The organism is Microbacterium halotolerans, from assembly GCF_003569805.1.
In the GTDB taxonomy this organism is placed as follows: Bacteria; Actinomycetota; Actinomycetes; order Actinomycetales; family Microbacteriaceae; genus Microbacterium; species Microbacterium halotolerans.
Genome location: NZ_KZ984051.1, coordinates 1 through 57,671 on the forward strand (window position 1 = coordinate 1; position 57,671 = coordinate 57,671).

Consider the following 57,671-nt stretch of genomic DNA (forward strand, 5'->3'; position numbering starts at 1 on the left):
CCACTAATCCACCCCAGCAAGCTGGAGCTTCATCGTTCGACTTGCATGTGTTAAGCACGCCGCCAGCGTTCATCCTGAGCCAGGATCAAACTCTCCGTAAAAAACAGTTGCCGACCCCACCACCGCAAAAAACAGTGACAAAGCAGCGAGTTCAATCATGACCAAAAAGACGAACCATCAAAAAGCTGACGATTCATATATAATTGATCCAAAGGAATTCTCAACCCATGTGAAAAAATCACACAAGCCGAGGATAATTTGGCATTTGACAAGTGCACGCTGTTGAGTTCTCAAGGAACGGACGCTCCCAGCCCTGCGACTCCCGCCGCAGCCCTCCGGGGCAACTTCCTCAGCCTATTCGATCAGTATTCATGTTGCAAAAGCAACACGCCGCATCTCGAATGGCTTTGCATCTGGCTTCAGTATTCTCAGTGATTCGTATTTTGAATCGACTTTCAAACCGAAAGGCTTTTGATTCAGTTTATTCAACCGAAGCTGAATGCTCTCTGAACCGTGTGGCCGTCTTCCTCGAGCCGAAGCTCTTCGAAAGGCAACCCCAGTAGCCTAACTCATCTCACCAGGACTCGCAAACCGAGACCCTCCAGAGAGGAGCAGCCTCCCACGTCTGTTCCGTCGGCGATTGCTTCAGGTTCTTCGATGGGGTTGTGTCGTCGTCTTGGGATGGGAACCTTCCGGCTCAACCTCACCTCTTGGCGGCGACAGGAGAAACACTACGCGGATCGCCTCAGCCTCACAAACCGGTCCGACGCCCGGGCGTGTCGACGGCGTGACGCCCGATTCCGCCCTGGCTCCGTCAGCCTTCTCCCCTCGTGATATGAGCAATCGTCAGATGCACGATCACGTCGTTCTCGCCGTGATCGAGCAGGCGCGCCCTCACCACCTGCTCGATCGCCCTCGCGGTGCTCGGCGCCCGTTCCGACTCAGCGGTGCCCACGGCGATCCGCACCGTCAGCTCGCCGTCGCGGCGTGAGACGGCCACCAGGGGCGCACCTTCCCGTACGATCCCTAGTCCGCGCGCGCCGGCGTCGATCACTCGATCGAGCGTGCCACCGCTTCGATAGAGCGCGATCACGTCATCGTGGGAGCGCACGACCGCTTCCACGCTCGTCGCGAGGTCCGCATCCGCAGTCATCATCGCTCCTCAGTCTCTTCATCGTGCACGTCTCGCACGGTGATGTCGACGGCCACGATGTTCAGCTCCGTGTGCGAACGCAACCGCACCATGATGTTCTCCCGCAGCCGATCGGCGAGGTCGTGGATCGCTCTGCCGTACGGCACGCTGGCTTCGACCGTGACATGCACCGGCTCGTGAACGCGCGTGACATCTCCGTCCAGCCGGCATCGCCCGATGAGCACACCGTCGATCGACTGCTCGGCCGACCTGATCAGCCCTCGCACCGCTCCCTCAGTGATGCCCAGATCCGCTCGGGGCTCCGACGAAGCGATCGGTATCCGTCTGCCTGACCGGGCCTCGAAGCTGATGCGGGACATGATGCGCTGCACCCACCCCTCATCCGTGCGCTCCTCCGCCGCGACGTCGGTCGCCAGCAGGTCCGGGCTCAGCCCGTGCAGCCGCTCCAGCGCCTCGAGGGCGATCCGACATCCGGCGTTCTCCTCGATCGACGGGTCACGCGGCGTGCGCCCCGCGTCGAGGTAGTCCGAGAGCTCCTCGATGGTGTGCCCTGCGAGGTCTTCCGGCTCCAGCTGCAGTCCGCGCCGCCTCGCTCTCTCCTCGTGACTCATCGCCACTCCTCCATTCGAACGAGCATGTGCTTGCGGGCTCGCGCGAGCATGCCCCGCACGGTCGACGCCGAGAGCTCGAACTGCTCGGCGATCTCGTCGTAGCTGTATCCGCCGATCTCTCGGAGCATCCAGCATTCGCGCTGCGCGTGCGGCAGCTCTCCCAACACGACGGAGAGCGCTTCGACCCCCGCGCGCGCTTCGACGACCCGCGACGGTGACTCGTGCGGTGCTGCGGCGGCTTCGACGTCATCGATATCGATGTGCCGGCGCGACGATCGCAGCCGATCCGTCGCCTTCCTGCCTGTGATCCGCATCAGCCAGCTTCTGACCTTGCTGAGGTCGTTCAGCTCCGGCAGCCGTTCCCACGCCGTGATGAACGCCTCCTGCACGACGTCATCGACGTCGGCGGTGCCAGGGAGCATTCGCCGGACGTAGGCACGCATCAAGGGCGCATGGCGCCTCACCAGCACGGCGAAGGCATCGGGGTCGCCGTCAGCGGCTCGCCCCGCGATGATGCGATCCGCGGCGCTGTCGAGTGCACCGTGACCAGGCGGTTGTGTCATGTCAGCGGTCCTCGCCGTCAGAGCCTCGCGCGTCGGCAGCTCTGCCGACCCGCGAGGCCATGATGACATCGGAGGTCCCTCTCGCTCTTTCCTTCACGGCGATTCAGCAGTCACCGCTTCGAACGTCGACCCGCGATGGCCCCGTAGATCACGAGCACCAGCTGGGAACCCCCGATCGCGAGCAGCCAGGTCGAGAGGGAGAAGAACGACCCCAGCCCGACGTCGAAGATGAGGCTCCCGAGCCAGCCGCCGAGCAGCGCTCCGACGACGCCCAGCAGCAGAGTCACGAACCACCCTCCTGCCTGTTTGCCTGGGATGATCAGCTTCGCGATCGCTCCGGCGATGAGGCCGAGGAGCAGGAATCCGAGAAAGCCCATGATGTGCGTCCTTTCGTCTGTGCCGCGGGCGGTGCCGCCCGACATGCGGGATTGCGGTCGCGCTGGGGGCGGCGCGCAAGCGTGTCGCCCCCAGCGCGCACGGTCACTTGTCGAAGGTGTCCTTGACGTTCTCCGCCGCGTCGCGGAGGTGGCCCTTGGCCTGGTCCTTCTTTCCCTCCGCCTCGAGGCGCTCGTCGTCGGTCATCCGGCCGACCGTTTCCTTGGCCTTGCCCTTGGCCTTGTCCGCGGCCGCCGCCATCTTGTCTTCAGCGCTCATCGCTTCTTCCTCTCTCTCACTGCCCCGCGGGGTTGCGGGGCAGACGTTCTCTGCGGTCACTCCACTCGAGTCATGCTCCGCAGCGCCTGCCAACGGCCGCGACCCTGAAGGTGCAGCACGATGGGAAGTCGTGATCCTGACAGCGCGTCCCAATCGGCGATGCACCGCTCGGCCGCTGCGATCAGCCGGCCGAGGTCTGCACCCCTGCGGGGCCGAACGGCGAACCGGATGGCTTCCGAACCGCGAACGCGGTATGCGTCGGCACGGCAGGAGAGCACGTCGTTCCGAAGCCGCATCGTCTCGGTTATCACTGCATCCGCGACGCCGGCGTCGACGTCGATGCGCCCGTCAGGCCCGGTGCGACGGAACACGGTCGCTGTGCGCCCTCCGCCTCGGGAGATGATGAACCACACGAGCATGACGACGGCGAGCCCGGCGCATGCCGCCACTGCGGCCGTTGCGATTCCGGCGCCCCACGCCGCCGGATCGGCGAGCGCAGCGACGCGCTCGCGCGCCCACGTGTCAGCGGCGGCGGCGAAGCGTTCGACGAAGGCAGGTCGCGTCACCCAGACCACGCAGAGGGCTCCGGATGCGGCGAGCGCCAGCCCGATGACGAGCAGGAGGGCGCGTCCGAGCGGACGGTTCGAGGCGTTCATTCGACCCTCCCTCGGTCTGCGACGGCGACGGCGACGTTCAGCTCCGCCCCGAGTCGCGCCGCCGTCGCACGCGCCGCTTCGGCGGCGACGCCGGGGTCGACGTCGACCCCGCTCGTCGGCGTGAGCCAAACGTGGAGCTTCCGACGAGCCGCCGTGACGGAGACACGCGGGCGCGGGAGCCGCGCGGCCGCGGCGACGGCGTCCGCGACGGCATCGGCCAGCACGGAGTCATCCACCAGGAGCGCGATCCGTTCGCCTCGTGTGCCGCGGCGCGCGCGGCGCCCCGGCAGCACGGCCAGCGCGATCAGCACCGCACCAGCGATCGCCGCCGTCGCGCCCGCTGCGAGCACGACGGGAGTCGTCTCCTGAGACGGCGATGCCGCACCGATGGTGATCGCAGCCTCCGCAAGTTGCGCACGGAACGCCGCGTCGACCATGGCCAGCAGCACGACGGCGAGTGCCGCGGCCGCCAGCATCGCCGCGGCGAGCGCCGAGATCACGGCGGGCACGGAGCGCGACGCGTGCGTTTCGCGTCTGATCACTCTGCGGTACACCGCGTCCTCTGCGATCATGTTCGCGCCCTCTTCGCCGCTGAGACGAATCTCACGTCGACTCGCGACACCTTCCGGTCCGCCTTGGAGCCCATCTCCGAGATGAGTCGCTGCTGCAGTTCTGCCCCGAGCTCAGTCAACGAGGCGGCATCGCCGCGCGGGTACCGCACTGGCACGGTCACCTCGACGCGCAGCCTGCCCCGATCGTCGCGCAGCGCGACGACTCCGACCTCACCCGCCGTGTCGCGCACCACTGCGGCGGCGATCCGCTCGATCGCACGCCCGCGCAGCACTGTCGTGCCTGGCCGGGCAGGAGACCCGGTGACGGCGGCGACGGCGGTCATGACGAGGTGCGCCGCCCGCGCAGCGCCGCAGCTACGGCGCGCACATCGAGCTGCCCTGTGACGACCCTGGCGACGAGCGCCCCGACAGCCATCGTGACCGAGACGAGCACGCACGCCCAGAAGCCGAGCGCGATCCATGTCAGAGCGATGACCGCTCCGACAGTCGCACCGACGCCGGTGGCGCTCATCGGACTCGCGTCTCCTGCGACACCTCGTCCTCGTCGTCCGACGGGATGTGCACGTCGTTCACCTGCACGTTGACCTCTGCGACCTCGAGCCCGACCAGCTCCTGCATGGCGTGATGCACTGCGGCCCTCACGTCGTCGGCCACGCGCTGCAGTTCGACGGGGTAGTCGGCCACGATCGTGACGTCGACAGCGACCTGCTTCTCGCCTACCTCGACGCTGATGCCCTGGGCCAGATCGGTCGATCCCACCGCCTCACGAAGCGCTCCGACCATCCGCGATGCTCCGCCGCCGAGCGCGTACACGCCAGGCACGTCGCGCGCCGCGAGCCCTGCGATCTTCGCCACGACGCCGTCGTCGATCGTGGTCCTGCCGCCGAGCCGCTCGTCGTGCGACCCGGCAGGAGTGCCGCCCGCGGTCGCCGATCGATCCTTGCCGTGCTGCGCTGTCTCGTTCGTCACGACGAACCACCCTTCGTTCCCGTTTCTCGCGCCGGAGGCACGATCCGCCGACAACCGGCGACACAGATGAGACGCGATGAGTCGCGCATTCGTCACAAACTCGCGCAGGGGATCCGGACCGCCCTTCGGACCGCGGTGCGCATACAGCCCGAGGCAATAGATTGGATCGATCGTGCCGCCGCGCGCACGCGACCGATGAGGAGTGCACATGGCCGTCCAAGACACTGCACCGCGCACGCGTCGCGAGCTGCATCCGCGCAGGCGCCGCTCCGGCCCGCTGCGCGTGCTGCTGCCCGCCATGCTGATCCTGGCGTGGTTGACGGCAGCCGGAATCGGCGGACCCTACTTCGGCAAAGTCGACGAGGTCTCCTCCAATGACCAGACCGCCTACCTGCCGGAGTCCGCCGACGCCACCCGCGTGCAGCAGCTCCTGCCGGAGTTCACCGAGTCGGATGCCGTTCCGGCGATCGCCGTGTTCGTCGGCGAGGCCGCGCTCACCGACGAGCAGCTGGCGACGATCGGTGACGAGGTCGCCGCAATCGCCGATCTGCCCGACGTGACATCCGATGTCTCTCCCGTGATCGCCTCGGACGACGGCCTCGCCGCCCAGGCCTTCGTGCCCGTCTCAGCAGATGCCGACATCGCGGACGCCGTCGCGGCGATCAGCGACGCCGTGAACGAGCGCCTGCCGGACGGCGTCACGGCGTACGTGACGGGCCCCGCCGGGTTCTCCGCCGACCTCGTCGCCGGGTTCTCCGGCATCGACGGCCTGCTGCTCGGCGTCGCGCTGCTCGCCGTGCTGGTCATCCTCGTGCTCGTATACCGATCGCTGCTGCTGCCGGTCGCCGTGCTCGCCACGAGCCTGTTCTCGCTGTGCGCCGCGCTGCTGACTGTGTGGTGGCTGGCGAAGTGGGAGGTGCTGCTGCTCAGCGGCCAGACCCAGGGCATCCTGTTCATCCTCGTCATCGGCGCGGCCACCGACTACTCCCTGCTCTACGTCGCGCGCTTCCGCGAACAGCTGCGCGTCAACCGTGACAGAGCGGTGGCGACCACCCGCGCGCTGCGGGCATCCGTCGAGCCCGTTCTCGCCTCGGGCGGCACCGTGATCGCCGGGCTGCTGTGCCTGCTGCTCAGCGACCTGAAGTCGAACAGCACGCTCGGGCCCGTCGCCGCGATCGGCATCGCCTTCGCGATGCTCGCCGCGCTGACCCTGCTGCCCGCCATGCTGTTCGCGTTCGGTCGTGCGGCGTTCTGGCCGCGTCGGCCACGATACGAACCGGAGGTCGTGGCCGCAGAACCCGCCGTGCCGACGAAGGGCGTGTGGTCGCGGGCGGCGGCGCTCGTGCGCCGACGACCGCGCGCGGTCTGGATCGGCACAGCGCTGGTGCTCGCTGCCGGGGCCGTCGGCGCCACGCAGCTGGAGGCTTCGGGAGTGCCGCAGTCGGACCTCGTGCTCGGCTCCTCCCCCGCACGCGACGGCCAGGTCGCGCTCGGCGAGCACTTTCCAGGCGGCTCGGGAACTCCGGTGCGGGTCATCGTGCCCGACGGCGATCTGCAGGAGGCGGCCGACGTGCTGCTGGCGAACGACGGCGTCGATGCCGTTTCGGTCGTCGCGTCCGATTCCCCGAGCGGCACGGCGCCGGTCGCATCCGACGGCATCGCCTCGCTCGTACCGGATGCCCCGGCTCCCGAGCCGACGATCGTCGAGGGCGATGCGCTGCTCGAGGGCACGCTCGTCGATGCGTCGGACTCGGCGGCGGCAGAGGACGTCGTGAGGGAGATCCGGAGCGAACTGTCTGAGCAGGTTCCCGGTGCGATCGTCGGGGGTGTGACGGCGACCGCGATCGACACGAACGACGCGTCGATCCACGATCGCAACCTGATCATCCCGGTCGTGCTCGCCGTGATCGCACTGATCCTGATGCTCCTGCTGCGTTCGATCCTCGCGCCGCTGCTGCTGATCGCCACGACGGTGCTCTCCTTCGTCACGGCGCTCGGCGTCTCAGCGCTCGTGTTCGAGCACGTCTTCGCGTTCCCGGGCGCCGACCCGGCCGTGCCGCTGTACGGGTTCGTCTTCCTCGTGGCGCTCGGAATCGACTACAACATCTTCCTGATGACGCGCGTGCGCGAGGAGTCGCTCACATCCGGAACGCGCGACGGCGTACTGCGCGGACTGACCATCACGGGCGGCGTGATCACATCGGCCGGGCTCGTGCTGGCGGCGACCTTCGCAGCGCTCGGGATCATTCCGATCCTCTTCCTCGCGCAGATCGCCTTCATCGTCGCGTTCGGCGTGCTGCTCGACACCTTCGTGGTGAGGTCGCTCCTGGTGCCTGCGCTCTCGTACGACATCGGCCGCGCGATCTGGTGGCCGTCGAAGCTGTCGCGGCGGTGACTGCGGCCGCTACATCTCCTCGTGGACGTTCGGATCGGCGTCGGAGATGCGGCCGCGCTCGAGCGAGGCGATCTGCTGGATGTCATCGGGGTCGAGATCGAAACCGAACACGTCGGCGTTCTCGCGCTGCCGATCCGGCGACGACGATTTCGGGATCGGCGTCGCATCCAGCTGCGTGTGCCAGCGCAGCACCAGCTGCGACGGTGTGACGCCGTATTTCTCGGCGAGCGCGAGCAGCGACTCCTCCTGCAGCAGCTCCGTGCGGCGCGCCAGCGGACTCCAGCTCTCAGTGCGGATGCCGTGCTCGGCATGGAAGGCGCGCAGCTCGGCCTGCGGGAAGTAGGGGTGCAGTTCGATCTGGTTCACGGACGGTGTGACACCGGTCTCGGCGATCAGCCGTCCCAGCATCGCGATGGTGAAGTTCGACACTCCGACCGAGCGCACAACGCCCTGCTCCCGCAGCTCGATCATGCCGCGGAAGGTGTCGACATACTTGTCCACACTCGGGTTCGGCCAGTGGATCAGCAGCAGGTCGATGTGCCCGAGGCCGAGAGCCTCGTTCGACTCACGGCCGCTGGCGATGGCCTCCTCGTGTCCGTGGTGGCGACCGGGGACCTTCGTGGTCACCATCACTTCGTCGCGCGGGATTCCGCTGCGGCGCACGGCCTCACCGACCTCGCGCTCGTTGCCGTAGTTCACTGCGGTGTCGAGCAGGCGGTACCCCGCTCCGATCCCCTCGACGATGGAGGCGATGCCCTCATCGCCGGTGAGCTTGTAGGTGCCGAGCCCCAGCTCAGCGAACGGGCTGCCATCGTTCAGCGTCACACCGGGGATCCGGATCGGTTCTGCCATTGCGAGCGTCCTTCCGTGCGGGCTTTCGAGCCTACCGGCCGAGGGTGCGGATGTCCGGGCGCTGCGTGCGCCGAAGCGCGCGGGCACGACGGATCGTCCCTTCGGATGATCTGCGCGCAGCGCTCACGTGCTGAGATGGAGGCGTGCCGAACGATCGATCCCCGCGACTCCCCTTCGACGAGTGGGTGCTGCCTGGCGTGCGCTATCGCTCGCTCGCCGGAGATATCACGGTTGCGATGCTGCTGGTCGCCGCGGGAGCGGCTGCCTGGTTCTTCCCCGACGTGCGCGCCTGGGTGCTGCCCTTCGACGCGATCGGCATCGCGTGGCTGTGGCCGATCGTGGCCGTCTCTGTGGTGGTCGCGATGACCAAGCGGCGCCTCCCCGTGGCGGCGGTCGCGCTTGCCGCTGCGCAGATGATCGCCGTGGCGCTCGCCTCGGAACAGCTGCTGGTGCTCCCGGCCTTTGCGATGGTCGACGCGCTGTACGCAGCGATGCTGTATGCCTCTCCGTCCGGTCGTGTCGTCGTGTACGCGTGCGCGTTCGCAACCGGCGTCGTGCAGGCTCGTCCTGTGCTCAGCGCTGAGAGCGCGAGCGAGGCCACCGCCATCATCATCGCCATCGCGCTCCTCAACGGCGGCCCCCTGCTGTCGGGGACCGCCGTGCGCCAGCGCGACGAGCTGCTGAAGGCGGAGAAGGACCGTGCCGACGCGATCGCGCGCGCCGCCGAAGCGGAGCGGGCCGCCGCCGTGCGGGCGGAGCGCACGGAGGTCGCCGGGGAGCTGCACGACGAGATCGCCGCGAGGCTGACGGCCATCTCACTGCAGGCATCCGCGATGTCGTCGCGCGTCGACGACCCCGGCCTCACGCGCGCCGTGACGGCGATGCGCGCCTCCAGCCACGAGGCGCTCAGCGAGCTGCACCAGCTGATCGGCGTGCTCGCCCAGGATCGCGCCGACGACGGCTCAGCGGTTGAGGTCCCGGATGAGCCGGACGGGCGCGCAGAAGCAGGAAGCGGCGCCCTCCCTGCCTCATCCGGCGATGCTGGTCCGGACCGGATATCCGGAGCCGTCGACGCCTCAGCATGCCACGACCCGCGAGCGGCCATGCGCACCCAGGCGGAGGCGTTCGGTGCCGAGCTGACGCTCGTCGGCGACCCCGGCACGCTGTCGGCGCCCGTCTCGAACGCGCTGGAGCGCATAGGTCGCGAAGCGATCGCGAACGCGGCGAAGCATGCACCGGGCGCGCCGATCGACGTGCGATTCGACCGAGGAGACCGGACGATCGGCATCACGATCGACAATCCCCTCCCATCCCGCCCGGAGCATGCCCGGGGGGCCGGGCTCGGCACCGAGCTGATGGCCACGCGCTGGCTCACGCTCGGGGGCTCCGGGCGCATCGGCGCGGAGGACGGCCGCTGGCGCGTGCGGGTCGAGATTCCGCTGGACACCGACCGTGCCGATTGACCGCCGCCACGGCGCATCGATTCAGAAGGAGCAGCTGTGATCCGTGTTCTCATCGCAGACGACCACGCCGCCGTACGGGCGGGTGTGAGGGCGGTTCTCGAAACCTCGGACGATATCGAGGTGGTGGGTGAGGCCGCCGATGGACACATCGCGGTCTCGCAGGCCCGCGCGCTCGCACCGGATGTCGTGCTGATAGATGTGCGAATGCCGCACGTCGACGGGATCGCGGCGACCGAGGAGCTCACCCAGCTGCAGATCCCCGTGCTGGTGCTGACCACGTTCGCGATCGACGACTACGTCGACGGCGCACTGGCTGCGGGAGCTGCCGGCTACCTGCTGAAGACAGCAGAGGCCGACGACATCATCGACGGCGTACGGAGGGTCGCGGCGGGCGAAGGCGTGCTCTCCCCCGAGGTCACGCGGCGCGTGTTGGAGCACGCGCGAAGCGCATCGAGCAGACAGGACCCCGCGTCCGATGCGACCACGCAGATCGAGCGCCTCACTCCGCGCGAACGGGAGGTGCTCGGCGCCCTCGGCCAGGGACTCTCGAACGCGCAGATCGCGGCGACGCTGTTCGTCTCGGAGCCGACCGCGAAGAGCCACGTGTCGAACGTGCTCAGCAAGCTCGGCGCCCCGAGCCGGATGCGCGCGGCGGTGATCGCCCGCGACGCCGGGCTGGCCTGAGGCAGCGACGCACGGCGCTCAGCGGCGAGAACCTGAACGTCTTCGATGAACGAGAGATGAATGTCACAGAAAAATAACGAAAGTGCGTGACAAGCGTTACTCCTCCGTTATACAGTGGGAACCACGGAAGCCGTTTTGCTGTGGCGGCGACCGACATGTGATTGCAGGACACTCTTGGTGCAAGGGACGAGGGGCCGGGCGGAGAATCTCTCCACCCGGCCCCTTCTGCTGTGCGCCGCAGCGAGAGCCGCGCGGCGTCTCATCTGCGCCTTGCGCGGCTTATGAGCTCGTTATAGCCGCGTTCGACGCAGACGAGCGCGAGACCGCCCTGCTGCGATGCCGGAACGGATGGCGCGAGGAGCGCGGGAGCAGAATGAAAATCAGGTCAAGCGCATAGTGATCATCACGCACACAATAGACCCTCATCGACTTGACATGTTGATCCTGGATTTGTGTGGTGTGCGCTGACGGCTGGATACTCATCCCGCGCGCACCGACCGCGCAGCACCCCATGAGCACCCACTCCCCCGCACTCGCAGACCCCCGCGTCGTCGTCATCGGCAACGGCCGACTGGGCGGCGCGATCGCCCGCGCTCTCCGTGCCGCCGGCGTCGACGTGTTCGGACCCGCCGGGCGCGGCGAGCAGGTTCCGCACGCCGACATCGGCCTGCTCTGCGTCACGGACGCGGAGATCTCGCACGCGGCCGCGGCGGTCGCCGGGCGTGCGCGCATCGTCGGCCACACCTCGGGAACGACGCCGATCGACGACGTCGACTTCGGGCTGCATCCGGTGCAGACTTTCACCGGCGACGAGCATCCGGATGTCTTCACCGGCCTTGCGTGCGCTGTCGCGGCCCACACTCCTGCAGGCAGGGAGGCGGCCGTCATGCTCGTCGAGGCGCTCGGCGGCAGGCCGTTCGACATCGCCGATGAGCACAGGGCCGCCTATCACGCAGCGTGCTGCATCGCCTCGAACTTCCTCGTCACGCTCGAGCAGGCGGCCGCACGCGCGGCCGGGGCGGCCGGAATCGACGAGCAGAACGCACGCGGCATGCTCGCACCGCTCATCCGGCGCACGGTCGACAACTGGACGGAACACGGGGCCGCGGCGCTGACCGGCCCGATCGCGCGCGGCGACCACGGCACCGTGGCGCGGCAGCGCGCGGCGATCGCCGACGTGCCAGGCGTGGTCGAGCTGTTCGATGCGATGCGCATCAGCACCGAGCGCCTGGCGGAGGAGACCGCATGAGGATCATGAGAGCCGTCGCCGACGCCTCCGATGCACCCGGACTGTTCGACGCGATGTGCACCAGCGCCCACCGGATGACCGAGGAGGCCGCGTGAAGATCATCAGAACGATCGCAGAAGTCCGCGCGACCGTTGCCGAGGTGCGGGCCTCCGGCAGCACGGTGAGTCTCGTGCCGACGATGGGCGCCTTCCACGAGGGGCACCTCTCACTGATGCGCACCGCTCGCGCGCAGAACGAGTTCGTCGTCGTCTCGCTGTTCGTGAACCCGACCCAGTTCGGCGCGAACGAGGATCTCGGTTCCTATCCGCGCGACGAGGAGCGCGATGCACGGCTGGCCCGCGAAGCCGGCGCAGATGTCCTGTTCGTCCCGCCCGCGAGCGAGGTCTATCCCGACGGCTTCGCCACCACGATCCATGTCTCGGGCATCACCGATGTGCTGTGCGGTGCGGTGCGCGGCCCCGGTCACTTCGACGGCGTCGCCACGGTGGTAGCGAAGCTGTTCGGCATCGTCGCACCGGATGTCGCGTACTTCGGTCAGAAGGACGCGCAGCAGGTCGTCGTCGTGCGGCGGCTCGTGCGCGATCTGAACTTTCCGGTGCGCATCGAGGCGTGCCCGATCGTGCGGGAGCCAGACGGTCTCGCGATGAGCTCGCGCAACGCCTACCTCGACGCGGCGTCGCGCGAGCGGGCCACCGCGCTGAATCGCGCCCTCGACGCCGCCGAGGCACTCGTCCGATCCGGTGAGCGCCGCGCGGCGCCCGTGCTGGCGGCGGCTCGCGGCGTGCTCGTCGGCTGGGGCATCGACCCCGAGTACGTCGAGCTGCGGGACCCGGACGACCTGGTCGCGCTCGACGAGATCGGCGACCGTTCCATGCTCGCCGTCGCCGCACGCGTCGGCACGGCGCGCCTCATCGACAACCGCATCCTGGAAGGAGACCGCTGATGCACCGCACCATGCTGAAGTCCAAGATCCATCGCGCCACCATCACCGGCAGCGACCTGAACTACGTCGGTTCGATCACGATCGACCCCGATCTGCTCGAGGCCGCCGACATCCTGCCGCACGAGCAGGTGCACGTGCTCGACGTCGACAACGGCGCCCGCTTCGAGACCTACGCGCTTCTCGGCGAGCGGGGTTCAGGCGCGATGCAGGTCAACGGCGCGGCGGCTCGACTGGTGCACTCCGGCGACACCATCATCGTCGTCTCATACGCCGAGTACGACGAGCGCGACATGGAGAGCTACGAGCCGCGCGTCGTGCACGTCGGCGGCCGCAACGAGATCATCACCGTCGACGACGCCGTCGACCGGCTGCTCGGAGCGTCGGCGTGAGCATGCATGCGCCGCACGGCGAGCGCATCGGCATCGCCGACCTCGCCGGGATGAAGGCGAACGGCGAGCGCATCGTCATGGTGACCGCCTACGACTACCCCAGCGCGGGCGTCGCCGATGCGGCAGGCGTCGACGTGGTGCTGGTGGGCGACTCCGGCGCGATGACGGTGCTCGGATACGACAGCACGGTGCCCGTCACGGTCGACGAGATGCTCGTGCTGTGCCGGGCCGCGCGCCGCGGCGCGCACCGCCCTCTGCTGGTCGGCGACCTGCCGTTCGGCTCGTACGAAGGCTCGGATGCCGACGCCGTGGCGACCGCGCAGCGCTTCGTGAAGGAGGCAGGATGCGATGCCGTCAAGCTCGAGGGCGGAGGGTCATCGGTCGAGCGGGCACGGGCGATCGTGCGCGCCGGCATCCCCGTGATGGGCCACGTCGGCCTGACGCCGCAGACCGCCGCGTCCGACGGCGGTCTGCGCGCGCGGGGGCGCACCGCGGAGGAGGCGCTGGCCGTGCTCGATGCGGCCCGTGCGCTGGAAGACGCCGGATGCTTCTCGATCGTGTTCGAGGCGATGCCCGCCGCCGCGGCCGCAGCGATCGCACTTCAGTTGAGCGTCCCTGTGATCGGCATCGGAGCCGGAGCGGATGTCGACGGCCAGGTGCTCGTCTTCCACGACCTGCTCGGCATCCACGACGGCGCACCGGCTCGGTTCGTGAAGCGCTACGACGCACTTCGCGACCGGATGATCGCGGGAGTGGCGTCGTTCACCGACGACGTCCGATCATCCGGCTACCCCGCCCCCGAGCACACCTACGGCATGCCCGCCGAGGAGCAGACCCGCCTCGAGGAGCTCCTCGCCGCCCGCTGACGCCCCGGCTGCCGAACTGCGCACTTTTCGCCGAGATGCGCCGGTTTTCTCGCCTCTTCGTCGAAAAAGTGCGCAACTCGCGAGCCGGATGATCCGGATGCCCGCGACTGGCGGACACGGCCTCGCACTCGGCGCGACCTGACGGGCATCAGGCGAAGAGCAGCGGCGACCACTCACCAGGCGCATCGAACTCTGCGTACCGCACGTCGACGGCGCCCGACCCGATGCGTGCGACGCACGCGAGCGTCGACAGGGTCGGGTAGCCGAGCGGTCGGTTGTCGCGCACGATGGCACGGTCGTCGGTGGGCCCGACCTCGGTGGTGCGCTCGAGCAGCCGGATCCACGGTTGGTACCAGTCCTCGCCGACGCCGAGCTCGACTTCGGCGAAGCCTTCGCGCCAGGCCGCGATGCGTTCGCTGCGCGGGTCGTCGAGGTCGTGATGCGCCAGCATGTGAGTGCCGGGGCCGATCTCTTCCTGGGTCATCCGGTCGCCGTCCCACGACGTCACTCGTGCCGCGCCCTCGGCGACGGACACGAGGTTGAACCCGCGCATGGCGTGCGGGGCGGGCTGCGGGCGGCCCGCCGCGGCGTCGAGAGCGAGCGAACCGCGCGACACGATGCGCTCCGGCGAGAGGTCGGGTTCGCCGTGGCGGTTGAGCGTGACCGCAAGCCTCCCCCGTCCGGCCGCCAACCATGCCCCACCGGCAAGGCGATCCTGCACGCCTGCGACATCCGGATCATCCGGCCACCACCGGCCAAGCGGGTTCCAGGGGCGAGCAGGATCTTCGTCGCGCACGGCGAGCAGGCTGATGGGGGTGCCGACGGTCTCGGGCACACGGATGACGACGGTGCACATGGGTATCGGATCCAGCGTACGAGGTTCCGCCGGAAAGCAGGCGCTCTCGCGTCCCCGCACCGGATGGCGCCCGCACTGTCACAATGGAGCCATGTTCGTCGTCGTGGGAGTCACAGGCGGCATCGCCGCGTACAAGACCGTGCAGCTGGTGCGCCTGCTGGTGAAGGACGGGCACGACGTGCACGTGGTGCCGACCGAGGATGCGCTGCGCTTCGTCGGCCTGCCGACGTGGGAGGCGATCAGCCGCAACCCGGTGACCACGAGCGTGCACGACGACGTCGCCAGCGTGCGGCACGTGTCGCTCGGGCACCGCGCCGATCTGGTGGTCGTCGCGCCGGCGACCGCGAACACGATGGCGAAGATGGCCGCGGGTCTGGCCGACGATCTGCTCGGCACGACCCTGCTGGCCACGTCCGCACCGGTGCTGATCGCGCCCGCCATGCACACGGAGATGTGGCAGCACCCGGCGACGCAGGCCAACGTCGACACGCTCACCTCGCGCGGCGTGAACATGGTCGGCCCCGTGTCGGGCGAGCTCACCGGCGGTGACACGGGGCCCGGCCGGATGGCGGAGCCGGAGCAGATCCATGAGGCCGTCGGCCGCGAGCTGCGCCGGAGTACGGACGGCGCCGCATCCGGAGCATGGCTCGTGACCGCGGGCGGCACCCGCGAACCGCTCGATCCGGTGCGCTTCATCGGCAATCGCTCGAGCGGGAAGCAGGGCACGGAGGTCGCCCTTGCTGCTGCGAGGCGGGGCGCCGAGGTGACGCTGATCGCGGCGAACGTCGACTGGTCGGTGCTCGCCGAGGCGTCGGCGCACGCAGAGATCCGCGTCGTGCCCGTGAGCACCACGGACGAGCTCGAGCGCGCCGTCTCCGAGGCCGCACCGCCGGCCGACGTGGTGGTGATGGCTGCCGCCGTCGCCGACTACCGGCTGCCGGAGGTGGCGCAGCAGAAGCTGCGCAAGGAGGAGGCATCGGGGCCGCTGCGGATCGAGCTGGTCGAGTCTCCGGATGTGCTGGCGGGAGTCGTGGCATCCAGGCGGCCCGGACAGATGATCGTCGGATTCGCCGCCGAGACCCCGGATGACGGCATCAGCCTGGCCGAGCGGGCGATCGCCAAGCGCCGCCGCAAGGGCGCCGACCTGCTCGCGGCGAACGAGGTCGGGTGGGAAGCCGGCTTCGAGAGCGACGACAACCGTCTGCTCATCGTCGGCGCCGACGACCGGATCATCGCCGACGCTTCAGGCACCAAGCGCGCCACCGCCGAGGCCCTGGTGCAGGCGATCGTCTCGCGCTGAGCCGAAGACGGACGGAGCCGCCGGACACCGCCACCGCTGGATCCGCCGGACGAGCTCGAGGTCGACACCGTCGACGGCAGCGTACCGACGCCCGACGAGATCGACGCCGCGTGGAACGCGCCGCTGGCCGCCCACCACGACGGCGAGCTATCGGCGTACAGCAGGGCGAGATGCACCAACCACTGCTTCTCGAGCCCGAACACGACCGCGAACGGCAACACCTCCTCGTACAGGTGCAGCAGCTGACGCGGGTCGTTCGAGTTGACGCAGCGGCGCTGAGCTCCGCTCGGGGACTGCGGCGTGCGGATCCTGTCTTCTTCCGCGACCTTGATGAACAGCTTGAGGCCCTTGAGGTCGCGGGCATTAGCGACTACGCCGGGCCGGATCGATCAACCGGATCCAACCGTCGCTGTCGGAATGAGCGCGGGGCGAACACCGCTGCGATGCCAGTGCCGATCAGGACGATCACAAGGATGAGCCAGGGGAGCACTTCACCACCGGTCTGACCGAGTTCTGGCGTCTGTTCTTCGCCGAGATCGACCGTGTCCGGCGCGACCGGCTCTTCGGGGTCGGGCTCCGGCGCGACCGGCTCTTCGAGGTCGGGCTCCGGCTCCTCGGGGTCGGGCCCCGGCTCCTCGGCGTCCCCCCGCTCGACGTTGGCGACGAAGGGCTGTGAGGTCACGGGCGAGAAGTTGTCGCTGCCGGTAAAGACCACCACGAGGTGGTAGGTGCCCGTCGCGTCGAAGACCGGTGCGAACTGTGCGGCGCCTTCGGCGTCGAGCGTCGCACGCGCGAGCAGCTCCCCGCTGGCGTCGTCCCCCCGCAGCTCGACTGTGCCCTGGAGCGAAGCAGCTGACCCCGTCTCGGAGGCCACGGAGACAGCCACGGAAAGCACACTGCCTACGTTGGTCTTCGTCTCTGCGTCGACGTCGATCACGGTGCTCGCTCGCGATACCTCGTAGGTCGCGGTGCCCGATGCATCGAGGTGGTGATCATCACCGACGAACCCGATGGTGTCGGTGTGCTCACCAGCGTCGACGCCGGAGACCACGAAAAGAGCGAGGCCCTCGTCGATCTCGACGCTCTTGCCTGCACGCGTCGCGGTGCCGGTCTCGATCTCCGGGCACAGCGCGCTGCCCGGATCGCTTTCGCAAGCGGCCGGGTCGATCTCGGCGTAGAACCGCGCCGAGATCTCCACCGGACCTGGGTACACCCATTCGCCGTCGGGCGGTTCGGCCAGGGCAACCACGCGCGCCGGTGCCTTCTGCACGGTCCTGTGGAGATCATCGGAAGTCGACGTGGCATACCGCGCTTCATCGCTCTCGAACGTCGCCGTCAGCGTGTAGTCACCGGCTGGCAGCGAGGTGTCGAGCGTGGCGACGCCCGCGATGTCCACCGCCGCGCTGCCGAGGTCGCGGGCGACGCCGTCCCCATCCACCACAGTGAACGTCACGGTGCCGGAGAGGGGCTCGGTTCCTACCCGCTCCTCGCCCGCGGTGTGCGAGAGCAGTCGCACCGGCTCGCCGTCGACGGGCCCGGAGTCGCGGATCGGACTGGACGCATCGAGCGACGTTGTCGTGCCGATGACGTGTTCGTAGATCCGCACGATGCCGTCGTCGCCGGCATGGTTCGCCAACTGCGTCGAGTCGTTGAGGACTTCCCCGCCGCCGTCCGGCTCGGTCATCCAGAGCACACCAGGTTCGGGTACGGGAATCTCGCGGTAGCCCGAACCGAAGTCAGGCGCATACACCCGGGTGGTCAGCGCCTCGTCCGCCTCGGCGTCTATGGTGCCCGGGCGCCGCACGAACTGCACGTCATAGTTGTGATTGGTGATGATGCTCGGGGGATCCACATTCGTCAGCCCGACCACGCCGTTGTTGACGATGGTGCCGGTGCCGGCGATCCGCCCGGCGCCGATCGGGTCCTCCACGGACCCCAGGATCTGCCCGGTCGGGCCGACGGTGAACTCGCCGTCGTCCCAGATCAGGTCGCCGTCGAAGATCGGGGTGCGGGTGTAGAGGGTGCCGTTGATGACGGCGATTCCGTCCCCTGAGCCCCATGTGCCGCCGATCGATGTGGCGCCACCCGCGGCGATCAGCGTGGCGTCCGGGCCGAGCGCGAGGTGGCCGCCGATCCCCCCGTTGGATCCGCCCACTGCTGCGGATTCCACCATGGTGCTGCTGGTGGCCAGGACGTAGGCGCGATCGGTGATGGTGACCGTGCCGCCGTTCCCGCTCACCTGGACGTCGCCGATGTCTCTGTGGAAGCCGCCGCCGATCGCGGCACCGTCGCCGGCTCGGGCGCGGACCGTCGCATTGCCGGAGACCTCGATCTCGCCGGCATGGGTGTTCGCATGGCGGGTGCTGCCCCCGAGAGCTGCGTCGCGCCCCAACCCGCGGGCATACACACCGATGTCTCCGGTGATCGTCAGCTTCGCACCCAACGGCACGGCGATACCGCTGATCGCCTCGAGCCAGCTGCACTCGGCGTCGGGATGGGCTGCGGGATCGGTGATGACGTCCATGTCGCAGCCGGGCCCGACGGTGTTGGTGATGGTCAGGTGTTTGCCGGGCTCGACGATCATGCGCAGTGAGGGCAACCAGCCGAAGCCGCGCAGATCGAGAGTGAGGTCGCACTGGACCCTGGCATCGGCGATGGAGTTGTCGTACTCGCCGCCGTCGCCGGGTACGACGATGCTCCCATCGACGCAGTCTGGCCCGAGAAGTTCGTGCGCCTCCTCCCAGATGTCGAACACCCGAACCTCCGCGGCGAGCGGTTCGGCCATAGCCTCTTTCGATGTGGAAGCCGGGCTCAGGGCGCTCGCGTCGGCGGCTTGCGGAACGGCCACACCTGTGATGACGGCCGATGCCGCAACCATGACGGTGAGCACTCGGGCGATTCGTCGCACTGAAATCCGCACGGCCGTCTTCTCTCATCTGGGTCGTCGAGCTGGAATCCCTGTATTCCCCTTCTGGAGCGTATACGCTGCTCAACGGCTGGGCAACGGGATCAACGAGCCGATCATCGGCCTGCGCACACCGAAGCGTCTGGCGAGTGCCCGTCGCGGATCTCCGCCACGGGAGCAGACGCCGAGCTACTGAAACCGCTCATCGCCGAGCCAGCGAACTTTGTGATTGTGAGCGCTACTGGATCGTTGAAGAAGCGCAAGAAGCTCTCTCAGCGAGCGGCGCGAGTGGTTCGAGCACTGATCAGACGCCGCCGCCTCCGCCGCCTCCTCCTCCGCCGCCTCCGGAGCCGCCTCCCGTCGAGCCGCCGGACGAGCTGGAGGTCGACACCGTCGACGACAGCGAGCCGACGCCTGCCGAGAACGACGCAGCGTGGAACGCTCCGGCGCCTGCCCACCACGACGGTGAGCTGTCGGTGTACATGAGCGCGAGATGATCGGACCACTGCTTCTCGAGGCCGAACACGACGGCGAACGGAAGCAGCTCCTCGTACAGGTGCAGCAGCTGGCGCGGGTCGTTCGGATCGATGCGGCGTCGCTGCGCCCCCGACGGTGACTGCAGCGTGCGGATCCGGTCCTCCTCCGCCAACTCGATGAACAGCTTGAGGCCCTTGAGGTGATCTCGCACCTCGGCGCCCGCCTCGTTGAACGGATGCTTGGCGACCACCAGGAGCGCGGCGAAGGAGACGACGAGTCCGACGACGAGCGCCGTCACAGGGAGCGCAGGCGACACGTAGCCCGACAGCGCGAGCACTCCGCCGACGACCGCGACGACGGCTGAGGCGATCGCGGCGCAGACGACCGCGAAGATCGGCCCGCGCGGAAGCGGCCTGCGGTACAGACGCCGGCTCTCCTTCGCGGTCTCGTTGTGCAGCTTCGTCACGGCCTTCGACAGGCGTGAGTCCTGTTTGCCGAAGGAGTAGACCCCACCGACGGGGAGGTTCGGCCCGAACAGCGCGCGCAGCAGCCTGGTGCCGTTCTCGTCGGCGCGGCTCGGATCGACCAGCTCCGCGGCCAGCTTCGGCTTATGGCGCTTGACCGCGGGATGCTCGATGATCCGCACCGATCCGCGGATCGCCTGTTCGAGGAGCTCGGCGGAGATCGCCTTGTCGAGACCCGTGCTGAAGAACCGTCTGGCGGAGAAAGCATCGATGCCTGGCGGAGGATCGTACTCCGCGATGATCGTGGGGCGCCCCGGCGAGTCCTTCAGCACCGTGCGGCGCGCGACGACGGCCCAGCCGAGCGTCACCACCGAGCCGAGGGCGCCGACCAGCGCGGCCCAGCCCCACATCGATGCGAACGGCGAGCTGTCGAAGGGGGTGAAAGTGCCCGAAGCGAACCCGATCGCCACGGTCGCGCTCTCGTACGGAGCCGCGGCGACGGCGTCCGTCTCGAAGGTCACCGCCCCATCCGGCTCCTCCGTGCTCGAGATGCCGCACTCGTCGCCATCCGGGCCGATGTAGCAGCGCGCGTCACCGGTGAGCTCGGCCGCGAGATCCGCGTCGATCGTCACGGTCGCGCTCACCCCGTGGAACGGCTGCAGCCATTCCTCTCCGTTGATGTCCCAGTAGAACTCGTCGAGACCGTTCTCCATCGACTGCCCGACGTTGTCGATCGTGTAGGTGAAGACGTAGGTCTGCGCACCCTCGGCGAACTCGCCCTCCGGAACGGCGGAGGTGACCGAGAGATAGCCGTCCTCCGAGTCGCTCTCATAGTCGCGCGCCGCGCCGCGCCCGTCGGTGACGGAGACGATCGTCGGGTGCGTGGGAGCGCCGAAGGAGCTCTGCGGTATGGCGCGGACCATGCCGCGATTCTGCGCGGCGGGGAACTGCGCGACGAAGGTCTCGGTCACCGTGGCGACGCCGACGCCCTCGTCGTCGCGCGACAGCTCGAACTCGGCGTGCAGGCTCTCGAACTCGAAGTCGTCGACGGAAGCCGGCCGGATGCCGGTGGGCAGCGCGGAGCCGGCGCCGGATGTGCCCGCCGCGGACGCGGGCGGGCTCGTTGCCGACGCGGGCGGGCTCGTTGCCGACGCGGGCTGGCTCGCTGCCGTTGCACCCGCCATTGGCAGCAGCACGCCGAGCAGAGCGCCGACCGTCACGGCGAGAACTGCTGCAGCCCGTCGGGCGAATGCCCGGGGGTCTCCTGTCTTCACCGCGCCGCCTCCTCTCCTTCATCCTGTGCCGCCACGATACCGATCCAACCGCCCGGCCACCGCACCCCGGCACCGGGGCGTCAAGGCACAGCCGCGGGAACGGGTCAGGCGTCGCGGCGGGCACCCTCGGAGGGGCGGACTGTGAAGGTGCGCGGGGCGCCGTAGCCGGCCTCGGCGAACGCCGCGGCGACGCGAGATGAGACCTCGTCGACTCGGTCGTGGTCGATGAGTGCGATCGCCGCGCCGCCGAAGCCGCCTCCGGTCATCCGGGCCCCGATCGCGCCGGCGGACATCGCGGTGTCGACGGCGAGGTCGAGCTCGGGAACGGAGATCTCGAAGTCGTCGCGCATCGAGGCGTGCGAGGCGAGCAGCAGGTCGCCGATCGCACGCGGCCCCGACTCGCGCAGTGCCCGCACCGTGTCGAGCACGCGCGCGTTCTCCGTGACGATATGCCTCGCGCGGCGGAAGGTGACCTCGTCCATCAGCTCGGCGGCCCGGTCGAGGTCGCTCACCGCGACGTCGCGCAGCGCGGCGACGCCCATCGCGGCGGCGGCCCGTTCGCAGGCGTCGCGCCGGTCGCGGTAGCCGCCCGTGGAGTGCGAGTGCGCGACGCGGGTGTCCATCACGAGCACCTCGAGGCCTTCGCGCGCGAAGCCGAGGTCGACCGTTTCGACATCGAGCGTGCGGCAGTCGAGGAACGTCGCCGCGTCGGCGCGGCCCATGATCGACGACACCTGATCCATGATTCCGGTCGGAGCCCCGACGGCCTCGTTCTCGGCGGTGCGCCCTGCCTTGGCCCGTTCGAGCGGGGCGAGGCCCAGGCTCCACAGTTCGTCGAACGCCGCAGCAGCCGCGCCCTCGATCGCCGCAGACGACGACAGCCCTGCGCCCACCGGCACGTCCGAGGCGATCGCGATGTCGAGCCCGCGCGGTGCAGGCTCCCCGCGCAGCGCGGCCCATGCCACACCGAGCGGGTACGCGGCCCACTCCGGCACGTCGCCGCGCTCGACGGCGGCGCCCGGCTCCCCCGCGAACAGCTCGGCCAGCGCCGCGGAATCGACCTCGACGGGATCCGGATCGAATGTGGACGCGACCCGGATGATCCGGTCGCCCCGCGCTGCCACAGCGGCGTATGTGCGCCGATCGATGGCGAAGGGCAGCACGAACCCCTCGTTGTAGTCGGTGTGCTCGCCGATCAGGTTCGCCCGTCCGGCCGATGACCACACCCCGATCGGTGCCGCAGCGCCGAGCCAGGCGAGCAGCTCGCGGGCGCCGTCGATCGCGCTCATGCCGGGTCCTCCACGCGCGCCACGGCCTCGCGCAGGCGGTCGGCCGACTGCTCCGGCGGCACGTCGCCGATCCACGCACCCATCGCGGCCTCGCTGCCTGCGAGGAACTTCAGCTTGTCGGCGGCGCGGCGCGGCGATGTCAGCTCGAGGTGAAGCCGCGCCGAATCACGCGCGACACCGACCGGCGCCTGATGCCATGCGGCGATGTACGGCGTCGGGGTGTCGTAGACGCGGTCGACGCCGCGCAGCAGGCGCAGGTAGACCCCGGCGAGCTCGTCGCGCTCGTCAGAGGTGAGCTCGGTGAAGTCGGCGGCGTGGCGACGCGGCGTGAGGTGCACCTCGACGGGCCAGCGCGCCGCGAACGGCACATAGGCGAGCCAGTGCTCCGCCTCGAGCACGACGCGGGGACCCGCCTGCTCGAATTCGAGGATCCGGTCGAACAGGTCGGCGCCCTCGCGATCGATCGAGCGCAGCAGCGCTTGGGTGCGGGGCGTGATGTACGGGTACGAGTAGATCTGGCCGTGCGGGTGGTGCAGTGTGACGCCGATCGCCTCGCCGCGGTTCTCGAACGGGAAGACCTGCTTCACACCGGGCAGCTCCGACAGTGCGGCGGTTCGATCGGCCCACGCCTCGATCACCGTTCGGGCGCGCGAGCGCGACTGGGTGCCGAAGGATCCGGCACGCTCCGGGCTGAAGCAGACGACCTCGCAACGGCCGACCGACGTGAAGGTGCGGCCGATGCCCGGTGCGTCGAGGTCGCCGGGGGCCTTCTCGCCCGCCGGAGCGTCACCGGTGGCCACGGCGAGCGCGGGGCCGAACGACGGCGACTTGTTCTCGAATACGGCGACGTCGTACTGGTCGGGGATCTCCGACGGGTTCGCGGCCGTCTGCGGCGCGAGCGGGTCGAGGTCGGCAGGAGGAAGATGGGCGCGGTTCTGGCGCGCAGCGGCGATCGACACCCAGTCGCCGGTGAGCACGTCGCGGCGCATCGACGCGGTCGCCGGCCGCGGGTCGAGGGCGCGCTCGTCGGCGCGGCGCTCGGGCGGCAGCCGCGTATCGACGTCGTCGAAGTAGATGAGCTCGCGCCCGTCGGGCATCCGGGTCGGTCGCTTCACGACCCCCGCCCCGAGCTCGACTCCGGATGGGGCTGAGGGGTTCCCGATCACAGCGCTGCTTCCTCATCGAATTGGGCTACGGCCGCACACGATCATACTCACCTCCCCGGCGACGCCGGGCATCGAGCGGGTGAAACGACCGCACTTCGCATACTCTTGAATACGTGACGGATCGCAGAACTGCCGTTGAGGCATGGGAGAGCCTCTTCCGTGCCCAGCACGAGATCTTCGAGTCGATCGAGGGCGACTTCCGCGGCTCCGAGCTCTCCCAGGCGGAGTACGACGTGCTCCTCACCGTGACACGGGCACCGGAGATGACCGCTAGGCTGCGCGACGTCACGGTCCGGATGCTCATCAGCCAGCCCAGCGTCTCCCGCCTCGTCGACCGGATGGTCGCGAAGGACCTGCTCTCGAAGTGCTCCGACCCGGAGGACGGGCGCGGATCGTTGGTGACCGCGACGGCCGCAGGCGCCCGCGCGTTCCGCGCCGTCGCAACGCAGCACGGTCGCCATATCGCCGAGAAGATGAGCGTGCTCAGCGATGACGAGCTCGCGACCCTGCTCGCACTGACCAGCAAGCTTCGCGGAGAGTGAACTCGCCCGCGCCGGGGCCGACATCTGGAAGGGACTCGACAAGCTCCGGATCAGGCTGGAACCGGCGCTGCGCTTCGCGCGCCGGCTGACGGGCTGACGGCGAGTGCGCGGATCACGCTGGCGGACGCGGAGGCCGTCTCAGATCCTGCGCGCCCGGATGCATGACATTAGAAAGTCATCCTCAACCCTGAGATCGACGCCTCCCAGGCGATGACCGGCATCGAGACCGATGGCTCGGCTGGGCGGGTGCCTCGACTACCGGCCAGCGGTGCTCGTTGTGCGATCCGTCGAGAAGCAACGCAGGAACGCAGGAGCAGGTCGCGCTCGCGCCGGGAGCGCACGTGCGGACCGTGCGCTCTGTTCTGCGAACCGCCGCTTCACTCCGCAGCCCGTTCATCACCCGACCGGAGCTGGCAGCTCGTCGTCCTCATCCTCTTCCTCGGCGTCCAGAGCCGGATCGTCGTCGGTGGCCTTGGGCATCCGCGCGATCCAGAGCAGTCCGATCGCGAACGCGACGGCACTGGTGCCTGCCATGACATAGAAGATGATCGACGCACCGGCGCCGATCAGCGCGGGTGTGACGAGGGCGACGAGAGCTGCCAAGACGCGTGCGAACGCGATGGTGATGCCCTGCGCGGTGGCGCGGTGCGCAGTCGGGAAGAGCTCCTGTGACCACACCTTGTACATCGGCTCGCCTGCGACCGCACCGGCGACTGCGTACAGCACGCCGAAGATCACCAGCGTCACGAGAGAGACGCCGACGAGAGCAGGGATGAGGAACGCGACGAGGCTCACGCCCGCCATGATCGCGAACCACATGATGCGATTGCGTCCGTCGACGATGCGCATCATGAAGAACACTGCGATCAGGCTGACGAAGACGGTGACGAGGCTCACAGCGGACGACGTCGAGACGTCCGCGCCCGCGACGTTCACGTAGAGGTAGGTACCGAACTGGCCGTTGATGTTGGCCGCGATGTTGACCAGCGAGTAGAACAGAGCGGTTGCCGCGAGTGCGGCGATGTAGCGGGGAGTGAGGAGAGCGCGGAAGGCGCTGATGCTGCGGGATCCCGGCTCCATGACGGCGAGCGTTCGACTGTTCTCCCACGCGCGCGACTCCGGCAGGCGCAGGCGCAGCACCAGCACCACCGCGGCGACGACGAGAAGGTGGGCGTAGAGGATGCGCGCGGCGATGGTGCCGAGGTTTCCGAACGCGGTACCGAGCCCGAGGACGGCGATGATGCCGACCATCCAGAGGAAGTGTGAGAACGAGATCAGCTTGCCGCGGTTCGCGTCGCGCGCCACCTCGGCGATCATCGAGAGCGACACGGGAAGATCCGCACCCGCTGCGAAGCCCAGCAGGACGATGCCGGGGTAGAGCCAGGCCGTGCCCTGGGCACCGACGAGCAGGGCGGCTCCCAGGATGAAGACGGAGAGGGTGAGGATGAAGATCCGCTTCCGCCCGAACCGGTCACCGAGATTGCCGCCCACGACCGCGCCCACCGCGATGGAGAACGTGAGCAGGGCAGACAGCTGACCGTACTGGTCGGAGCTGAAGCCGAACGCCTGCTGGTAGATGACGAGGGCCGTGCCGGTCGAGACGATGGCACCGGCGTCGAGATACGACACCATGCCTGCGAGGAACGCGACCCACCATGCGTGGCGGGTCGAGGCGGTCGTGCGGGACATCGGGGTTCTCCTTCGAACAGGGTGGGGTTCTCGGCGCATCAGACGCCGAAGCGGTGGGTGCCCGATCCGACCTCGACGGGGCGCGCCCCCGGCAGGTCGATCACGGCTCGGGCGTTGGGCGGGACGACGACCGTCGCGCGCAGCGGGCTGCGCTCGCCTGCGGAGGGCTCTGCCGCCTCCCAATCGACGCGGAAGGTGCCGTGCACGGAGTCGTAGCGAGCTGAGGCACGAGCGGTGAGGCCCGCACGCGGGCGCACGAGCACACGGCGGAAACCGGGCTCGAGCGGTGCGATGCCTCCCACGTCGCGGTGCAGCCAGTCGGCGACCGCACCGAGCGCGTAGTGGTTGAACGAGGTCATCTCGCCTTGGTTGATCGTGCCGTCGGGAAGCATCGAGTCCCAGCGCTCCCACACCGTGGTCGCCCCCATCGCGACAGGGTAGAGCCAGCTGGGCATCTCGTCGGTCTGCAGCATGCGCTGGGCCACCTCGCGGTGCCCTGAGATCGTCAGCGCATCGCACACGATCGGCGTGCCGACGAAACCGGTGCCGATCCTGTGCCGGTTGTCCTCCACGATTCTGGCGAGGCGGGCGCCAGCGGCGCTGACCAGCTCTTGCGGCAGCAGCCCGAAGACGATCCCCAGCGCGTACGCCGTCTGACTGTCGGATGAGATGCGTCCGTCCTCCGCGACGTACTCGCCGATGAACGCCTCGCGCACGCGACCGGCGAGCGCGGTGTACTCGTTCGCCTCATCCTCACGCCCCAGGAGACGTGCCGCATCGGACAGGAGCGACGCCGAGCGGAACAGATAGGCGGTCGCCACGAGGTGCGGGGCCGTCTGCGCTTCGAACGGGCGATCCGGTGGAGCGGACGGGTCGAGCCAGTCCCCCAGCTGCATCCCCTCCCTCCACAGTCCGTCAGGCGCCTGTGCGCGCACCACGTCGACCCACGCGCGCATGCTCTCGTACTGCCGCTCGATCACCCGGAGGTCGGCGAACTGCTCCCACAGCACGGACGGCACCACCGTCGCCGCGTCGCCCCAGGCCGCGATCGCCGCTGGTGGGAAGAGGTCCTGGTCGATCACCGGCACGTAGAGCGGGCCGATGCCGCCCAGACGCCTCTGGTCAGCCGCGAAGTCCTCGAGCCATGACGAGAGGAACGCGTGCGTGTCGAAGAGGTACCCCGCAGTCGGCGCGAAGACCTGGATGTCGCCGGTCCACCCGAGGCGCTCGTCGCGCTGGGGGCAGTCTGTGGGCAGCGTCACGAAGTTGCCGCGCGTGCCCCACACGATGTTCTCGTGCAGCCGGTCGAGCGCGGGAACTCCGGTCTCCAGCCACCCGGTGCGCTCGATGTCGGTGTGGAGCACCTCGGCGACGGCTTCGACCGAGTCAGGATCGATGCCTGTCACCTGGGCGTAGCGGAAGCCGTGGAATGTGAAGCGCGGTACCCACTCCTCACCGTCGGGATCGCCGCGCAGCGTCCAGCGGTCGGTCGCGGCGGCGAACCGCAGCGGACGGGTCCCGAGCTCGCCGCGCTCGAGCACCTCCGCGTGTCTGAGCACCACCTCGATGCTCTTTCCGGCGCGCACGCGCAGGCGCACGCGCCCGACAACGTTCTGGCCGAAGTCCAGGATCGGTCCGGACGGCGCTGCGATCACGGACGCGACAGGCAGCGTCTGCGTCACGCGCACCGGAGGCAACGCTGCCGGGCGCAGTCGAGAGCGATCCGCATCGACCTCGCGCGCAGGACGGGCGCCCGGCAGCGCACCGCCGACCGCCAGCCCGTCGTCCTCGCGGCGGGCGTCGTGCCGCTCTCCCTGATAGATGCTCGCGAACTCGATCGGCCCCTCGACGGTCGCGGTCCACCGCCCATCGGTGACGACGGTCTCGACGTCGCCGTCGGTGTACTCGATCCGCAGCTGCGCGCTGAGCGCACGCGGCCCGTGCCACGTCCGGCGGAAGTCGCCGTCGAAACCGAACCGCTCGGCGTACCAACCGGGCGCCACCCAGGCCCCGAGCGTGTGATCCCCCGGACGGAGGTGCGCGCTGACGTCAACGCTGCGGAAGAGGAGGCGGTCGGAGTACGAGGTCCATCCGGGCGCGAGGAGGTCATCGCCGACGACGACATCGTCGATCCGCATCTCCGCGATTCCATGCGCCGTGTAGGACAGGACCGCTCGCCGCACCGCGCGCGCGACCGTCAGCTCACGACGGAAGCGCGACACGCGACGGGCGGGGCCGTCGGCCACGAGCTGCTCGCGCACCTCGTCGGCCGTGGCGCCGTGCGCGACGGATAGACCCGGGTCGACGTCCTCCGACCCGTCGGCCGCGATGAAGGCGGCGCACCAGTCCTGCGGCGACAGCGGCCCGGCCTCGACGCTCAGCCACTCGCTCCGCCCCGTCGACCAGCCGTCCGTGCTGCGCGCGGTCACACGGAGTTCGACCGCCTCGTAACCTCTCAGCGGGGCGAAGGGCCAGTCGACCGACGCGCTCTGACCGTCCGGGATCTCGGCGGTCTCCACATGACCGTCGCCACGTCGCAGTTCGAGCAGCGCGGACGCCTGAATCCAGCTCTCAGCGGAAGTGGCGACGATCCAGCTCACGGTGGGACGGGCATCCGCCACATGGCGCGGACCTCCGCGTCCGCCGACCCACAGTCTGGCGATCCGGGTCTCTCTCAGTGTCTGCGTGTGCGACATCCTCGTCCTTCAGCGGTTCGTTCCGCGGCGTCTGCGACGCTGCCTCGCCAAAAGTACCACGAAACCCGAGTGCTTACACTGTTTTTGTGGAACGTTTCATCCGATGTCCGCTGACAGCGCGATACGGTCGATGCATGTCACCTGTCCCCACCGTGCGCGGGCCGTACGCCAAGAGCGCAGAACGACGCAGTCGGATCCTGGAGGCAGGGATCCGCGTGTTCGCCGCCCACGGCTACCACGCCGGCTCGATCCAGCGGATCGCCGACGAAGTGGGCATCAGCATGAGCGGTCTGCTGCACCACTTCGATTCCAAGGCAGCACTGCTCGCCGCGATCCTGGAGCGCCGCGACGAGCTCTCACTCGAGTTCATGGACGTCGACTCGCACCACGGGATCGACCTCTTGCGCGCGCTCATCGCGCTGACCGCCTACAACCAATCCTCACCCGGTCTCGTCGAGCTGCACTGCATGCTGTCCGCCGAGGCGACGAGCGCGGACCACCCCGCCCACGACTACTTCGTCGCGCGGTACGAGACGACTGTCGGCGCGATCGAGACGGCCTTCGCCGAGGCAGCAGATGCCGGCCAGCTGACCGCAGGCATCTCGCCCCCCGAAGCGGCCCGTGACGTCACCGCGCTGATGGACGGCCTACAGGTCCAATGGCTGCTCACAGGCGGCGCATTCGACATGGCTGTCCTTCTGCGCGCGCATCTCGAGCGCCTGCTCGCTGTTCCGCTCTAGCGGCTGGCCAACTGGCAGTCGTCGTGGGCCGCGATGAAGGCCACGGGGTGGAGGTGATGGTCTGGATCAGCGGCTGGAGGTCTTCGAAGTGCCTGCGGAACCGATCTGGTCTGCGCCATCTCTCTATGGCCGCTGCGGACCGGAAACGGGTGAGGACGATCAGGCTGGTGCCGTCGTGCGAGCGGTAGACCTCTAAGCCGGTCTGCGACGCGATCCGCATTTTCCGTCCGGCAACCCGCGATGTCCTCACGACCGACGCCATCGACCCCACCAGGAACTACTGGCGCAACAACGAGAAGGAGCCCGGCCGATGGCCGGGCTCCTTCTCGTGATCTGTCTCTTAAGTTGCGACATAGATGTCATCTATGTCCCGACTCATCACAACGTGCGCCTGGAGGGACTCGAACCCCCAACCTTCTGATCCGTAGTCAGATGCTCTATCCATTGAGCTACAGGCGCTTGGCGCTGCTGCCGAAGCAACCCAACGATCATAACCCACGACTCCGTGACGCGTGAAATCGCGCCGCGCTCGAACCGCACCCGGGCGTGGCGCGAAACCCTGCGGCTTGCTCAGCCGTGTCCTTCGCCTGCACCGTCCGCGGAGTGCTCGTCCGGCTCGTCCGCGCCCGCGGCCTCGCCCCGTCCTTCAGCCGCGCCCGTCGCCCCCGCCATCGTCCGGACTCGTGTCGTCCGAACTCGCGCCATCCGGACTCGCGTCATCCGGCTCGCCCCCGTCGTCGCCTTCGACCTTCTTCCTCGCACGCATCTGCGATGCCAGCGACTGCAGGTCGACGAGGCGAAGCGCCTGCATGCGCGCTTCGCGCATCCGGTCGTAGTCCGGATCCTCATCCGGGCGCATCGCCTCGATGTTCAGGCGGCGGTCGATGTTCGACCTGACGTCCTGCCACGCAGCGTCACGCGCCTGTTCGATGATCCCGCGCATGCGATCCGTGTCGTCGAGCAGCTCGCGCAGCCGCTTGGCGACGCCGATCGACTGCTTCGCCCGCCGTCGCAGATTGCGCACGTCCTTGTCACGGTAGTCATGCGTGCCGTGGGACTGCGAGTGCCGCCCCCACGCTCGCTTGCGCAGCCGCCGCAGCGCCTCCGCCGCCTGCTCCGATTCGACGGCCAACCGGTCGACGACCTCGCGCGCCTGCGGCATGAACCGGTCGGTGTCGAAGTTCGCGTCAGCGGCGATCGTGGTGACGAGGATGCGGTTCTTCAACTCGAGACGCGCCGCAGACACAGCGATGGCCTCGCCCTCGGCGATCGCGTCTGCGTTCCGTCCCACCGGTCCTCCTCATCCGCATAGAGATTAACTGAGCGAGGCCGGTTCCGGCGAAGCATCGTCACACGGTCTGGGCGATGGGCACCTCCTCGTGGGCGACCGCGTCGCGCTCCGGCAGCTGGATCGGATGGGCGCCGGCCATCTTCTCGACCACGCGCACCACCTGGTTCGAGTAGCCGAACTCGTTGTCGTACCAGACGTAGAGCACCACGTGCTCGTCGCCGTCGGAGAGCGTGGCGAGCCCGTCGACGATGCCGGCGCGGTTGTTGCCCACGAAGTCGGTGGAGACGACCTCAGGCGACTCGATGTAGTCGATCTGCTGCCGCAGCTTCGACGTGAGGCTCGCCCTGCGCAGGAACGCGTTGATCTCGGCCTTCGACGTCGCCTTCTCGAGCGTGAGGTTCAGGATCGCGAGCGAGACATCCGGTGTGGGCACCCGGATCGCCGACCCCGTCAGGCGCCCTGCGAGCTGCGGCAGGGCCTTGGCGACCGCCTTCGCCGCACCGGTCTCGGTGATCACCATGTTCAGCGTCGCTGCCCTGCCCCGTCTGTCGCCCGAGTGGAAGTTGTCGATCAGGTTCTGGTCGTTCGTGAAGGAGTGCACCGTCTCGACATGACCGCGCTCGACGCCGTACTCCTCGTCGAGTGCCGCCAGCACTGGCGTGATCGCGTTCGTGGTGCACGATGCCGCCGACAGGATCCGGTCGCCCTGTTCGATTCCGTCGCTGTTGATGCCGTGCACGATGTTCCTGACGCTGCCGCGCCCCGGCGCTGTCAGCAGCACGCGCGCGACGCCCCGCGCACGCAGGTGCCGCCCGAGCCCCTCCTCGTCGCGCCACTTGCCCGTGTTGTCGACCACGATCGCGTCGTCGATGCCGTACTCGGTGTAGTCGATCGAAGCCGGGTCGTCGGAGTAGATGACCCGGATGAGCGTGCCGTTGGCCAGGATGGTCTGGTTCTGCTCGTCCACCTCGATCGAGCCGTCGAACGAGCCGTGCACCGAGTCTCGGCGCAGCAGGCTCGCGCGCTTGCGCAGATCCATGTCGCCGCCCGAGCGCACGACGATCGCCCGCAGCCGCAGGCCGGAGCCGCGCCCCGCGTGGGCGATCAGGATGCGGGCGACGAGGCGTCCGATCCTGCCGAAGCCGTAGAGCACGACGTCGGTGGGGCGCGGCGGCTCGGCCCCGACGACCTCAGCCAGCTCCGCACGCAGGAAATCTGCGAGCGCCCGCGGCTCGTACGATCCGCCACCGGCGTCGAAGCGCTGGACGAGCCTGGCGACATCGATCGACGCCGCACCGAGGCCGAGTGCGTCGAGCGACTCGAGAACGGCGAGGGTCTTCGCCGGATCGAGCACGTCGTCGCCGGCGAGCCTGGCGAATCGGTGCGCCTTGAGGATGTCGATCGGCGAGCACCCGATCAGACGGCGCCCGTGGATGGACACGACGGTGCCGTTCGCCCGATACAGCCTGCCGATGACCGGAATCATCCGCTCCGCGAGTTCCTCGCGCGCGGCCCAGGCGTGCTGTTCGTCCTCGTACGCGTTCATGGCGCTCCTTCGTCTCGCGCGGCTCGGGTGTTTCGAGATCCGCTTGTTGAGAGGTTACGAACTCCGAAGGCGTTCTTACTGCCGATCTGAGTCGCAAAACCTTCAGTTCTTTCGTTTGAGCAATGACAGCGGGGCACGGAACGGCTTCAGACCTTCGCGCGTGCGATCCAAGGTTCCCGTCCTGCACGAACTAGGCTGTGATGAGGCATCCGCCCGCTCGCTGCAGGATCCGTTTCAGGGGGTTTCTCCATGCAATACGTGCCCACGTGGCCCGCCATCTCCGCGCGCATCGATGACTCGGGCTCCGGCGTCGTCACGCTCAACGACACCGAGCACCAGATCAAGGCGGAGAGCGCGGAGGACGCGCGGCGCGAGGTCGTGCGTTTCTGCGCGGAGAGCGCACAGAAGCTCCAGCGCCCCGTGCGAGTGACCGTTGAGGAACCGGACGCGACATGGCCCCTGATCGTGCACCCCGACGGCAAGGTCGACACGGCGGACGAGACGGTGTCGACCGATGAGACCTCGGGCCTCGAAGCGGTCGTCGGCTCGGCTCCCGGCAGCGTCATCGATGCGGTTCCAGGGGTGCTCCCACACGCGGAGCCCGGCGACTCATCGACCGGACCGCGACGCACCAGCCACGTGCCGGTCATCGACGAATACGCCGCTGCAGCCGCACCGGCACCATCCGATGGCGCGAAGGGCGGGACCGACGCCGAAGCCGGTCGCCCGGCCGACACCACCGATGGCACCGCAGGTGCTGCCGTGCCTGCGGTGCCCGCAGAGCCGACGCCGTTGCCGCTCGGCCAGCCTGCTCCGCCCGAGCCCGGTCTGCCGGGCGCACGCCCGATCTCGCCGCACGGACGCACCTCATTCATCCAGAGCGAGACCGCGGAGGATCCGGCCACGCGCGGGTGGCGCGGCTTCCTCGTCCGAGCCGGTGTGAAGGTCGGGCCTGGCGCGGTGGAGCGCAATGAGCGTGAGGACCGTGTGACGGTTGCCCAGCAGTGGACGGGCCCGCGCACCATCGCCGTTGTGAACGGCAAGGGCGGAGCGAACAAGACGCCGACGACGATCCTGACCGCTGCGATGTTCGCCCGGCACGGCGGCGCCGGCGTGCTCGCGTGGGACAACAACCAGACCAGAGGCACACTCGGCTGGCGCACGGAGCAGGGGCCGCACGACGCGACCCTGCACGATCTGCTGCCCGAGACCGAGCGCCTGCTGTCGTCGGACGCGCAGTCGGCCGAACTGGCCCGCTTCGTGCACCACCAGTCGCGCGATCACTACGACGTGCTCCGCTCGCAGCCGATGGCGCTGGCGAGCCAGCAGCGCGTGTCGAGCGGTGACGTCGACCGGGTGCACTCCGTGGCGGCGAAGTACTATCGGCTCATCGTGATGGACTCGGGCAACGACGAATCCGACCCGATGTGGCTGCGGATGATCGACCACACCGACCAGCTCGTGGTGGCGACGTCGTCGCGCGCCGAGCACGCCGAAGCCGGCGCGCTGCTGCTGGAGGCGCTGGCCGATCGCGACGAGCGCTCCGCCGCTCTGGCGCGGAACGCGGTGGCGGTCGTGAGCCAGTCGGACGAGAAGACGACGCCGTCCGAGATCCGGCGCATCGAGCAGGGGTACGCCGACCTCGTGCGCGACGTCGTGCGCATCCCGTTCGACCCGGCCATGGGTGCGTCCCAGCTGCATGTGCGCGCGCTGAACCCCACAACCCAGCGCGCCTGGCTCGCCGCGTCGGCCGCGATCGCGCGGGGCCTGCCGCTCACCCCGCCATCGGCCTGAGCCCGTCGGCTGAAGAAAGGAGAACCCCGCGATGAGCACTCCCAGGCGCGAGGTGTTCAATCTCGCGGAGCAGCGCGCCGAGGCCACCGGGGAGTAGCGGAAGGCTCCGGATACGGCGCCGGTCGCACCGTCACGCGGTGTCTGCGGGCTGTTCCTCGCCGTTGCCCTGACTCGACGCCGCGGCGGGACGACGCGCAGGCCGTCGCCCGCCGATCAGCAGTCCGACGGTGAGACCGATGACGAGCAGCGCGGCACCGGCCACGCCGATCGGCAGCCACGGAACATCGCCCTGCGCGGCGGCGGACTGCTCCTGTGCCTGACCCGCATCAGCCTGCGAGCTGTCGTCCGCGACCGCGGTGGATGCCTCGGCGCCGCAGTCGCCGAGGTCGAGGTCGAGCGTGAGCGGGTCGAGTTCCGCCCCCGCCTCGTAGAAGCCGGCGAAGGCGTCGGCGCCGGAGTTCGTCAGCGTGATCGGCGCTGCGTCGATGGCCAGTTCGCCACCGGTCGGCGCGAGGTCCTCGTCGACGGCGATGTCACCGATCCATTCCTGCTCGGTGTCGACGGCGACCTCGCCCTCCATGTCGTTGCTCCGCGCGTCGAGCAGCAGCGCGGCCGCGCCCTGCCCGTCGAACTCGATGGTCGGGTTCGCCAGTGTGAGGTCGAGCACCCCGTCGTGGCCGGTGAAGTGCAGCGTGCCGGTGAACGACACGGCGCCTGCGCCCGTCTCGGGGTCGACGCTCCCGGTTGCGCCGCTCCAGAGGAAGTCAGGGGTGTCGTACTCGGCGCCGTCGGATGTCTCCCACGACCCGTTCGCAATCGACCCGCTGATGTAGGCGCGGAAGCTCTCCTTGACGCCCCAGGAGAGGGCGCCGCCGCGGATCTCGCAGCTGGTCGCCGCGTCGGCTGCCACAGCGGCGGAAGGGGCGAGCACGGCGGCCATCGATGCGACGGCCGCGACCGCGCCCGCACGCAGGAGGAAACGAGGGATCACAGGGTTCTTCTCTCTGTCTGATGTTCTGCGGGCATGTCGCTACACGGCCGCGGGCGCGCGGTGCTGGCGAGCGGCGAGCGTCGCCGTGCATGCGGCGATCGCGACGAGGCTCCAGGCGATCGTCCACCACTCCCACGGCGCCATGCCGCCTGCGGGCACGGGCTGGGCAGGGCCAGCCGCGACCGCTTCCCCTCCCCCGCTCGGTGCGGTGGGTGCGGATACGGATGTCTCCCGCTCGAGGATCGCGATCTCGGCGCCGGCCTCGGCGCTGCCCTGCAGCGTGATGACGTGGTCGCCCGTGGCGTCGTCGGGCAGCGTGCCGGCCCAGTGCACGAGGCCGTCGGCATCCGCGGCGGCGTCCTCGTCGAGCACGATGGGCCCGGTGTCCTCGACGCTGCCGTACAGCACGACGAGCACACCGGTGTCGTCGGCGTCGAATCCGGATGCCTGCAGCTGAATTCGGCCGCCGGCCCGGATCTGGTCGGCGGGAGTGAGGACCTCCAGCCCCACCGTGGTCGGTGCGCTCTCCGCGGCGGTGTAAGTGGTGTCCTCGCCCCCGGATGACGTGGCGCCGAACGAGTCGGAGTTCGCGGTGCCGACCGTGAACGTCAGCGCGTCGAAGCCGATGCTGTTCGAGCTGCCGCCCCCTGGGCCGCCTGTGAGCGATCCGCTGACGCCGACGCCCGACCAGGTGACCTCGTCGCTCTCACCCTCGGTCTTCGACGCGGACGACAGGTCGAGCTGGTATGAGGACGCGCCGAAGTTCGCGGTGTTCCCCGTGTGCAGCGTGGCCGACGTCGGACCGTGCACCGTGATCGACGGGTTCGACACGGAGAACATCGTCATCCCGTAGCCCTGGAAGCTCACGACTCCCGAATAGCGCACGGTTCCCGTCTGGCTCTCGCTGTCCCAGTCGCTGCCTTCGGCCTGCGGGAAGAGGTAGCCGCTGCCGACGCCGCTGGTCGAGACGGAGCCCTTGGCGCAGTGGCTGTAGCCGAACTGCTCCTTGCCCTCACACGTCGTGTAGGCGACGAAGGCGCTGGACACGCCCCACCGCAGCGAGCCGGCCGCCGCGGAGCCCTGCGCCTCGGTCGGCGCGGGCTCCGGATCGGCGGAGGGCTGGTGTGCGTCGTCGCCGCGGCCCCCCTGGGCCTTCGGGGGCTCGGTGACGCCGACCTCGCTGGCCTGCCCGATCGTGAACGTGACCCGATCGAGTGTCTCTCCCTGACTGTAGAACTCGTGCCCCTGGTAGGAGAAGAACTGCGCGCCGGCGCGCGTCAGCGCTGCGGGTGCGCTGCTGAACCGCACCGCGTCGCCGGTGAGCGACTGTCGATCGGCCGATGCCAGGTCGATGGTGGCGAAGACGATGGTGCTGCCGTCGTAGTCGATCCGCAGCTGGGCGCTCTTCGCGTTCGCGACCCGGATCGACGGGTTCGCGATCGTGTGGTCCAGAGCACCGTTGTGTCCGTAGAAGGTCGCCTGGCCGGCGTACTGCACCGTGCCGGTCTGCCCGTTCCATGTGGTGCCGGATGATGCCTGGGGGAAGGTGAACACGCCGTTGCCCGATGCCTGCTTCGCCCCCTCCGCCACAGTGATCCTGCCGCCCGCGATGTCGCCGGTGACGTAGCTGCGGAAGTTGCTCTTCACTCCCCACTGCAGGCTGCCCTCCGTCGATCGCTCGCTGATCGTGACCGGCACCGCGTTGGAGACCGATTCCGCGTAGCCGTCATCGTCCGGAACGAACCGAGCAGTGATGCGGTGATCGCCGACCGGCAGATCCTTCGTCGTCAGCACGGCGCTGCCATCGGTCGTCTGCACCGCGCTGCCGAGCTGATCGCCTCCGTTCCAGAAGGTGACGGTGCCGGTGATGTCGGGATCGGTCGCGGCCGTGAACTCGATCTCCTCGCCGACGTATGCCGAGGACGATTCGGCGGACAGTGTGACCGCGGCCGTCTCCGGCGCACCGCCGGGGAAGAGCGCACTCCAGTCGACGGTGATGTCGGTGCGTGCGTAGAGGTTCTCAGCGGTCGGGAACGAGCGCGACGGCCACGAGATCACCTCATAGTCTCGTGAGGCATCCAGGCTGTCAGCGGGAATCGGCAGCACATCGCTGACCCCGCCGTCGACGTCGATGCTCGCCGAGATCGCCGCCTGCGTATCCTCCACCGCCGCCAGATCCGAGCCCTTCTCGATCACGGTGAAGTATGCGTGCGGGCCGTCCTGGCCCGGCAGCACCTGCACGTCGCCGTAGCCGGTGCCCTCGATCGCGATGTCGACCCGGTCGTCGGCGACCTCCGTCACGTCCGCCGTGAAACTCGGCTGCGCTGCCGCATTCGCCGCGACGGGCGCCAGCAGCGCGCCGCCCAGGGCCAGTGCGGTGGCGGCCAGCAGGCTGGCGGCCCTGCGCATGGGTGTCGATCGAGCCACAGTGCATCACTCTCTGGGTTGTTCTCAGTCGTTCGTCGTGGATCCGCAGGTCGCCTGCGGGCCTTCGCGCATTCGTCGCCGCCTGACGCGGCCCCTCCTCCGTCGACCCTGCGGCCGACGGAGGAGGGGCCGGCTCACGCCGTCGCAGCGGATGCTGCGGTCAGCGAGCGCTGCCGACTGCGGCGCGGCGGCCGGCCACCAGAACGGCGGCGCCCAGCAGCGTCAGCACTCCGGCGATCCCGACGAGAGCGAACGGGGCGTCCGCGCCGGTCACCGCGAGGGCGCCATCACCTTCGTCGTCGTTCGTCGTCCCGCCGTCGACGGAACCGGAGCCGTTGCTCTCATCCGAACCGGCATCAGTGGCGCCGTCATTCGAGTCGGCATCGGTCGCGCCATCGTCCGAATCGGCATCGGCTGCGCCGTCATCCGGGGTCGTGTCTTCCGCCGCGAGCACCTCGAACTCGGCACTGTGCGAAACCGCGCCGTCGGCAGACGCGAAGGTGACGGTGTGATCGCCCGTCTCGAAGTCGCCTGGAACGGTCCACGTCGTCGAAGCGACGCCGTCCGCGTCCGCGATCACGGCCGGCAGCGTGACGGGGTCGGACTCGACGGTCACGGCGAACTCCGCTCCGACCTCGACCGGGCTGACGGCGAATCCGATGTCGTCGCCCTGCGTCACCGACGTGACGGACTCGCCGTCGGCGTCGGTGATCGCGAACGTGACGGCATCCGGCTCCTCCTCACCGGGCTCCTCCTCGGCGGGGAAGAGAGCGGCCCAGTCGATCGTGATGTCGGCGCGGGCGTACAGGTTCTCTTCGCTCGGGTTCGATCGCGACGGCCACGAGATCACCTCGTACGAGGTGCCCGACACCAGTTCTTCGGCAGGAACCGACAGCACATCGCTGAGCGTTCCGTCTGCCTCGATCGAAGCCGAGATCGCGGTGTCCGTCTGGCTCACGTCCGACAGGTCGGCGCCCTGCTCGACCAGGGTGAAGTACGCGTGCGGTTCGGTCTGACCCGGCAGCGCCTGCACGTCGTCGTAGCCCGAGCCCTCGATGGCGACGTCGATGCCCTCGTCCGCCTTCTCCGTCACGTCTGCCGTGAACGTCGGCTGAGCCGGCTCCGGCAGCGCCTCGGCGAATGCGAGCGCTGCCTTCGCGTCCTGTCCTCGGTCCGTCGCGGCTGTGTGGTTCGCGGCGGTGAAGACGGATGTGGCGCCCTCATCCAGCTGCTGCACGTCGAACTCGAGCTCGAACGCGCCGTCCTCGTCGAACGTCGTGCGGCCGTCCGTGGTGTCGTCGGAGGGGTAGACGACGGCGGCGCCCTCGCGGCATCCGAGTGCGAGTGTCCAGAGGTCGGCCGGAAGGTCGACGTCGCCGCACAGGAATACGTAGATGCCCTGCGCCGGGTTATATCCCGTGCCCGTCAGTGTGACGGTGTCGCCCTCGGGGTTCAGGTCGGTCGCCGGGTCGACGGACAGGCTGGGCTCGAAGACCGGCGCCTCCTCCGGGAAGAGCGCGGCCCAGTCGATCGTGATGTCCGTGCGGGCGTACAGGTTCTCCTCCGTCGGGAACGATCGCGACGGCCACGAGATCACCTCATACGACGTGCCATCGACCAGCTCGTCCGCGGGAACCGACAGCACATCGCTGACGGTGCCGTCCGGCTCGACCTCCGCCGAGATCGCGGTGTCGGCCTGGCCGACCTCCGACAGGTCAGCGCCCTGCTCGACCAGGGTGAAGTACGCGTGCGGCTCGGTCTGTCCGGGCAGAGCTTGAACGTCGCCGTAGCCGTCGCCTTCGATCGCGACATCGATCCGATCGTTCGCGACCTCCGTCACGTCAGCCGTGAAACTCGGCTGCTCCGCCGCCTGCGCGGCCAGCGGAGCGAGAAGTGCTCCCCCGAACGCCAGCGCGGTGGCGGTCAGCACGCTGACGGCCCGCTTCCTGTGCAGTGCGCCGCGCACGCGCGACGGTGTGATTGATGCTGCTTCTGCCATGTGATTCCTTTTCCTCCGGGAGGTAGAATCAGCGTGGCCGCGCGGCCCCGCTGTTTTCAGGCGCGCCGATGGCGCGTGTCAGCCTGAGGCCGGCGGCTGGGAGCGGGCGCTGCTTCTTGGTAGGGAGGGCGCTCGCTCCGCCATCTCGGTCCGGTTGACCCCGGCCTCAGGCAGTTCTGCATCCGAGCCGCGGCGCACCCACGGGCGACCGAAACTCAGGGAAACCTAACTAAGGCAACCCTAAGCGACCCTCGTGTCGCACGCAACCTTCGGTTTCGCAGGCAGTTCGACATGAGGCACCTCGCCCGCCGCTGACGAGAATCCGCGCTCAGGAGCCGCAATGGCCGAGATGTCGAGAGGTCATCGACATCCGCCGCCTGCGCAGGGAACGACGCGGCATCCGCTGCCGCCCGCCCCTCCAGATCAGCGCATCATCCGGATCGCGGTGCGCTGGATCTCGAGACCGGCCGACCAGCGCTCGAGGAACTCGGCGTGGTCGACGATGTCGTCCTCATCCGGTGCGACGGACGTCGTCTCCTCCGTCTCGAAGATGTTCGCGTCGAGCCATGCGGCGAGCTCCGCCCGCTCGCCGGCGTCACACGCGTGCGCGTAGGCCGCGAGCACCGCCATCCCCCATGCGCCGCCCTCGCTGGCCGTGGTGCCGACCGTGACCGGTGCCCCGAGCGCCGCCGCGAGCAGACGCTGTGCGACCCCCGCCGTGCGGAAGATGCCGCCGTGCGCCCGGATGCCGTCGATGGCCACGCCCTCATCGGCGAGGGTGCGCATGCCGAGGCTCAGCGTCGCGAACGATCCGCGCACCTGCGCACGCATCAGTCCGGCGAGGCTCATCTTCGACGAGGGCGTGCGCACGATCAGCGGTCGCCCGTCGGTGAGGTCGGCGATCGGCTCGCCTGCGAGATGGTTGTATGCCAGCAGCCCATCGTCCGTGCCGCGCTCGAGCGCACCCGAGAGCAGTGCGGTGAAGACCTTGTCGGCGGACGCGTCGTCACCGAGAGCCGCGGCGAACTCGCCGAACACGCCCGCCCACTCGCCGATCTCGCTGGCGCCGTTGTTGCAGTGCACCATCGCGACGTCGTCGCCTGCGGGTGTGGTGACGATGTCGATCTCCTCGTGGCGTTTCGACAGCGGCCGCTCGAGCACGATCATGCTGAAGAAGCTGGTGCCGGCACTCACGTTGCCCGTACGGGGTGTGACCGCATTGGTCGCGACCATGCCCGTTCCCGCATCGCCCTCCGGCGGACCGGCGATCGCGCCGGCCCGCAGCGATCCGGACGGGTCGAGCAGTGCCGCGCCCTCTGCCGAGAGGCGCCCCGCATGCTCGCCTGCGCGGCCGACCGGCGGCAGCACCTCGCCGAGCCGCAGGTGACCGGCGCCCGCATCCGCGAGCCTGCCGTCGGCGATCCGGAGCCGCGACTCGTCGTAGTCGCGCGTCGCGGCGTCGATCGGGAACATGCCGGATGCGTCGCCGACGCCGAGCACGCGGGTGCCGGTGAGCAGCTCGTGCACATAGCCCGCCAGTGTCGTGATGCGGGCGACGCGAGCGACGTGGTCCTCACCGTCGAGCACGGCCTGGTAGAGGTGGGCGACCGACCAGCGCAGCGGGATGTTCACGTCGAGCGCTTCCGAGAGATCGGCCGCCGCGCGGGTCGTGTTGACGTTGCGCCACGTGCGGAACGGCACGAGCAGTTCGCCCGACGCATCGAAGGCGAGGTAACCGTGCATCATGGCCGAGACGCCGATCGCACCGACCTGTTCGAGCTTCTCGCCGTGCCGATGTTCCACATCGGATGCGAGATCGGCGAACGCCGCGCGCAGACCGGTGCGCACATCGTCGAGGGAGTACGACCAGAGCCCGCCGACCAGGGTGTTCTCCCACTCGAAGCCGCCGGATGCCAGCGTCTCGCCGCCCAGCGTGGTCAGGCACGCCTTGATGCGCGTCGAGCCGAGTTCGATTCCGAGTGCCGTCTGGCCGAGTCCGATCGCTTCGGCGTTCTTCGCGTGCTCCATCTGCTGGTCTCACTCCTCGTCGAATTCGCCCAGGCGTCGGGCACCCTCCCAAGCTACCGCGCCGGGTGGACGATTCGAGAGCCTCATGTCCGACGCCCCCGGCGGTACGGTGAGAGCATGTGCGCGTCATACGGACTCGACCCGCGGTTCGCTGACAAGAGTGACATCCTCGCTCACGAGCAGGTGATGCTCGACGGCCTGCGCGAGTGGGCGCGAGAGAACGAGGGCGAGACGCTGCGCCCCACGGGGAAGAACATGCGCAACCTCAACCCGATCATGACCGCGCCGAGCGGTGAGCGCGCGCTCGAACGGGCGTGGTGGGGCTACCTCGTGGGCGGCGAGCCGGCGAAGTTCCCGTCGATCAACACGCGCTCCGAGAAGCTGCGCACCGCGCGAGGGGCGGCACCGACGCGGGCGATCGTGCCCGCCACACGCTGGTTCGAGATGCAGAAGCCGCAGCGCACGTGGCACGAGTTCTCGTCGGGCGAGCTGTTCGCCATGGCGGCGGTCACTCGCCCCGGGCGCACGCCGGACGGGCAGGAGTTCACCTGCTACTCGATCGTCATGCAGGATTCGCCTGACGCGCTTGCGGGGGTGCACGAGCGCTCTCCCGTCCTGATACCCGCAGACTTCGTCACCGAGTGGCTCACGAGCAGCGCGCCGATGTCCGACCTCGTAGACGAGGCCGTCGCGCTGTCGACAGCAGCTCTGTCCAACGTCACCGCTGCCCCCATCGCGTCGCGCCCGTAGCGCAGATGATTCCGGGCGGGCGCTGGCGTCCGCAGGTACGACTCCGGATGGCAGGGGCGCTCGACGAACCGAAGGTCTCGGATGTCGGATGAGGTCGTATCGGGATCGTCCCGCTGAGCATCGATATCGGCTCGACTCCACTGCTTTCGACTCTAGAATATTTGTTCTAGTTCTACCAACCTATGCGCGAGAACGGTCGGCGCCATGGTCGACTATCCCAGATTTCGCTTCCCTTTAATCGAACATATATGCTATTCTAGGTACATGGCGACGACGTCACGACTCACAGCTCCCGCGCACGACGCGGTCGAGCGGGTCGCGGCGGCAGGCGAGCTGCTCGATGGGCTCAGCAGCGAGCTGGCGTCGCTGTCCGACGCCGATGTGCTGTCGTTCACGCAGCGACTGGCGTCGTTTGGTCGCCTCGTCGACAGTCTTCAGATCCGGGCGGCGGGCGAGGTCGCCGTCCGCTCCGATGCCGAGACATCCGGTCGCACTTCCGAGGGCCTGCTCGACACCATCTTCGACTGCCGGAACGCGACCGAGCTGCTCGAGAACGCGACGGGAGTGCCGGCGCGCGTCGCACAGGCCAGAATGCGCCTCGACCGGCGCACCAGGGCGAGCACGGGGCTGAGCGGCCAGGACATCCCGGCGCGCTTCCCGCATGTCGCAGACGCGCTGCACCGCGGCGCACTCGCCGAAGAGACTGCGCAGTACGTCACCGATCGGCTCGCCCGCGTCGATGAGCGCGGTCTCGCCTCGCCTGCTGAGATCACCGCCGCTGAGGAGGAGCTGGTGCCGGCCGCCGTGCGCGGCACGATTCACGACAGGCTGCCGCTCGAGCCGACGACGGAGGCCGAGTCGGCAGGGGGCGCGCCGCCCGCGACGTTCCACGAGGTCAAGATCATGGTCGACACCTGGGTCGCGTTCCTCGGCCGCGACGGCGTCGAGGCCGATGCCGAGTGCGCTGAGCGCCTCCGCGGTGTGAACCTGGGCCGCGAGCGCGACGGCCTGGTGCACATCTGGGGTGACCTCGTTCCCGAGACCGCGGCCGCGCTCAGCCGCCTGTTCGATGCGCACAACGGCTCCCCCGTGCGATTCGCACCGACGCCGAGCGATGACGATGCTGACGCCCCGACCGACCCGCGCACTGCGCAGCAGAAGCGGCACGATGCGTTCACCTCGATCGTGCACACGGCGGCCGCCGCGGCTGAGTCACCGACCCTCGGCGGCGCGGCCCCCACTCTTCTGGTCACGGTCGATGCGCGCGATCTCGACGGCGGCATCGCCCGCATCGACGGCATCGACATCCCCGTCCCTGCCAGCATCGCCCACCGCATCGCCTGCACCGGCGCGGTGCAGAAGATGGTCTTCGACGACCGAGGTCGCCTCATCCGACTCGGCACCAAGGAGCGCCTGTTCAACGCGCACCAGCGCCGCGCCATCACCGCCCGCGACGGCGGATGCATCATCCCCGGCTGCGCCGTACCCGCCGCCTGGTGCGAGATCCACCACGTCGAAGAACACTCCCACGGCGGAGCAACCCATACCGACAACGGAGTCCTGCTCTGCTGGTGGCACCACCACAACCTCGACCGCTCCGGATGGCGCATCGAGATGCGCCGCGGCGTCCCCCACGTCGCCGCACCCCGCTGGGTCGACCGTCACCGACGATACCGACCCACCCGAAACCTCTCGCGCTATCGACCGCACCTGGAGCGGAGTGCTTCGCAGCTCAACCGTGCAGCTGTTCGCGTCTGACGGATGCGACAGGGCAACCTGTGTGTGCGTGCCGTACGGGAACGCGAAGATGGCGACGACGATCGGGCGTCCACAGAAGCAGACGCCCGATCGAGGGGCGAGTACAGGCGTTCAGCCTTCGCGAATGGTCATCTTCGCGAGCTTGCCGCCGTCGACGTCGAAGACGAACTTCGACCGGCCGTTGGCATGATTCGATCGCCAGTCGCCGACGACCGTGATCGTGTCGCCTGCGGCGTCGACCTCCTCGACGGCGAGGGTGCCGCGAGACCCGATGAACTCCTTGTCGCTCCAGCTCTTGATCTGTTCACGCCCGGTGAAGGTGCGGCCCCAGTCGTCCACGGCTCCCTGCGGAGTGAACGCGTCCAGGAACGCCTGTTCATCGTGGTTGTTGACCGCGGTGATGAACGAGGCCACCGGCTCGGGGATGGTGGGTGCTGCCATGAGTTGGATCTCCTTACGTCGAGAGGTCGGGATCAGCGAGTAGTGTAGCCGCCGTTGGCGAAGATCGTCTGGCCGGTGATCCACCAGCCCTCGGAGGCGAGGAAGCGGACGATCGGGGCGATGTCCTCGATCTTCGTGAGCTGGCCGCCCATGCCCTGCGACTTGTGGAACTCGACCCGCTCCGGGGTCTCCTGGCCGTAGAAGAACGGGGTGTCCATGGGGCCGGGAGCGATCGCGGTGACGGAGATGCCTCGGTCCGCGAATTCCTTGGCCGCGGCGCGGGTGAAGTGCTCCACCGGCGACTTGCCACCGGCGTAGGTGGAGTAGCCGTCGGTGAACGCGGCCAGCAGCGCGGTGACGATGGTGATGATCTTGCCGCCGTCGGCGAGGTTCTTGCCGGCCTCCTGGATGAAGAAGTACGCGGCCTTGGAGTTGATGTCGAACATCGAGTCGTACTCGTCCTCGGTGGTCTCCACGATCGGCTTGCGCAGCACCTTGCCCGCCGTGTTCACCGCGACATCGATCTTCCCCAGAGCCGCCTCAGCGTCGGCGAACAGTCGGGTCACGTTCGCCGGAACCGTGAGGTCCCCCTGAAACACCGCGCCCTTGCCTCCAGCCGCTTCGACGGCGGCCAGCGTCTGCTCCGCGTCCGCGCGACTGGAATCGGAGTTGTAGTGGATCGCGACGTTCGCGCCGGCCTCGGCTGCTTGACGAGCGATCAGCCCGCCGAGGTTCTTCGCGCCGCCCGCGATCAGGACGTTCTTGCCGTTGAGCGTGTGATCAGCCATGACAACCCTCCATATCGTTGATATGCAACAGTATTACCCTGCTACATACGCTAACGTAGCACTATGACAGGAGCACCGACAAGCGATACACGGGAGCGACTGATAGCGGCAGCCGCCGACCTCATCGCCGCCGCCCCCGGCGAGGAGTTCTCCCTGCGCGCGGTGTGCGACGCGGTCGGTGTGAAGATGCCGACGCTGTACCACTTCTTCGGCTCCAAGCAGGGCCTGATCGACGCGGTCGTCGAGCACGGGTTCGATCTCTACCTCGGCGAGAAGTCGTCGATGGAGTCATCCGGCGACCCGATCCAGGACATCCGCGCAGGATGGGACGCACACGTCGCCTTCGGTCTGGCCAACCCCGGCTTCTACACCCTCATGTACGGCAAAGTCCGCCCCGGCCACTCCCCCGAGGCACAGTCACGGGCCAGCAATGTCCTCCGCGCACTCACGGCGCGGGCAGCCGAACAGGACCGCCTCATCGTCCCTTCCGAGCAGGCAGCGGCACACATCCTCGTGGCCAACATCGGCGTCACCCTTCGTCAGATCATCCTGGCAGCGCCGGACCCCCTGCTCTCACATACTGTCCGTGAAGGCGCTATCTCAGCGATCACCGGCAAGGGAGCACGATCCGACAACCGGCTCACCGCAGCGATCGAGCTCGCCGCAGCGCACCCCGAAGTCCTGGGAAAGGCCGAGACCCAGCTCCTCATCGAATGGCTCAGCAGGCTGAGCAAGAGGCTGCAATAGTAGGCCTGGGGGCGGGTGGACGGGTACCACTGGTGGTGATGATCGCCGCGAGTGCGGTGAGCACGGGTGTTCGCTGGGTCGTGGAGAAGAACGATGCAGGGAGGGACCGCCGATCCTCCGCCGCTGCCCCTTCTCTCCGCCACCGCCTCATCGCTGCTGGGCGGAGCTTCGAACACGGGAGGCGTGGGCGCGGGCTTTCATGCGATTGCCGCAGGTGGCCATCGAGCACCACTTGGCCGTACCAGGTCTCGTGTGATCGATGAGGAACAGGTTGCACTCCTCATTCGCGCACGCCTTGAGTCTGCCCGGGAGCGTTTCGTTCACTCTCGACCACGCCTGCGCGATGCGGGCCGCTGGCAGCGCATCGCCCGCGGCGACGAGGTTCCACTGGATGCCCTTCGGCGTCACCGCCGGCGTGAGCGCGGTGTGGTCCATGAGCGCCTGCAGAGTGTGCGCGGCGTCAGTGCGGCCTCGCACGAGCCACTGGATCGCATCCCGCGCCTGACGGAGGAGATCCACCTCCCGGTCCGTGCCCGCGCCGCCAAGTCGGCGCGCGAAGCCCACGCCTTTCGCACCTTCGAGCATGTCAGTGGCGACGCCGCCGAGCCTTGGTGCGCTGTTGAGCACATCGAGCAGCACTGTCTCATCGTCAACCATACGTCGACCTCCTCCATACCCATGCTACAGTCCGAGTAACCAGCAAACAACGTATAGGAGGTTAGTAATGGCTACGGTGCATCACAGCACTATCCAGATCGACGGGCTCGAGGTCTTCTACCGTGAGGCGGGGCCGAAGGATGCGCCGGTCATGGTGCTGCTCCACGGATACCCCACCAGTTCGCACATGTTTCGCCACCTCATTCCCGCTCTCGCCGACCGCTACCGGGTGATCGCCCCTGACCACATCGGATTCGGGCGCTCCTCCTCTCCGTCGGTGGAGGAGTTCGCCTACACCTTCGACGAGTTGGCGCGTATCACGCGGGCCTTCCTCGACGCAGTCGACGTGAAGCGGTTCACGGTCTACACCCAGGACTATGGAGCGCCCATCGCGTGGCGGCTCGCTCTCACGGACCCTGATCGCATGGAGGGCGTGATCTCGCAGAACGGCAACGCCTACGAGGAAGGCTTCGTCCCTGACTTCTGGGCACCGATCTGGACCTACGGTCAGAACCCCACTGCAGAGAATGAGGCAGCCCTCCGTCCCGCCTTGGCAAGAGAGGCGGTGGAATGGCAGTACCTCCACGGAGTTCCTGACCCGACGACGGTGGACCCCGACGCGTGGGAACACGACCTCGCGCTCCTCGGGCGTCCTGGCAACGACCTCGTCCAGCTGGCACTCTTCGGCGATTATCACACCAATCGAGTCCTCTACCCGAGGTTTCACGAATGGCTTCGCGCCTCCCAGGTGCCCGTTCTGGCGATCTGGGGCGAGAACGATGAGATCTTCGGGCCGGCGGGAGCCGAAGCCTTCCGCGTCGACGCCCCGCATGCTCGCATCGAGCTCCTGAACGGCGGCCACTTCCTCCTCGAATCTCACCTGGACGATGTCGCCGGCATCATCCGAGAGTGGCGATCCTCCTTCTGAGACCTGGCCCGTCCGGAACCGCCTCTGGACATCTGACACAGACCGTGGGCCCACGGAGAACTCGGCTCTGCGGCGGGAAGAGAGGGGAGCATCACCGCGGAGTGACGGCGTTCATTCCGTCACTCCGCGGCAGGACTCAGGTCACTCGGCTGCCGGAGCCTCGGCGAAGACGGACCCGCAGCTGTCGTCGATCGTCACCGGGGTGTCCGTGACGGTCGGCGAGAAGCGCAGCGACACTGGGCCGAGGTCGCCGGTCGGGATCGTCGACGTGTACGACATGGTCTTCGTCTCGCCCGTGGGAACGAAGAAGCGGTTGCTCCACACGTTGCGCTCCCGTTCGATGCCCGTGCGGGTCTCCCACGATACGTCGGGGTCGGGTGAGACGCTCAGGATCTCCGACCCCGGAGGCGCGAAGTACATCACGTCGAGGACGAACCAGTCGAGCGGAATCGAGTAGCGCTTGTTCCGGATCCCCAGCTGGTAGCTCGTCATGCCGTCCACCGGCACATCGTTGGCCACCGTGATCGAAGTCGTCATCGTGCCGGCAGCGACATCGCAGGTCAGGCTGAGGCTCGACTCGAGGAAGTACGTCAGCTTGCTCGCCGCGTAGTCGTTCAGGAAGAGCCCGACTTCGGTCGACTCCTGGTTGGACGTGGGCAGCGCGCCGTCGATCTCCAGGTCCTCGACCATGGCCTGTTCGTCCTCACGGGGGAACCAGGCGTGCAGTCGTTCTTCCTCCGCCGCGCGAACGAGCTGGTCGATCATCTGCACCGGGTCCCAGTCGCCGTCTGCGACCTTGTCGAAGACGCGCGCCGCAACGTCACCGAAGAACAGATCCTGCTGTTCACCGGTGTATCGCTGGTAGGCATCGTAGAGCAGTGCCTGCACGGCGTTCTCGCTCGTCAGCACCGTGCCGTCCGTGCTGGTCACGGGCCCTGTCGCCTTGAGCATGTACGAAAGCACGACGGGGTCGATCGTGATCACGCCGTCGAGGTGCTCGTCGGTGGTGATGTTCCAGAGCGAGTCGAACGCCTCAGCCGTCGTCGGGAAGTTCGGCGTGCGCGTGAAGTTGCCGAAGCCGGTGAAGGTGTCGGAGACGTACAGCTGCTCCATCTCGTCCGGCGGATCGATCACCTTGAGGTCTCGTCGGAATGTGTAGGTGTTGGTCTGGTCGGCGAGCTCCGCCTTGCCGTTGTCGACATCGACGATGGCGGTCGCGGCAGGCAGGCCGCCGCCCGAGCGGATCTCGGCGTTGTTCTGGAACACGAGCATGTAGCGACGAGGCTCCTCAGCGCCGGCGAGGTCGAGCATGTTCGGCAGATACTGCTCGGCGAGGTCGAGCGCCGGTGCCGCGATCTCGAACACGTCGGTCAGCGAACTGACCGCGTCGTCCACGACCGGAAGCAGCTTGCTGCGATCGATGCTGCTGACCGTCTCGTTGGCCGAGTCGAACGCATCGCTGATCTCGGGAAGCGACGACTGCGCGTCGCGCAGCGGCGAGAGGTCGAGGCCGCCGTCGCTGATCGACGCGTCCTTCAGGTCCAGGCTGTTCAGGATGGCGATACCCGGAGGCAGCGCCCCCTCGACGATCGTGTGGGTCGCCTGTGTCGCGAGCCTGACGGCGTTGACGTTCTCGCCGATGAGGGGCACGGCTGACGCGACCGACCAGAGCGGTCCGCTCACCTTGCCGTTGGCGTCCTCCACCATGCCCTGGATCTTCTCGGCATGCTCGACGACCTGCTGGGTGTCTCCGCTCGTGGCGTCATCGAGAACCAGCGAGATCTCGTCCTTCGCGGCGAGCAGGTTCGAAGCGACCGAGACCGCCTGATAGACGAAGACTCCGACCACGATGATCCCCAACAGGAGCACACCGCTGAATCCGAACCCGACGATCCTCGGCCAGAGCCGCTTCCGGGGCGGCGCAGCGTGCTGCGCAGGGCGGCGCGAGCGGCGCACTCCGGTTCTAGACGACACGGCGCAATCTTATCCGGGTAGTTTCTGGAATATCCCCGAGCAGGTGCCGAGTTCGGGCGTCAGACGCTGTTTCCGGCGAGTTGAGGTCAGCCCCGCAGCGCCCCGCGTCAGCGCACCCCGTGACGGCGTCGCAACGTCAGCACCAGTCCTCCGAGGACGAGCGCCAACGCCCCGATGAGACCGGCGACCGGGACCGTGGAACCAGTCGCCGGGAGCTCGGAGACCGTGGCGCCGCTGCCCGATTGCTCCGCGTCCACTGAGTCACCGAGTGCGTCGTCATCATCCGGCTGGGCAGCTGCTTCGTCGACGGTGACCTCGAACGCCCCTGATGCGACGTTCCCCGCTTCGTCTGTGGCTGTGCAGGTGACCGTCGTCGTACCGACCGAGAATGTGTCGCCAGATACGAGTGCGTCAGCACCGGCGGTGCACATCGGGGGCACCGCCCCGTCGACGAGGTCTTCGGCCGTCGCGACGAAGTACACCTCCGCACCGCTGGATCCGGACGCCTCGGCCGTGATGTCATCCGGAAGACTCAGCACCGGAGCGGTGGTGTCTTCGACCGTCACGTCGAACGCTCCTGCCACGGCGTTGCCTGTCTCATCCATCGCTGTGCAGGTCACCGTCGTCACCCCGAGAGGGAATGTGTCGCCCGACGTGAGTGCGGCAGTATCAGCGGCGCACACCGGAGACACCGCACCGTCGACCAGGTCTTGTGCGGTCGCGACGAACGACACCTCCGCACCATCCGACCCGGATGCCTCTGCCGTGATGTCATCCGGAATGTGAAGCACCGGAGCAGTGGTGTCCTCGACCGTCACATCGAACGACCCGGTCGCTGCGTTGCCCGCCTCATCCGTCGCCGTGCAGGTCACCGTGGTTGCGCCAAGCGGGAAGAAGTTCCCCGAAGCCGAGTCACATTCAGGAGCACTGTCACCGTCGACCAAGTCGGTGGCCGATGCTGTGAAGGCGACGGCCGCACCGTTCTCGTCGGCTGCCTCGGCCGTGATGTCATCCGGAAGATCCAGCACCGGTGCGGTGGAGTCCTCGACGGTGACGTCGAAGGTGCCCGTGGCGACACTGCCTCCGTTGTCGCTGGCTGAGCAGGAAACGGTCGTCGTGCCGAGTGCGAAGGTCGTGCTGGCGGCGGGAATGCAGTCGACTGCGACAGCGCCGTCGACGGCGTCAGCCGCGGTCGCCGTATAGTCGACGATCGCACCGCTCGCTCCGGTTGCCTCCGCCGTGATGTCTGCCGGAAGGTCGAGAACGGGTGCAGTGACGTCGGTGACCGTGACGACGAACGTTCCTGCCTCGCTGGCGTTGCCCGCATCGTCGGTGGCAGTGCAGCTCACCGCCGTTTCTCCGAGAGTGAAGATGCTCCCTGATTCGGGCAGGCACACGGGCGAGACCGGGCCGCTGACAAGGTCCGTAGCGGAGACGCTGTAGTCCACGACGGCCCCGCTGCTCGCTGTGGCCTCGACGCTGAGATCATCAGCGACGACGAGCTCCGGCGGTGTGGTGTCTTCGACGGTGACGGTGAAGTCGCCTGAGCTGGAGTTGCCTGCGTCATCGGTGGCGGTGCAGCTCACCACCGTGCTGCCCAGGGGGAACACCGTGCCTGCGGCGGGCGAGCAGTCGGGCGCGATCGCGCCGTCGACGTCGTCGGAGGCAGACGCGCTGTAGCTGACCTCAGAACCATCCGGACCGGTTGCCTCGGTGACCACGTCCTCCGGGAGCATCAGGTCAGGGGCAGTCGTGTCAGGTGTCGGCTCTTGTGGGACGATCTCAACGTCGACGGGAAGCGTCTCTGCGTTCACATCGACGGTGAACGCACCGAGATCGGCTGCCGAGCTCCCGGCGACCACGAGATAGAAGTCTCGGTACTCGAATCCCTCAAGGATCGTGATCGGGTTCTCATATGCCCATTCGACCGCCTCCCCGTTGGCCGAACTGCTGTTCGCACCCCAGCAGTTCACGATCGGCATGTCCGGCTGGAACGGCGGGTCGTAGAGAGTCGTCGTCAGCGCGAAGTCACCGTTCGGCGTCACGGCGAAATCCATCAGAGAGCCCGTCGGCCCCGTTCCGATGATCGTCACCTTGACGACAGCGTAGTGAGTCTCCTCACTCCCGGCGGCGCAGCCCCCTGTGACGGGCCGCACGTACGTCGGGCTTGACGCGTCGATCGTTCCGGTGATCGATTGCGAGTCGGCCCTGGCTGTCTCAGGCGCCATGAACAGCGAGGCCATCAGCGCCAGGACGGCGATCAGTGAGAGGAGGGTCGGACGGGTCTTCGCCAGTGAAGGGTTCACTGGAGTAGCATACTGGTCAACCGATCGAATCGATGCCCCGGAACAGATAAAAAGTCCTGAGCCTCGACTCGTCTGTCAACGGTGTCGCGACTCAGGACAATTGGCGGAGACGGGGGGATTTGAACCCCCGGTCGAGTTTAACCCCGACCCTTCATTAGCAGTGAAGTCCGTTCGGCCGCTCCGGCACGTCTCCTTGCACCCGCAGGTGCACTGACCATAGTAACGGCTCGACGCGCGCGCACGAAACTCGCTCTGACTCCGCGCGCGGCGCAGCGCCGCTGCTGCCCGACGAGCGCCGCCGCGCCTACGTGTGGCGCATGCAGCTCGACGCATCCGGTGCCCTCGACGATGCCGCCCTCATTCGTGCGTGGGTGCGCTCGCGCCGCAAGTGGTCGCGCGAGCCGACAGCGCCCGCGGGAACGCCGAGCTGCGCAAGCCGAATCTCGCGCGGCTGGGTCAGGGCAGCGCGACGGTTCCCGTCCCAGGGTGCTCATGCGGCATCCGGTCGCGGTTGTAGGTGATGTCGGTGTATCCGTGCGGCGTCGGCTTGCCGTCCTGGTCGACGCTGACGAACACCAGCCGGTCGATCGTCAGAATGCGCTTGCGCGTGATCATGTTGCGCACAACCGCCCGCATGGTCAGCGAGCTGCGCCCGAAGTGCGTCGCTGCGAGGCCCATTTCGATGAGGTCGCCCTGCAGGGCGGATGACTCGAAGTTGATCTCGGAGATCAGCTTGGTCACCACTCGGTAGTTCCCTAGCTGGAGGATGGCGTAGATCGCGGCTTCCTCATCGATCCAGCGCAGCAGGCTGCCGCCGAAGAGCGATCCGTTGGCGTTGAGGTCCTCGGGCTTGACCCACTTCCGGGTGTGGAAGTTCACTCCGTCGTCCGACCATGGCGGGTCGGAGAAAGTCTGCGCGTTCACTCCCCCAGGCTACCCGCGGCCGCACGCCGTCGTTCCGTGCGAGAAACCGACCTCCGCGGACGGGAGGTCGACCTCCGGCCCCGGAGCGGTGCGATCTTCGGCGGAGGGTGTGGGATTCGAACCCACGGGACGTTGCCGCCCACCGGTTTTCAAGACCGGCTCCTTCGGCCGCTCGGACAACCCTCCAGGCGGTGACCCGCCGAGCAACGAGTCTATGCCATCCGGCCGACACCGCCCATTCGGGGCGGTCTGAGTACGTATCCGGCAAGGCGGACGAAGTAGCGTGCCTTGCATGGCGGCCGAGGACAACGCCGCCGGAAGCCTGCTCAGGTCGCTCCGACGCCGATCGCCTCGAAAGCCGCGGCCACGCCGCCGTCCTCCACGTCGTCGGTGATGTCGGTCGCCACTCGGCTCACCTCATCCGGAGCCTGGCCCATAGCGAAGGCCCTGCCGCCGCCGGCCGCCGCCCACTCGAACATGCCGATGTCGTTGCGGCCGTCGCCGATGACGACGACGCTTTCGCGAGGCACGCGAAGCATCTCCCGCACGGCCTCGAGCGCGGTCGACTTGTTCACGCCTGCCGGCGCGATGTCGAGCCATGCCGTCCAGCCGACGGCGTAGGAGACCTGGTTCAGCCCCATCTCCTCGACCATTCGCACGAAGTCCTCCTCCGTGTGGTCTGCCGAGACCACCACGACGCGCGAGACCTCGTGCCCGCGCATCTCGGTGAGCGTGGCCCGCTGCGTGTCCTCATCGCGCAGATCCCAGTCGTCGACGAAGCTCGTGTACAGTCGCGAGCCGTCGGGCAGTTCGACGAGGTAGGTCGCGTCCGGCAGCTCCTTCTCGAGCAGCTCGAGAACCTCGGACGGGTCGAACGTCTGGGTGGTGTGGCGCTCGTAGCCGTTCTCGACGGAGTCGTTGCGGCTCATGATCGCCGCACCGTTGGAGCACACGACGTAGTCGGGCCGGATGCCGAGTCCGTGCAGGATACGCGCTGTCGCGTCCCAGCCGCGACCTGTCGCGATCGTGACGATGTTGCCGCCGTGCTCGGCTGCGGCGACGGCGTCGACGACTCCTGGGCTGAAGGTCTCGTCCTCCAGCAGAACGGTTCCATCGAGATCGAGCGCGATGAGACGCGGGCCAGCGCTCACGCGATCGGCTCCATCACCTCGAGGCCGCCCAGGAAGGGTCGCAACGGCTCTGGGACCACCACGGACCCGTCCGGTCGCTGGCCGTTCTCGAGGATCGCCACGATCCATCGCGTAGTGGCCAGCGTGCCGTTGAGCGTCGCGACGTGCTGGGTGCGACCGCCCTCCTCGGGGCGGTGGCGCACGTCGAGGCGACGGGCCTGGAAGGTCGTGCAGTTCGAGGTCGACGTGAGCTCGCGGTAGGCGCCCTGCGTCGGCACCCATGCCTCCGTGTCGAACTTGCGGGCGGCGGACGATCCGAGATCACCGGCTGCGACGTCGATCACGCGGTACGCGAGACCAAGAGAGGTGAGCATCTGCTCCTCGAGCGCGAGCAGGCGCTCGTGCTCGGCCTCGGCGTCATCCGGAGCCGTGTAGGCGAACATCTCGAGCTTGTTGAACTGGTGCACCCGGATGATGCCGCGGGTGTCCTTGCCGTGCGAACCCGCCTCGCGACGGTAGCAGGTGGACCAACCGGCGTAGCGCAGCGGGCCGTTCGACAGGTCTACGATCTCGTCGGCGTGGTACCCGGCGAGCGCGACCTCGCTCGTGCCGACGAGGTACATGTCGTCTTCTTCGAGGTGGTAGATCTCGTCGGAGTGCTCACCGAGGAAGCCCGTTCCGGCCATCACCTCGGGGCGCACGATCGTCGGCGTGATCATCGGCGTGAAGCCGTTGTCGAGTGCGACCGAGAGCGCGTAGTTCATCAGCGCGATCTCGAGGCGGGCGCCGATGCCTTTCAGGAAGTAGAACCGGGCACCTGACACCTTCGCTCCGCGCTCCATGTCGAGCGCACCGAGCTTCTCGCCCAGGGCGAGGTGGTCGAGCGGCCCGTCGGGGAACTCGGCGGGGTCGAAGGTGCGGGGCGCGCCGACCTCGCGCAGTGTGACGAAGTTCTCCTCGCCTCCTGCGGGAACGCCGTCGATCACGACGTTCTCGATCTTCGCCATCGCGTCGCGGTACGCCTGCTCGGCCTCGTTCGCGGCCTGCTGCGCGTCCTTCACCTTCGCCGCGAGCTCCTTGGCCTGCGCGACAAGCGTCGGCTTGTCCTCCTTCGGCGCCTTCGCGACCTGTTTGCCGAATGCGTTCTGCTCGGCGCGCAGCTCCTCGAACGCGGTCAATGCGACGCGACGCTCCTGTTCGGCCGCGACAGCATCGCTGACCGACTCGGCGGAGTGCCCGCGCGCCTCCTGCGAGCGCGTCACGAGTTCTGGCTGTTCGCGAAGTAGTACCGGATCGATCACGCTACGAGTCTAAGTGCTCGGCGGGCACAGCCCGCATCCGGCACATCCCCTCACCTCTCCGACCCCGAACCTTGCAGCTCGGGGCCAGTTCGACGAGAACGCGGCTTCGACGGCGGATCCGCACGCGGGGCGCCCATCCGGCGCGACCCTTCCGACAAGGCGCCATGCTTGAGTGACACCTACTCAATGCGAGCGCCCCAGGGAGAACACATGAGATTCCTCGTCATCGGTGCGCGCGGGGCCATCGGTCGCGCCGCCGCCTCCGCTCTGCGCACGGCAGGGCACCACATCACGCCCGCAGGCCGCTCCGCCCCGGATGACGGAATAGCGATCGATCTCTCCACCGGCGCCGGGCGCACCGCACTTCGCGACGCAGCCGCCGACCACGACGTCGTCATCAACGCGTCAGGGGTCGAGGATCCGCGCATCGCCGAGCTGCTGGGGGGTGCCGTGCTCGTCGACGCCTCTGCCACTGCCGAGTACCTCGCGCAGCTGTCCGCGGCCGTGGCGGATGCCGGGGCGAGCAGCGTGCTCGGTGCGGGGCTCGCGCCAGGTCTGAGCACACTGCTCGTCGCAGCAGTCGCGAGCGAGCCAGGAGACGACGTCGATCTTGCGATCGTGCTCGGCGGGGGCGAGACGCACGGAGCCGCTGCCGTCGAGTGGACGGCAGCGCTCGCGGGACGCAAGGTGTGGGGCGCATCAGAAGAAGGCGCCGTGTTCAACTTCAGGCAGCGAAGGCGACTGCCCACCGGATCCGGAGAACGGTCGTGCCTTCGCGCGGATTTCCCCGACGACCTGCTGATCGGACGCGCACGCGGCGTCGCCGTGCGCTCGTTCCTGGCGACCGACAGCGCGCTGACGACGGCCGCGCTCCGCCTCGTCGGCAGCTTCCCTGCGCTTTCCCGACTGGTCAGTCGCGCGCCGCACCTCGGGAGCGATCAGTGGTCGCTCACGGCCGTCAACCGGCGAACACGCGAGGTGGTGACGGCGAAGGGTGCGGGTCAATCGCAGACCACGGGCGAACTGGTAGCGCTTGCGGCCGCCATGGCGGCGCGCACGCAGATCTCCGGCGTGGTGACGTCGGCCGACCTGTTCACGCTCGACGATGTTGCGCGAGGGGGTATCGAGCAGGTCCACGTGCACGCACAGATCTCGCGCACACAACCCTGATCGCGCCGACGTCTGGGGCGCCAACCGATCACCCGAGCGCCGCCAGTGCCATCAGCATGGTCGATGCTCCCATCGCGCCGTGCTGGATGCGCTCGCGCGCCGGGCGTCCCGCACGGGCGAGCAGCACGGCGGACCAGGCGACGAAAGCCGCGGCGGGCAGCAGGAGCAGCGCACCGCTCGATCCGTGGGCATGCACGGCTGCGCCCGCGCGCGCGGCGTCCTGCGCGCCCTGGTACTCCCCCATTGCGAGCACGAGCGGGATCACGACGAGGCCGCCGATCGCCGTGTGCACCGCTGGGCCCCGCCCGGCATCGGCGCGCCCGAGCATCGCCCGCTCTCCCACGGCGACGGCGACCGAGCCTGCCAGCAGTGCGACCGCCCACGCGACGGGATGCGCGATGCCGAGCCCGAAGACGATGTCGGACATGGCACCGATCATGATGAGCGAGGCCACCACGCTCCCTGCCCACACCAGGCGACGCCCGCGACGACGCTCGACCGCCGCGACGAGTCCGCACGTTCCGGCCGCGGCGAGGACGAGCGCGGCGAGATGAAGGGCGTCGCTCATCTCACGCCTCGATGCGACGCCAGCCCTCGCTGGTGACCTCGGCCGGGCCGCCCTCGTGCAGCTCGATCGCTGGTTCCGCCACGTCGATGGTGATCGTCGCCTTGGACGCCCACTGCAGATGCCGCGGCGACTCCGGCCTCGGCCGCATCGAGATGGGAGCGTCGGGGACGGCACCGAGCGCGAGCGCGCGCTCCAGACCCGTCGGCACCGCGATCTTGTCGGCGTGGTCGGTGAGGCACGCGAGGCGCTCCGCCGTGGTGCTGGCGTAGACCGTCACCTCCCCGGCCGACAGGCCATCGTCGATGAAGTGGTTCGTATGCGCCAGCAGCTGACCGGGCACGGCGTCGATCACGGCGATGCCCGAGGGCGCGAGCTCGACGCAGACGGCCCGGTCGCGGGTGACCAGCGTGATCACGGTCGACGCCGACAGGGGCACCGCCTCGGCGATCGCCACGGCCTCGTCGACGGTCGACGCCTCGTCGAGGATCCTCCGAGCCAGGATGTGCACGGGCAGCCCCGCACCTGCGCCATCCGACGCGTGGTGCAGGATGTTGAAGTGTGCGCCGAGGCCGCGGGAGTTCACGCCGATCTTCGCGGCCTGCCCGAACTCGGCGAACGTCACCACCCTGCGCCCGTCGGATGCGATGTGCGAGCGCACCAGGTTGTCGGCCGACAGCGCGTCGAGCCAGTCCCAGGTCTGGATCGTCCGCGGCGGGCCGTCGGCCGGAAGGAACAC

50 protein-coding genes, 3 tRNA genes and 1 rRNA gene (1 of these 54 running past the window's edge) are annotated in these 57,671 nt (G+C 68.6%); 16 read left to right on the forward strand and 38 right to left on the reverse strand.

The features are described from left to right. From DZG09_RS00005 to DZG09_RS16805, 11 genes are all read right to left on the reverse strand, one after another. A 16S ribosomal RNA gene (locus DZG09_RS00005) occupies window positions 1–101 on the reverse strand; the annotation flags it as partial. A gap of 713 nt (window positions 102–814) precedes the next feature. Continuing rightward, window positions 815–1,156 (reverse strand): hypothetical protein, encoded by a 342-nt coding sequence (locus DZG09_RS00010; RefSeq protein ID WP_205529013.1) that lies wholly within the window; start codon window positions 1,154–1,156, stop codon window positions 815–817. Beyond that, window positions 1,153–1,764, reverse strand: coding sequence for an Asp23/Gls24 family envelope stress response protein (locus DZG09_RS00015; RefSeq protein WP_119697282.1), 612 nt, complete (start codon window positions 1,762–1,764; stop codon window positions 1,153–1,155). Before DZG09_RS00015 ends, DZG09_RS00010 begins: the two co-directional genes overlap by 4 nt. Further along, window positions 1,761–2,327 (reverse strand): RNA polymerase sigma factor, encoded by a 567-nt coding sequence (locus DZG09_RS00020; RefSeq protein ID WP_119697283.1) that lies wholly within the window; start codon window positions 2,325–2,327, stop codon window positions 1,761–1,763. The genes DZG09_RS00015 and DZG09_RS00020 overlap by 4 nt, the downstream gene beginning before the upstream one ends. A gap of 110 nt (window positions 2,328–2,437) precedes the next feature. Next, window positions 2,438–2,704, reverse strand: a complete 267-nt coding sequence (locus DZG09_RS00025) for a GlsB/YeaQ/YmgE family stress response membrane protein (protein WP_119695724.1) — start codon at window positions 2,702–2,704, stop codon at window positions 2,438–2,440. A 103-nt stretch (window positions 2,705–2,807) separates the two neighbouring features. Next, entirely contained in the window at window positions 2,808–2,981 is a 174-nt protein-coding gene (locus DZG09_RS00030; protein WP_119695725.1) for a CsbD family protein, read from the reverse strand. A gap of 56 nt (window positions 2,982–3,037) precedes the next feature. After that, on the reverse strand, window positions 3,038–3,637 hold the full coding sequence (locus DZG09_RS00035; RefSeq protein WP_119695726.1) for a hypothetical protein: 600 nt from the start codon (window positions 3,635–3,637) through the stop codon (window positions 3,038–3,040). Then, window positions 3,634–4,209 carry a hypothetical protein gene (locus DZG09_RS00040; protein ID WP_119695727.1) on the reverse strand — a complete coding sequence of 192 codons (576 nt, stop codon included), beginning with the start codon at window positions 4,207–4,209 and terminating at the stop codon, window positions 3,634–3,636. The genes DZG09_RS00035 and DZG09_RS00040 overlap by 4 nt, the downstream gene beginning before the upstream one ends. Continuing rightward, window positions 4,206–4,532 carry a hypothetical protein gene (locus DZG09_RS00045; RefSeq protein WP_119695728.1) on the reverse strand — a complete coding sequence of 109 codons (327 nt, stop codon included), beginning with the start codon at window positions 4,530–4,532 and terminating at the stop codon, window positions 4,206–4,208. The genes DZG09_RS00040 and DZG09_RS00045 overlap by 4 nt, the downstream gene beginning before the upstream one ends. Further along, window positions 4,529–4,720, reverse strand: coding sequence for a hypothetical protein (locus DZG09_RS00050; RefSeq protein ID WP_119695729.1), 192 nt, complete (start codon window positions 4,718–4,720; stop codon window positions 4,529–4,531). Before DZG09_RS00050 ends, DZG09_RS00045 begins: the two co-directional genes overlap by 4 nt. Then, a complete protein-coding gene (locus DZG09_RS16805) occupies window positions 4,717–5,178 on the reverse strand; it encodes an Asp23/Gls24 family envelope stress response protein (RefSeq protein ID WP_420845862.1) in 462 nt (153 codons plus the stop codon). Before DZG09_RS16805 ends, DZG09_RS00050 begins: the two co-directional genes overlap by 4 nt. Before the next feature lie 208 nt (window positions 5,179–5,386). Here DZG09_RS16805 and DZG09_RS00060 point away from each other — a divergent pair, with 208 nt between their 5' ends. Next, window positions 5,387–7,573 (forward strand): MMPL family transporter, encoded by a 2,187-nt coding sequence (locus DZG09_RS00060; RefSeq protein WP_119695731.1) that lies wholly within the window; start codon window positions 5,387–5,389, stop codon window positions 7,571–7,573. Between the two features lie 9 nt (window positions 7,574–7,582). On the opposite strand, the gene DZG09_RS00065 is transcribed toward DZG09_RS00060, so the two are convergent. Next, window positions 7,583–8,425: an aldo/keto reductase gene (locus DZG09_RS00065; RefSeq protein ID WP_119695732.1), complete on the reverse strand. Its 843-nt coding sequence runs from the start codon at window positions 8,423–8,425 to the stop codon at window positions 7,583–7,585. Between the two features lie 143 nt (window positions 8,426–8,568). Here DZG09_RS00065 and DZG09_RS00070 point away from each other — a divergent pair, with 143 nt between their 5' ends. The 6 genes from DZG09_RS00070 to panB all read left to right on the forward strand — a co-directional run bounded on the left by DZG09_RS00070 (window position 8,569) and on the right by panB (window position 14,019). Then, on the forward strand, window positions 8,569–9,888 hold the full coding sequence (locus DZG09_RS00070; RefSeq protein ID WP_119695733.1) for a sensor histidine kinase: 1,320 nt from the start codon (window positions 8,569–8,571) through the stop codon (window positions 9,886–9,888). A 36-nt stretch (window positions 9,889–9,924) separates the two neighbouring features. Further along, window positions 9,925–10,572, forward strand: coding sequence for a response regulator transcription factor (locus tag DZG09_RS00075; RefSeq protein ID WP_119695734.1), 648 nt, complete (start codon window positions 9,925–9,927; stop codon window positions 10,570–10,572). A 511-nt stretch (window positions 10,573–11,083) separates the two neighbouring features. Further along, window positions 11,084–11,821, forward strand: coding sequence for a DUF2520 domain-containing protein (locus DZG09_RS00080; protein ID WP_119695735.1), 738 nt, complete (start codon window positions 11,084–11,086; stop codon window positions 11,819–11,821). Between the two features lie 91 nt (window positions 11,822–11,912). Beyond that, on the forward strand, window positions 11,913–12,764 hold the full coding sequence (gene panC, locus DZG09_RS00085; protein ID WP_119695736.1) for a pantoate--beta-alanine ligase: 852 nt from the start codon (window positions 11,913–11,915) through the stop codon (window positions 12,762–12,764). After that, window positions 12,764–13,153: an aspartate 1-decarboxylase gene (gene panD, locus DZG09_RS00090; RefSeq protein WP_119695737.1), complete on the forward strand. Its 390-nt coding sequence runs from the start codon at window positions 12,764–12,766 to the stop codon at window positions 13,151–13,153. The genes panC and panD overlap by 1 nt, the downstream gene beginning before the upstream one ends. A 2-nt stretch (window positions 13,154–13,155) precedes the next feature. Further along, window positions 13,156–14,019, forward strand: coding sequence for a 3-methyl-2-oxobutanoate hydroxymethyltransferase (gene panB, locus DZG09_RS00095; RefSeq protein WP_119695738.1), 864 nt, complete (start codon window positions 13,156–13,158; stop codon window positions 14,017–14,019). 148 nt (window positions 14,020–14,167) lie between these two features. Here panB and DZG09_RS00100 read toward each other — a convergent pair whose 3' ends face one another. Beyond that, window positions 14,168–14,875, reverse strand: coding sequence for an NRDE family protein (locus DZG09_RS00100; RefSeq protein ID WP_119695739.1), 708 nt, complete (start codon window positions 14,873–14,875; stop codon window positions 14,168–14,170). A 91-nt stretch (window positions 14,876–14,966) separates the two neighbouring features. Between DZG09_RS00100 and coaBC the strand changes: the two genes are divergently transcribed. After that, on the forward strand, window positions 14,967–16,175 hold the full coding sequence (coaBC, locus tag DZG09_RS00105; protein WP_119695740.1) for a bifunctional phosphopantothenoylcysteine decarboxylase/phosphopantothenate--cysteine ligase CoaBC: 1,209 nt from the start codon (window positions 14,967–14,969) through the stop codon (window positions 16,173–16,175). A gap of 370 nt (window positions 16,176–16,545) precedes the next feature. Here the strand turns inward: coaBC and DZG09_RS00110 are convergent, their stop codons facing one another. The 4 genes from DZG09_RS00110 to galT form a co-directional block, all read right to left on the reverse strand. Continuing rightward, window positions 16,546–18,960, reverse strand: a complete 2,415-nt coding sequence (locus DZG09_RS00110; RefSeq protein WP_162893052.1) for an Ig-like domain-containing protein — start codon at window positions 18,958–18,960, stop codon at window positions 16,546–16,548. Between the two features lie 424 nt (window positions 18,961–19,384). Beyond that, complete coding sequence (locus DZG09_RS00115) at window positions 19,385–21,295, reverse strand: DUF2207 family protein (RefSeq protein WP_240423553.1); 1,911 nt, start codon at window positions 21,293–21,295, stop codon at window positions 19,385–19,387. A gap of 104 nt (window positions 21,296–21,399) precedes the next feature. Further along, window positions 21,400–22,584, reverse strand: a complete 1,185-nt coding sequence (gene galK / locus DZG09_RS00120; protein ID WP_119695742.1) for a galactokinase — start codon at window positions 22,582–22,584, stop codon at window positions 21,400–21,402. After that, on the reverse strand, window positions 22,581–23,681 hold the full coding sequence (galT, locus tag DZG09_RS00125; RefSeq protein ID WP_119697285.1) for a galactose-1-phosphate uridylyltransferase: 1,101 nt from the start codon (window positions 23,679–23,681) through the stop codon (window positions 22,581–22,583). Before galT ends, galK begins: the two co-directional genes overlap by 4 nt. 182 nt (window positions 23,682–23,863) lie before the next feature. Between galT and DZG09_RS00130 the strand changes: the two genes are divergently transcribed. Then, entirely contained in the window at window positions 23,864–24,292 is a 429-nt protein-coding gene (locus DZG09_RS00130) for a MarR family winged helix-turn-helix transcriptional regulator (protein ID WP_119695743.1), read from the forward strand. A gap of 396 nt (window positions 24,293–24,688) precedes the next feature. On the opposite strand, the gene DZG09_RS00135 is transcribed toward DZG09_RS00130, so the two are convergent. Both DZG09_RS00135 and DZG09_RS00140 read right to left on the reverse strand, forming a co-directional pair. Continuing rightward, window positions 24,689–25,981 (reverse strand): MFS transporter, encoded by a 1,293-nt coding sequence (locus DZG09_RS00135; protein WP_162893053.1) that lies wholly within the window; start codon window positions 25,979–25,981, stop codon window positions 24,689–24,691. Between the two features lie 38 nt (window positions 25,982–26,019). After that, window positions 26,020–28,677: an alpha-L-rhamnosidase gene (locus DZG09_RS00140; protein WP_119695745.1), complete on the reverse strand. Its 2,658-nt coding sequence runs from the start codon at window positions 28,675–28,677 to the stop codon at window positions 26,020–26,022. A 134-nt stretch (window positions 28,678–28,811) separates the two neighbouring features. On the opposite strand from DZG09_RS00140, the gene DZG09_RS00145 reads away from it, so the two are divergent. Then, entirely contained in the window at window positions 28,812–29,417 is a 606-nt protein-coding gene (locus tag DZG09_RS00145) for a TetR/AcrR family transcriptional regulator (RefSeq protein ID WP_119695746.1), read from the forward strand. A gap of 386 nt (window positions 29,418–29,803) precedes the next feature. Here the strand turns inward: DZG09_RS00145 and DZG09_RS00150 are convergent. From DZG09_RS00150 to DZG09_RS00160, 3 genes are all read right to left on the reverse strand, one after another. Next, window positions 29,804–29,876 (reverse strand) — tRNA-Arg (locus DZG09_RS00150). A gap of 187 nt (window positions 29,877–30,063) precedes the next feature. Next, a complete protein-coding gene (locus DZG09_RS00155) occupies window positions 30,064–30,708 on the reverse strand; it encodes an asparagine synthase (protein WP_240423555.1) in 645 nt (214 codons plus the stop codon). Window positions 30,709–30,766: 58 nt separating this feature from the next. Continuing rightward, window positions 30,767–32,254: a glyceraldehyde-3-phosphate dehydrogenase gene (locus tag DZG09_RS00160; protein WP_119695747.1), complete on the reverse strand. Its 1,488-nt coding sequence runs from the start codon at window positions 32,252–32,254 to the stop codon at window positions 30,767–30,769. Between the two features lie 249 nt (window positions 32,255–32,503). Between DZG09_RS00160 and DZG09_RS00165 the strand changes: the two genes are divergently transcribed. After that, complete coding sequence (locus DZG09_RS00165; RefSeq protein WP_119695748.1) at window positions 32,504–34,048, forward strand: MinD/ParA family ATP-binding protein; 1,545 nt, start codon at window positions 32,504–32,506, stop codon at window positions 34,046–34,048. Window positions 34,049–34,178: 130 nt separating this feature from the next. Here the strand turns inward: DZG09_RS00165 and DZG09_RS00170 are convergent, their stop codons facing one another. The 4 genes from DZG09_RS00170 to DZG09_RS00190 form a co-directional block, all read right to left on the reverse strand. Next, complete coding sequence (locus DZG09_RS00170) at window positions 34,179–35,039, reverse strand: HtaA domain-containing protein (protein ID WP_119695749.1); 861 nt, start codon at window positions 35,037–35,039, stop codon at window positions 34,179–34,181. Window positions 35,040–35,078: 39 nt separating this feature from the next. Then, the gene (locus tag DZG09_RS00180; RefSeq protein ID WP_162893054.1) at window positions 35,079–37,466 is read right to left on the reverse strand and encodes an HtaA domain-containing protein; all 2,388 of its coding nucleotides are present in this window, start codon (window positions 37,464–37,466) and stop codon (window positions 35,079–35,081) included. 160 nt (window positions 37,467–37,626) lie between these two features. Next, entirely contained in the window at window positions 37,627–39,465 is a 1,839-nt protein-coding gene (locus DZG09_RS00185) for a hypothetical protein (RefSeq protein WP_119695751.1), read from the reverse strand. Window positions 39,466–39,888: 423 nt separating this feature from the next. Further along, a complete protein-coding gene (locus DZG09_RS00190) occupies window positions 39,889–41,493 on the reverse strand; it encodes a xylulokinase (RefSeq protein WP_119695752.1) in 1,605 nt (534 codons plus the stop codon). Between the two features lie 117 nt (window positions 41,494–41,610). On the opposite strand from DZG09_RS00190, the gene DZG09_RS00195 reads away from it, so the two are divergent. Both DZG09_RS00195 and DZG09_RS00200 read left to right on the forward strand, forming a co-directional pair. Then, window positions 41,611–42,243 carry an SOS response-associated peptidase family protein gene (locus tag DZG09_RS00195; protein ID WP_119695753.1) on the forward strand — a complete coding sequence of 211 codons (633 nt, stop codon included), beginning with the start codon at window positions 41,611–41,613 and terminating at the stop codon, window positions 42,241–42,243. A gap of 264 nt (window positions 42,244–42,507) precedes the next feature. Then, window positions 42,508–44,001, forward strand: coding sequence for an HNH endonuclease signature motif containing protein (locus DZG09_RS00200; protein WP_162893055.1), 1,494 nt, complete (start codon window positions 42,508–42,510; stop codon window positions 43,999–44,001). A gap of 111 nt (window positions 44,002–44,112) precedes the next feature. Here the strand turns inward: DZG09_RS00200 and DZG09_RS00205 are convergent, their stop codons facing one another. Both DZG09_RS00205 and DZG09_RS00210 read right to left on the reverse strand, forming a co-directional pair. After that, a complete protein-coding gene (locus DZG09_RS00205; RefSeq protein WP_119695755.1) occupies window positions 44,113–44,442 on the reverse strand; it encodes a nuclear transport factor 2 family protein in 330 nt (109 codons plus the stop codon). Window positions 44,443–44,474: 32 nt separating this feature from the next. Next, entirely contained in the window at window positions 44,475–45,230 is a 756-nt protein-coding gene (locus DZG09_RS00210) for an SDR family oxidoreductase (protein ID WP_119695756.1), read from the reverse strand. A gap of 63 nt (window positions 45,231–45,293) precedes the next feature. On the opposite strand from DZG09_RS00210, the gene DZG09_RS00215 reads away from it, so the two are divergent. Next, a complete protein-coding gene (locus DZG09_RS00215; protein WP_119695757.1) occupies window positions 45,294–45,977 on the forward strand; it encodes a TetR/AcrR family transcriptional regulator in 684 nt (227 codons plus the stop codon). A 147-nt stretch (window positions 45,978–46,124) separates the two neighbouring features. Here the strand turns inward: DZG09_RS00215 and DZG09_RS00220 are convergent, their stop codons facing one another. Further along, on the reverse strand, window positions 46,125–46,634 hold the full coding sequence (locus DZG09_RS00220; RefSeq protein ID WP_119695758.1) for a CGNR zinc finger domain-containing protein: 510 nt from the start codon (window positions 46,632–46,634) through the stop codon (window positions 46,125–46,127). Between the two features lie 67 nt (window positions 46,635–46,701). Here DZG09_RS00220 and DZG09_RS00225 point away from each other — a divergent pair, with 67 nt between their 5' ends. Continuing rightward, a complete protein-coding gene (locus tag DZG09_RS00225; protein ID WP_119695759.1) occupies window positions 46,702–47,562 on the forward strand; it encodes an alpha/beta fold hydrolase in 861 nt (286 codons plus the stop codon). Window positions 47,563–47,703: 141 nt separating this feature from the next. Here DZG09_RS00225 and DZG09_RS00230 read toward each other — a convergent pair whose 3' ends face one another. From DZG09_RS00230 to serS, 7 genes are all read right to left on the reverse strand, one after another. Next, a complete protein-coding gene (locus tag DZG09_RS00230; protein ID WP_162893056.1) occupies window positions 47,704–49,536 on the reverse strand; it encodes a DUF4012 domain-containing protein in 1,833 nt (610 codons plus the stop codon). 107 nt (window positions 49,537–49,643) lie between these two features. After that, the gene (locus DZG09_RS00235) at window positions 49,644–51,842 is read right to left on the reverse strand and encodes an HYR domain-containing protein (RefSeq protein ID WP_119695761.1); all 2,199 of its coding nucleotides are present in this window, start codon (window positions 51,840–51,842) and stop codon (window positions 49,644–49,646) included. Window positions 51,843–51,943: 101 nt separating this feature from the next. After that, a tRNA-Ser gene (locus DZG09_RS00240) sits at window positions 51,944–52,035 on the reverse strand. A 263-nt stretch (window positions 52,036–52,298) separates the two neighbouring features. Next, window positions 52,299–52,766 carry an acyl-CoA thioesterase gene (locus DZG09_RS00245; protein WP_240423557.1) on the reverse strand — a complete coding sequence of 156 codons (468 nt, stop codon included), beginning with the start codon at window positions 52,764–52,766 and terminating at the stop codon, window positions 52,299–52,301. A gap of 101 nt (window positions 52,767–52,867) precedes the next feature. Further along, window positions 52,868–52,952: transfer RNA gene (locus DZG09_RS00250), tRNA-Ser, on the reverse strand. A 140-nt stretch (window positions 52,953–53,092) separates the two neighbouring features. Next, window positions 53,093–53,917 carry an HAD family hydrolase gene (locus tag DZG09_RS00255; RefSeq protein WP_240423558.1) on the reverse strand — a complete coding sequence of 275 codons (825 nt, stop codon included), beginning with the start codon at window positions 53,915–53,917 and terminating at the stop codon, window positions 53,093–53,095. Next, window positions 53,914–55,197, reverse strand: a complete 1,284-nt coding sequence (serS, locus tag DZG09_RS00260) for a serine--tRNA ligase (RefSeq protein WP_119695763.1) — start codon at window positions 55,195–55,197, stop codon at window positions 53,914–53,916. Before serS ends, DZG09_RS00255 begins: the two co-directional genes overlap by 4 nt. 210 nt (window positions 55,198–55,407) lie before the next feature. Between serS and DZG09_RS00265 the strand changes: the two genes are divergently transcribed. Beyond that, on the forward strand, window positions 55,408–56,367 hold the full coding sequence (locus DZG09_RS00265) for a saccharopine dehydrogenase family protein (RefSeq protein WP_119695764.1): 960 nt from the start codon (window positions 55,408–55,410) through the stop codon (window positions 56,365–56,367). A 28-nt stretch (window positions 56,368–56,395) separates the two neighbouring features. On the opposite strand, the gene DZG09_RS00270 is transcribed toward DZG09_RS00265, so the two are convergent. Next, entirely contained in the window at window positions 56,396–56,935 is a 540-nt protein-coding gene (locus tag DZG09_RS00270; RefSeq protein WP_119695765.1) for a hypothetical protein, read from the reverse strand. A gap of 1 nt (window position 56,936) precedes the next feature. Next, window positions 56,937–57,671 carry the 3' portion of a C45 family autoproteolytic acyltransferase/hydrolase gene (locus DZG09_RS00275; RefSeq protein WP_119695766.1) on the reverse strand. The gene runs 321 nt beyond the window's last position, so only the last 735 of its 1,056 coding nucleotides appear in the window; its start codon lies beyond the right edge, outside the window — the gene reads right to left on this strand; the stop codon is at window positions 56,937–56,939.

Coding starts and splice junctions, on each gene's coding strand:
- DZG09_RS00010 (WP_205529013.1), bottom strand. CDS start 1,156: ATGATGACTGCGGATGCGGACCTCGCGACGAGCGTGGAAGCGGTCGTG.
- DZG09_RS00015 (WP_119697282.1), bottom strand. CDS start 1,764: ATGAGTCACGAGGAGAGAGCGAGGCGGCGCGGACTGCAGCTGGAGCCG.
- DZG09_RS00020 (WP_119697283.1), bottom strand. CDS start 2,327: ATGACACAACCGCCTGGTCACGGTGCACTCGACAGCGCCGCGGATCGC.
- DZG09_RS00025 (WP_119695724.1), bottom strand. CDS start 2,704: ATGGGCTTTCTCGGATTCCTGCTCCTCGGCCTCATCGCCGGAGCGATC.
- DZG09_RS00030 (WP_119695725.1), bottom strand. CDS start 2,981: ATGAGCGCTGAAGACAAGATGGCGGCGGCCGCGGACAAGGCCAAGGGC.
- DZG09_RS00035 (WP_119695726.1), bottom strand. CDS start 3,637: ATGAACGCCTCGAACCGTCCGCTCGGACGCGCCCTCCTGCTCGTCATC.
- DZG09_RS00040 (WP_119695727.1), bottom strand. CDS start 4,209: ATGATCGCAGAGGACGCGGTGTACCGCAGAGTGATCAGACGCGAAACG.
- DZG09_RS00045 (WP_119695728.1), bottom strand. CDS start 4,532: ATGACCGCCGTCGCCGCCGTCACCGGGTCTCCTGCCCGGCCAGGCACG.
- DZG09_RS00050 (WP_119695729.1), bottom strand. CDS start 4,720: ATGAGCGCCACCGGCGTCGGTGCGACTGTCGGAGCGGTCATCGCTCTG.
- DZG09_RS00060 (WP_119695731.1), top strand. CDS start 5,387: ATGGCCGTCCAAGACACTGCACCGCGCACGCGTCGCGAGCTGCATCCG.
- DZG09_RS00065 (WP_119695732.1), bottom strand. CDS start 8,425: ATGGCAGAACCGATCCGGATCCCCGGTGTGACGCTGAACGATGGCAGC.
- DZG09_RS00080 (WP_119695735.1), top strand. CDS start 11,084: ATGAGCACCCACTCCCCCGCACTCGCAGACCCCCGCGTCGTCGTCATC.
- panD (WP_119695737.1), top strand. CDS start 12,764: ATGCACCGCACCATGCTGAAGTCCAAGATCCATCGCGCCACCATCACC.
- panB (WP_119695738.1), top strand. CDS start 13,156: ATGCATGCGCCGCACGGCGAGCGCATCGGCATCGCCGACCTCGCCGGG.
- DZG09_RS00100 (WP_119695739.1), bottom strand. CDS start 14,875: ATGTGCACCGTCGTCATCCGTGTGCCCGAGACCGTCGGCACCCCCATC.
- coaBC (WP_119695740.1), top strand. CDS start 14,967: ATGTTCGTCGTCGTGGGAGTCACAGGCGGCATCGCCGCGTACAAGACC.
- DZG09_RS00110 (WP_162893052.1), bottom strand. CDS start 18,960: ATGGCCGAACCGCTCGCCGCGGAGGTTCGGGTGTTCGACATCTGGGAG.
- galK (WP_119695742.1), bottom strand. CDS start 22,584: ATGAGCGCGATCGACGGCGCCCGCGAGCTGCTCGCCTGGCTCGGCGCT.
- galT (WP_119697285.1), bottom strand. CDS start 23,681: ATGCCCGACGGGCGCGAGCTCATCTACTTCGACGACGTCGATACGCGG.
- DZG09_RS00135 (WP_162893053.1), bottom strand. CDS start 25,981: ATGTCCCGCACGACCGCCTCGACCCGCCACGCATGGTGGGTCGCGTTC.
- DZG09_RS00140 (WP_119695745.1), bottom strand. CDS start 28,677: ATGTCGCACACGCAGACACTGAGAGAGACCCGGATCGCCAGACTGTGG.
- DZG09_RS00145 (WP_119695746.1), top strand. CDS start 28,812: ATGTCACCTGTCCCCACCGTGCGCGGGCCGTACGCCAAGAGCGCAGAA.
- DZG09_RS00160 (WP_119695747.1), bottom strand. CDS start 32,254: ATGAACGCGTACGAGGACGAACAGCACGCCTGGGCCGCGCGCGAGGAA.
- DZG09_RS00165 (WP_119695748.1), top strand. CDS start 32,504: ATGCAATACGTGCCCACGTGGCCCGCCATCTCCGCGCGCATCGATGAC.
- DZG09_RS00185 (WP_119695751.1), bottom strand. CDS start 39,465: ATGGCAGAAGCAGCATCAATCACACCGTCGCGCGTGCGCGGCGCACTG.
- DZG09_RS00190 (WP_119695752.1), bottom strand. CDS start 41,493: ATGGAGCACGCGAAGAACGCCGAAGCGATCGGACTCGGCCAGACGGCA.
- DZG09_RS00195 (WP_119695753.1), top strand. CDS start 41,611: ATGTGCGCGTCATACGGACTCGACCCGCGGTTCGCTGACAAGAGTGAC.
- DZG09_RS00200 (WP_162893055.1), top strand. CDS start 42,508: ATGGCGACGACGTCACGACTCACAGCTCCCGCGCACGACGCGGTCGAG.
- DZG09_RS00205 (WP_119695755.1), bottom strand. CDS start 44,442: ATGGCAGCACCCACCATCCCCGAGCCGGTGGCCTCGTTCATCACCGCG.
- DZG09_RS00210 (WP_119695756.1), bottom strand. CDS start 45,230: ATGGCTGATCACACGCTCAACGGCAAGAACGTCCTGATCGCGGGCGGC.
- DZG09_RS00215 (WP_119695757.1), top strand. CDS start 45,294: ATGACAGGAGCACCGACAAGCGATACACGGGAGCGACTGATAGCGGCA.
- DZG09_RS00220 (WP_119695758.1), bottom strand. CDS start 46,634: ATGGTTGACGATGAGACAGTGCTGCTCGATGTGCTCAACAGCGCACCA.
- DZG09_RS00225 (WP_119695759.1), top strand. CDS start 46,702: ATGGCTACGGTGCATCACAGCACTATCCAGATCGACGGGCTCGAGGTC.
- DZG09_RS00265 (WP_119695764.1), top strand. CDS start 55,408: ATGAGATTCCTCGTCATCGGTGCGCGCGGGGCCATCGGTCGCGCCGCC.
- DZG09_RS00270 (WP_119695765.1), bottom strand. CDS start 56,935: ATGAGCGACGCCCTTCATCTCGCCGCGCTCGTCCTCGCCGCGGCCGGA.